Annotated in this window: 49 protein-coding genes, 1 tRNA gene, 2 rRNA genes, 2 pseudogenes and 1 riboswitch (2 of these 55 running past the window's edge); of the genes and pseudogenes, 26 read left to right on the top strand and 28 right to left on the bottom strand. The window is 60.5% G+C overall.

Going from position 1 to position 57,671, the window contains the following annotated elements:
- Together FNZ07_RS20270 and FNZ07_RS20265 are read left to right on the top strand one after the other, a co-directional pair.
- Positions 1–367, top strand: the 3' portion of a protein-coding gene (locus FNZ07_RS20270) for a LysE/ArgO family amino acid transporter (protein WP_091019037.1). It extends 278 nt beyond the left edge of the window; the window shows 367 of its 645 coding nt (coding positions 279–645); the start codon falls outside the window, past its left edge; its stop codon occupies positions 365–367.
- A 329-nt stretch (positions 368–696) separates the two neighbouring features.
- Positions 697–858: a DUF1328 family protein gene (locus FNZ07_RS20265; RefSeq protein ID WP_091019039.1), complete on the top strand. Its 162-nt coding sequence runs from the start codon at positions 697–699 to the stop codon at positions 856–858.
- Between the two features lie 23 nt (positions 859–881).
- Here the strand turns inward: FNZ07_RS20265 and FNZ07_RS20260 are convergent, their stop codons facing one another.
- The gene (locus FNZ07_RS20260; protein WP_091019041.1) at positions 882–1,787 is read right to left on the bottom strand and encodes a LysR substrate-binding domain-containing protein; all 906 of its coding nucleotides are present in this window, start codon (positions 1,785–1,787) and stop codon (positions 882–884) included.
- A 131-nt stretch (positions 1,788–1,918) separates the two neighbouring features.
- Here FNZ07_RS20260 and FNZ07_RS20255 point away from each other — a divergent pair, with 131 nt between their 5' ends.
- Positions 1,919–2,842, top strand: a complete 924-nt coding sequence (locus FNZ07_RS20255; protein ID WP_177228335.1) for an EamA family transporter — start codon at positions 1,919–1,921, stop codon at positions 2,840–2,842.
- A gap of 8 nt (positions 2,843–2,850) precedes the next feature.
- Here FNZ07_RS20255 and FNZ07_RS20250 read toward each other — a convergent pair whose 3' ends face one another.
- Entirely contained in the window at positions 2,851–4,353 is a 1,503-nt protein-coding gene (locus tag FNZ07_RS20250) for an MFS transporter (RefSeq protein ID WP_091019046.1), read from the bottom strand.
- Between the two features lie 211 nt (positions 4,354–4,564).
- On the opposite strand from FNZ07_RS20250, the gene FNZ07_RS20245 reads away from it, so the two are divergent.
- Positions 4,565–4,655 (top strand) — tRNA-Ser (locus tag FNZ07_RS20245).
- A 162-nt stretch (positions 4,656–4,817) separates the two neighbouring features.
- Here the strand turns inward: FNZ07_RS20245 and FNZ07_RS20240 are convergent.
- The 11 genes from FNZ07_RS20240 to FNZ07_RS20185 all read right to left on the bottom strand — a co-directional run bounded on the left by FNZ07_RS20240 (position 4,818) and on the right by FNZ07_RS20185 (position 20,592).
- Positions 4,818–5,840, bottom strand: coding sequence for a hypothetical protein (locus tag FNZ07_RS20240; protein WP_091019048.1), 1,023 nt, complete (start codon positions 5,838–5,840; stop codon positions 4,818–4,820).
- Positions 5,841–6,266: 426 nt separating this feature from the next.
- Entirely contained in the window at positions 6,267–7,565 is a 1,299-nt protein-coding gene (locus tag FNZ07_RS20235) for a hypothetical protein (RefSeq protein ID WP_143098167.1), read from the bottom strand.
- A 322-nt stretch (positions 7,566–7,887) separates the two neighbouring features.
- Complete coding sequence (locus FNZ07_RS20230) at positions 7,888–8,331, bottom strand: GNAT family N-acetyltransferase (protein ID WP_091019052.1); 444 nt, start codon at positions 8,329–8,331, stop codon at positions 7,888–7,890.
- A gap of 16 nt (positions 8,332–8,347) precedes the next feature.
- Positions 8,348–9,196 (bottom strand): tetrahydrofolate dehydrogenase/cyclohydrolase catalytic domain-containing protein, encoded by an 849-nt coding sequence (locus tag FNZ07_RS20225; RefSeq protein WP_091019054.1) that lies wholly within the window; start codon positions 9,194–9,196, stop codon positions 8,348–8,350.
- A 167-nt stretch (positions 9,197–9,363) separates the two neighbouring features.
- Positions 9,364–9,449: riboswitch (ZMP/ZTP riboswitch) on the bottom strand.
- 39 nt (positions 9,450–9,488) lie between these two features.
- Positions 9,489–10,637, bottom strand: a complete 1,149-nt coding sequence (locus FNZ07_RS20220) for a DUF1501 domain-containing protein (RefSeq protein WP_091019056.1) — start codon at positions 10,635–10,637, stop codon at positions 9,489–9,491.
- A gap of 15 nt (positions 10,638–10,652) precedes the next feature.
- Positions 10,653–12,077, bottom strand: a complete 1,425-nt coding sequence (locus FNZ07_RS20215; RefSeq protein WP_091019059.1) for a DUF1800 domain-containing protein — start codon at positions 12,075–12,077, stop codon at positions 10,653–10,655.
- A 159-nt stretch (positions 12,078–12,236) separates the two neighbouring features.
- Positions 12,237–12,545: a hypothetical protein gene (locus FNZ07_RS20210; RefSeq protein WP_091019061.1), complete on the bottom strand. Its 309-nt coding sequence runs from the start codon at positions 12,543–12,545 to the stop codon at positions 12,237–12,239.
- Between the two features lie 520 nt (positions 12,546–13,065).
- Positions 13,066–13,701, bottom strand: coding sequence for a hypothetical protein (locus FNZ07_RS20200; RefSeq protein WP_143098168.1), 636 nt, complete (start codon positions 13,699–13,701; stop codon positions 13,066–13,068).
- On the bottom strand, positions 13,685–18,100 hold the full coding sequence (locus FNZ07_RS20195) for an RHS repeat-associated core domain-containing protein (RefSeq protein WP_091019070.1): 4,416 nt from the start codon (positions 18,098–18,100) through the stop codon (positions 13,685–13,687). The genes FNZ07_RS20200 and FNZ07_RS20195 overlap by 17 nt, the downstream gene beginning before the upstream one ends.
- Before the next feature lie 91 nt (positions 18,101–18,191).
- A complete protein-coding gene (locus tag FNZ07_RS20190) occupies positions 18,192–18,623 on the bottom strand; it encodes a DcrB-related protein (protein WP_091019073.1) in 432 nt (143 codons plus the stop codon).
- Positions 18,624–18,669: 46 nt separating this feature from the next.
- On the bottom strand, positions 18,670–20,592 hold the full coding sequence (locus FNZ07_RS20185; protein ID WP_091019075.1) for a type VI secretion system Vgr family protein: 1,923 nt from the start codon (positions 20,590–20,592) through the stop codon (positions 18,670–18,672).
- Positions 20,593–20,839: 247 nt separating this feature from the next.
- Here FNZ07_RS20185 and FNZ07_RS20180 point away from each other — a divergent pair, with 247 nt between their 5' ends.
- From FNZ07_RS20180 to FNZ07_RS20165, 4 genes are all read left to right on the top strand, one after another.
- Positions 20,840–21,919 (top strand): hypothetical protein, encoded by a 1,080-nt coding sequence (locus tag FNZ07_RS20180; RefSeq protein ID WP_091019078.1) that lies wholly within the window; start codon positions 20,840–20,842, stop codon positions 21,917–21,919.
- A gap of 21 nt (positions 21,920–21,940) precedes the next feature.
- Positions 21,941–22,708 carry a hypothetical protein gene (locus FNZ07_RS20175; protein ID WP_143098169.1) on the top strand — a complete coding sequence of 256 codons (768 nt, stop codon included), beginning with the start codon at positions 21,941–21,943 and terminating at the stop codon, positions 22,706–22,708.
- Positions 22,709–22,739: 31 nt separating this feature from the next.
- Positions 22,740–24,563 carry a type VI secretion system baseplate subunit TssF gene (gene tssF / locus FNZ07_RS20170; RefSeq protein WP_091019082.1) on the top strand — a complete coding sequence of 608 codons (1,824 nt, stop codon included), beginning with the start codon at positions 22,740–22,742 and terminating at the stop codon, positions 24,561–24,563.
- Between the two features lie 120 nt (positions 24,564–24,683).
- Complete coding sequence (locus FNZ07_RS20165; protein WP_091019084.1) at positions 24,684–25,076, top strand: ecotin precursor; 393 nt, start codon at positions 24,684–24,686, stop codon at positions 25,074–25,076.
- 65 nt (positions 25,077–25,141) lie between these two features.
- On the opposite strand, the gene FNZ07_RS20160 is transcribed toward FNZ07_RS20165, so the two are convergent.
- The 3 genes from FNZ07_RS20160 to acs all read right to left on the bottom strand — a co-directional run bounded on the left by FNZ07_RS20160 (position 25,142) and on the right by acs (position 29,680).
- The gene (locus FNZ07_RS20160) at positions 25,142–27,160 is read right to left on the bottom strand and encodes a sodium:solute symporter family protein (RefSeq protein ID WP_091019086.1); all 2,019 of its coding nucleotides are present in this window, start codon (positions 27,158–27,160) and stop codon (positions 25,142–25,144) included.
- A gap of 4 nt (positions 27,161–27,164) precedes the next feature.
- The gene (locus tag FNZ07_RS20155; RefSeq protein ID WP_091019088.1) at positions 27,165–27,509 is read right to left on the bottom strand and encodes a DUF4212 domain-containing protein; all 345 of its coding nucleotides are present in this window, start codon (positions 27,507–27,509) and stop codon (positions 27,165–27,167) included.
- Between the two features lie 188 nt (positions 27,510–27,697).
- On the bottom strand, positions 27,698–29,680 hold the full coding sequence (acs, locus tag FNZ07_RS20150) for an acetate--CoA ligase (RefSeq protein WP_091019091.1): 1,983 nt from the start codon (positions 29,678–29,680) through the stop codon (positions 27,698–27,700).
- A gap of 629 nt (positions 29,681–30,309) precedes the next feature.
- Between acs and FNZ07_RS20145 the strand changes: the two genes are divergently transcribed.
- The 8 genes from FNZ07_RS20145 (at position 30,310) to FNZ07_RS20110 (ending at position 36,704) form a co-directional block, all read left to right on the top strand.
- Entirely contained in the window at positions 30,310–30,909 is a 600-nt protein-coding gene (locus tag FNZ07_RS20145) for a TIGR00645 family protein (protein ID WP_091019095.1), read from the top strand.
- 67 nt (positions 30,910–30,976) lie between these two features.
- The gene (locus FNZ07_RS20140) at positions 30,977–32,512 is read left to right on the top strand and encodes a fumarate hydratase (protein ID WP_091019097.1); all 1,536 of its coding nucleotides are present in this window, start codon (positions 30,977–30,979) and stop codon (positions 32,510–32,512) included.
- A 201-nt stretch (positions 32,513–32,713) separates the two neighbouring features.
- On the top strand, positions 32,714–33,193 hold the full coding sequence (gene bfr, locus FNZ07_RS20135) for a bacterioferritin (protein WP_091019099.1): 480 nt from the start codon (positions 32,714–32,716) through the stop codon (positions 33,191–33,193).
- Between the two features lie 64 nt (positions 33,194–33,257).
- Positions 33,258–34,139 (top strand): glutamate racemase, encoded by an 882-nt coding sequence (gene murI, locus FNZ07_RS20130; RefSeq protein WP_091019101.1) that lies wholly within the window; start codon positions 33,258–33,260, stop codon positions 34,137–34,139.
- 172 nt (positions 34,140–34,311) lie between these two features.
- Entirely contained in the window at positions 34,312–34,548 is a 237-nt protein-coding gene (locus FNZ07_RS20125; protein ID WP_091019103.1) for a (2Fe-2S)-binding protein, read from the top strand.
- Positions 34,549–34,797: 249 nt separating this feature from the next.
- Positions 34,798–35,511, top strand: coding sequence for an energy transducer TonB (locus FNZ07_RS20120; protein WP_091019105.1), 714 nt, complete (start codon positions 34,798–34,800; stop codon positions 35,509–35,511).
- Positions 35,512–35,536: 25 nt separating this feature from the next.
- Positions 35,537–36,268, top strand: coding sequence for a MotA/TolQ/ExbB proton channel family protein (locus FNZ07_RS20115; RefSeq protein ID WP_091019106.1), 732 nt, complete (start codon positions 35,537–35,539; stop codon positions 36,266–36,268).
- Between the two features lie 16 nt (positions 36,269–36,284).
- Complete coding sequence (locus FNZ07_RS20110; RefSeq protein ID WP_091019109.1) at positions 36,285–36,704, top strand: ExbD/TolR family protein; 420 nt, start codon at positions 36,285–36,287, stop codon at positions 36,702–36,704.
- A gap of 343 nt (positions 36,705–37,047) precedes the next feature.
- Here FNZ07_RS20110 and FNZ07_RS20105 read toward each other — a convergent pair whose 3' ends face one another.
- Positions 37,048–38,028, bottom strand: coding sequence for a LysR family transcriptional regulator (locus FNZ07_RS20105; RefSeq protein WP_091019111.1), 981 nt, complete (start codon positions 38,026–38,028; stop codon positions 37,048–37,050).
- A gap of 123 nt (positions 38,029–38,151) precedes the next feature.
- Between FNZ07_RS20105 and FNZ07_RS20100 the strand changes: the two genes are divergently transcribed.
- The 4 genes from FNZ07_RS20100 (at position 38,152) to hemP (ending at position 40,645) form a co-directional block, all read left to right on the top strand.
- Positions 38,152–39,024, top strand: coding sequence for a pirin family protein (locus FNZ07_RS20100; RefSeq protein WP_091019113.1), 873 nt, complete (start codon positions 38,152–38,154; stop codon positions 39,022–39,024).
- 229 nt (positions 39,025–39,253) lie between these two features.
- Positions 39,254–39,652: an OsmC family protein gene (locus tag FNZ07_RS20095; RefSeq protein WP_091019115.1), complete on the top strand. Its 399-nt coding sequence runs from the start codon at positions 39,254–39,256 to the stop codon at positions 39,650–39,652.
- Between the two features lie 58 nt (positions 39,653–39,710).
- Positions 39,711–40,193 carry an SRPBCC family protein gene (locus FNZ07_RS20090; protein ID WP_091019118.1) on the top strand — a complete coding sequence of 161 codons (483 nt, stop codon included), beginning with the start codon at positions 39,711–39,713 and terminating at the stop codon, positions 40,191–40,193.
- A gap of 182 nt (positions 40,194–40,375) precedes the next feature.
- Positions 40,376–40,645 carry a hemin uptake protein HemP gene (gene hemP / locus FNZ07_RS20085; protein WP_091019120.1) on the top strand — a complete coding sequence of 90 codons (270 nt, stop codon included), beginning with the start codon at positions 40,376–40,378 and terminating at the stop codon, positions 40,643–40,645.
- A gap of 249 nt (positions 40,646–40,894) precedes the next feature.
- Here hemP and FNZ07_RS20080 read toward each other — a convergent pair whose 3' ends face one another.
- The 5 genes from FNZ07_RS20080 to uvrB form a co-directional block, all read right to left on the bottom strand.
- Positions 40,895–42,298: a 4Fe-4S binding protein gene (locus tag FNZ07_RS20080; RefSeq protein WP_091019122.1), complete on the bottom strand. Its 1,404-nt coding sequence runs from the start codon at positions 42,296–42,298 to the stop codon at positions 40,895–40,897.
- Positions 42,295–43,125: an FTR1 family iron permease gene (locus tag FNZ07_RS20075; protein ID WP_091019125.1), complete on the bottom strand. Its 831-nt coding sequence runs from the start codon at positions 43,123–43,125 to the stop codon at positions 42,295–42,297. Before FNZ07_RS20075 ends, FNZ07_RS20080 begins: the two co-directional genes overlap by 4 nt.
- 20 nt (positions 43,126–43,145) lie before the next feature.
- A complete protein-coding gene (locus FNZ07_RS20070; protein ID WP_091019127.1) occupies positions 43,146–43,481 on the bottom strand; it encodes a cupredoxin domain-containing protein in 336 nt (111 codons plus the stop codon).
- A gap of 18 nt (positions 43,482–43,499) precedes the next feature.
- Complete coding sequence (locus tag FNZ07_RS20065) at positions 43,500–44,042, bottom strand: iron transporter (protein WP_091019131.1); 543 nt, start codon at positions 44,040–44,042, stop codon at positions 43,500–43,502.
- 283 nt (positions 44,043–44,325) lie between these two features.
- Entirely contained in the window at positions 44,326–46,416 is a 2,091-nt protein-coding gene (uvrB, locus tag FNZ07_RS20060; RefSeq protein ID WP_091019133.1) for an excinuclease ABC subunit UvrB, read from the bottom strand.
- A 143-nt stretch (positions 46,417–46,559) separates the two neighbouring features.
- Between uvrB and FNZ07_RS33695 the strand changes: the two genes are divergently transcribed.
- Together FNZ07_RS33695 and FNZ07_RS20055 are read left to right on the top strand one after the other, a co-directional pair.
- A complete protein-coding gene (locus FNZ07_RS33695; RefSeq protein ID WP_170275801.1) occupies positions 46,560–46,730 on the top strand; it encodes a hypothetical protein in 171 nt (56 codons plus the stop codon).
- 54 nt (positions 46,731–46,784) lie between these two features.
- Positions 46,785–47,983 (top strand): annotated as a pseudogene (locus FNZ07_RS20055) (amino acid aminotransferase).
- A gap of 148 nt (positions 47,984–48,131) precedes the next feature.
- On the opposite strand, the gene FNZ07_RS20050 reads toward FNZ07_RS20055, so the two are convergent.
- Entirely contained in the window at positions 48,132–49,382 is a 1,251-nt protein-coding gene (locus FNZ07_RS20050; RefSeq protein WP_091019138.1) for a DUF3734 domain-containing protein, read from the bottom strand.
- Positions 49,383–49,628: 246 nt separating this feature from the next.
- On the opposite strand from FNZ07_RS20050, the gene FNZ07_RS20045 reads away from it, so the two are divergent.
- Positions 49,629–50,600: a potassium channel beta subunit family protein gene (locus FNZ07_RS20045; RefSeq protein ID WP_091019139.1), complete on the top strand. Its 972-nt coding sequence runs from the start codon at positions 49,629–49,631 to the stop codon at positions 50,598–50,600.
- Between the two features lie 184 nt (positions 50,601–50,784).
- Positions 50,785–51,630, top strand: coding sequence for a 23S rRNA (adenine(2030)-N(6))-methyltransferase RlmJ (locus FNZ07_RS20040; RefSeq protein ID WP_091019141.1), 846 nt, complete (start codon positions 50,785–50,787; stop codon positions 51,628–51,630).
- A gap of 86 nt (positions 51,631–51,716) precedes the next feature.
- Here the strand turns inward: FNZ07_RS20040 and FNZ07_RS20035 are convergent, their stop codons facing one another.
- The 3 genes from FNZ07_RS20035 to cueR form a co-directional block, all read right to left on the bottom strand.
- Entirely contained in the window at positions 51,717–52,007 is a 291-nt protein-coding gene (locus FNZ07_RS20035) for a hypothetical protein (protein WP_245811725.1), read from the bottom strand.
- A gap of 244 nt (positions 52,008–52,251) precedes the next feature.
- Positions 52,252–52,398: a DUF3563 family protein gene (locus FNZ07_RS20030; protein ID WP_091019147.1), complete on the bottom strand. Its 147-nt coding sequence runs from the start codon at positions 52,396–52,398 to the stop codon at positions 52,252–52,254.
- Positions 52,399–52,692: 294 nt separating this feature from the next.
- Complete coding sequence (cueR, locus tag FNZ07_RS20025; RefSeq protein WP_091019150.1) at positions 52,693–53,115, bottom strand: Cu(I)-responsive transcriptional regulator; 423 nt, start codon at positions 53,113–53,115, stop codon at positions 52,693–52,695.
- Positions 53,116–53,255: 140 nt separating this feature from the next.
- On the opposite strand from cueR, the gene FNZ07_RS20020 reads away from it, so the two are divergent.
- Together FNZ07_RS20020 and FNZ07_RS20015 are read left to right on the top strand one after the other, a co-directional pair.
- On the top strand, positions 53,256–53,471 hold the full coding sequence (locus FNZ07_RS20020; protein WP_091019153.1) for a heavy-metal-associated domain-containing protein: 216 nt from the start codon (positions 53,256–53,258) through the stop codon (positions 53,469–53,471).
- 17 nt (positions 53,472–53,488) lie between these two features.
- Positions 53,489–54,402: pseudogene (locus tag FNZ07_RS20015) on the top strand (dTDP-4-dehydrorhamnose reductase family protein).
- Positions 54,403–54,616: 214 nt separating this feature from the next.
- Here FNZ07_RS20015 and rrf read toward each other — a convergent pair.
- Both rrf and FNZ07_RS20005 read right to left on the bottom strand, forming a co-directional pair.
- Positions 54,617–54,730 (bottom strand): 5S ribosomal RNA (rrf, locus tag FNZ07_RS20010).
- Positions 54,731–54,923: 193 nt separating this feature from the next.
- Positions 54,924–57,671, bottom strand: a 23S ribosomal RNA gene (locus FNZ07_RS20005); it runs 133 nt beyond the window's last position.

Genomic DNA, 57,671 nt, shown 5'->3' with positions numbered 1-57,671 from the left:
GCGGCCGGGACACGTTGGGCTCGATGCGAACGCGGCAAACGCTACGACTATGACTCCGACTACGACGCGCCAGCAAACCCAGCGCGCCTGGTCGATCGTTCTGACGACGCTCGCGCTTACGTGGCTCAATCCGCACGTGTACCTCGATACGTTTCTCCTGATCGGTACCGCCGGCGCGCGTGAGCCGATCGAGGCACGCACGGCGTTTGCGCTCGGCGCGATGGTCGTCAGTGCGGTGTGGTTCGTCGGTGTCGGTTATGGTGCGCGCGCACTTGCACCGCTGTTTCGACGGGCGGGTGCGTGGCGTGTGCTCGACGGTGCGATTGGCAGCATGGTTCTGTTGATTGCTGTTACGCAGTTGCGCTAGACGAGCGCACGATGCCGCTCCGTCGTAGCGCGCCCGCAAACCGGCAACGCGGGCACTGACGGGTATCTTCTGCATCCTGTTTGTCGAGGACAGGTAGTTTTTCATTCTTCGCGTGTCATATCGCGATGTCACTCAGGCGGTTCGAGTCGCTCCGTTCATGCAGCGCACTCGAACCGCGAGCTTGCCCGCACACACCACGAACGGCAAATCGCAGCGTTCGACACGGCTGGGTACAGCAATTGCTGAGGCATGTCGCGGTCCGGCGAACCACACCCGATGCCGGCCGCCAACCCTAAAACTATTCCAGCCAGCCATCGGCGGGAGGTCTCATGCTTCGATACGCTGCAATCTTCTTCGTCATCGCCATCATCGCCGCGGTATTCGGCTTCGGCGGCATCGCGGCCGGTGCCGCGGAAATCGCCAAAGTCCTGTTCTTCATCTTTGTCGTGATCTTCTTCGTGACCTTGTTGATGGGGGTTATCCGACGTTGATGTGGGTATCGGACACAACTCGATCAGTGCGACGCAGCGTCGTGCTCCAGCGCGGCGCCGCCAGCTGCACCGATGTTCAACTCTTCGCACAGGAAGTCGTACAGCGTTTGCACTGCCGCCGCCTGCGCGCCGGGCGTCTCGCGCATGAACAGTGCGAAGTCGGCGCTGGGCGGCTCGGGCAGGCGATCGCCACGCCCCAGCACCCGCATCGACTCATGCCGGATGTTGCCGTCGAGCAGCACGGACACGCCCAGCCCAGCCTCCACTGCCGACTGCACCGCCGGCAGACTCGTGCTCGTGCAGACGATGCGCCACGCGACACCCGCACGGCGCAGCGCGGTCAACACGCTCTGCTGCCACAGACACCCGCCGCCGAATGCGACGACCGGCAGCTCGTCTTCGGCGAACGCATCGAAGCCGCGCGCACCGACCCAGAAAAGCGGCTGGGTCCAGCTAACGAGCGGCACCGCATCGACGAGCGCCGGATCGGCGACGATCACATCGAGCGCGCCTTCGGCGAGCCGCGTCGACAACACGCTGCTCGTATCGACGACGATTTCCAGCGCGACCTGCGGATATGCAACCGAAAAACGCCGCAGCGCGCGCGGCAGACGACCGACCGCGATGTCCTCGAGCATCCCGAGACGCACCGTGCCCGACACCTGCCCCGCGCTCAACGCGCGACGGGCATCGGCAGAAGCGCCGAGGATCGTATGGGCGTACGGCAACAGCAGATGTCCCGCTTCCGTCAGTCGCACGCCGCGCGGCGAACGATCGAGCAGCCGCTGACCCACTTCGTCCTCCAGCCTGCGCAACTGCATGCTGACTGCCGCCTGGGTCCGCGCGAGACGCGCCGCCGCGGCGCTGACTGCTCCCGTCTCCGCCACTGTCACGAATGCGCGCAGGAGCGCGCTATCAAGGTCTCGCATTATCAGCATCCCTGATACGACTATAAGGAATATCAGCTTATCTTAATCAGGTCGGCGCCGATATGATGGGGCGAATGCGCTTTATTGCGGGCGCGCCGCAGCTTCGTTGCAGGTTCATCAAAGGTTCCGTCATGGTTGAAGACACGCTAGGTTCGCCGCCTTCCTCGCACCCGACATTCGCACTCCCAGCACCGCCCACGAGGTCGCGCCGCGCGCTTGGCATGGCGGCCCTGCTCGCCATGCTGTCGATGTCGAGCGTGCAGTTCGGCGCGGCACTGTCGGCCCCCACGATGACCGCGTTCGGCTCGCTCAGCACGACGTGGCTACGGCTTTGCTGGGCCGCTATCGTGCTCGCCGTGCTGGTACGGCCGAAGCTGCGCGGCTACGCGAGCGCACACTGGTTAGCCGCGCTCGCGCTCGGTATCGCGATGGCGGGCATGACGTTGTGCTTCTTTGCCTCGATCGAACGCATTCCGTTGGGGCTTTCTGTCGCGATTGATTTTCTCGGTCCGCTGACGGTCGCGACCGTAGGCGTGCGTCGCTGGCGCGCGCTGGTCTGGCCGTTGCTCGCGATCGCCGGTGTGCTGCTGCTCGCGCGCAGCGGTACGGGGTGGATCGGCGGATCGGTGGCGCAGTCGCTTGGCGTACTGCTGGCAGCAGGTGCCGCGCTCGGCTGGGGCAGCTACATCGTGCTGATGAAAAAAACCGGTGCTGCGTTCGAAGGCCTTGAGGGGCTATCGATTTCACTGATCGCGGCCGCGCTGGTCGCGACACCGTTCGGGTTGATCGACAGCGGCGGCCACATTCCACCGATGCAACTCGCCGCGACGGCCGGCCTTGCCCTGCTCGTTCCGCTACTGCCCTACGCGCTCGAAATGGTCGCGTTGCGGCAGATGCCGGCCGCGGCGTTCGGCATCCTGATGAGCGTCGAACCGGCAATCGGCGCGCTTGCGGGGTTCGTCGTGCTGCGGCAACCGATGAGCGTGTTGCAACTCGTCGGCATGGTGTGCGTCGTGTGCGCGAGCGTTGGGGTGATCGCAACGGCTACGCGCTAACGATTGCGCTAGGCCGCTTTCTGCGCGACGACGTCGGCAACGTCGGCATAGTCCTCGCCATCGACGTCGTAACCGGACGGCTCCCAGCGAATGGCGAGCAACGTCAGCAGCGAAGTCAACGGAGCCAGTGCGATGACCCAGAAAACCTTCGTACCCAGCGCCGCGGCCAGCACCGGAAACAGAAACAGCGACGCCGTCGATGCGGTGCGCACGAGCGCCTGGTTGAAGCCGACGCCGATACCGCGCAGCGAGGTCGGATAGCTGAGCGACGCGTAGGTCATCGAATGCGAGCCGGGACCGAAGCCTTGCCCGAACAGATACGCGCCGAGCAGAAGAATGGCTAAGCCGATGTACATCGGCGCGGCCGGCTTGCCGATCGACGCAAGCCCGATCAACGCGACGAACTGCAATGCGACGCCGAGCAACGTCATCTTCCACGCGCCGACACTGTGGGCCGTGCGCACACCAATCAGACCGCCGACAAACGCAAACAGCAGATTCAATGCAAGCGATGCGACGATCGTCGTGAGTGGTCCCTGCTGCAGAAAACTCGCGATGATCACCGGCAAGCCGAAGATCACGGCGTTATAGCCGAACGACGAGGCCGCACCAATCACCGCGGCCAGCACAGTACGCCGACGATAGGTTGCGTTTAACAGCACCACGTAGTTGCGCCAGGTTGCGGCACGCGGTGCGCGAACGGGTGCGGCGTCGCGCTCGATCACCGTTTCGATGCCATACGTGCGCTTCAGGATGCGCGCCGCGCCCTCGAGGTCGCCTTGATTCGCGGCCCACACCGGCGACTCGCTGATATAGCGGCTGCGAACCGCGATGATGACCAGCGCCGGTACCGCGCCGAACGCCAGCGTCAGTCGCCACAGCCAGCCAAGATGCGCGGGCGGCAATATCGCGTACAGACTGAGGATCAGCAGATAGCAGACGCTCGTGGCCGCGTACCACGCGGGGCACCATGCCGCGACGGCGGCCGCCTTGTTGCCCTTGCCCGACACACGCGAGAATTCCGCGAGAAACGCCATCGCGACCGGCAGATCGAGGCCGACACCGAAGCCCATCAGAAAGCGCGCGCCGCCGAGCACCCAGGCGTTCGGCGCAAGGCCCGCCGCGATCGCTGCGATGACGAAGAACAGCATGTCGGCCATAAACACGCGATATCGTCCGATGCGGTCCGTCAGATAACCGCCGAGCGCCGCGCCGAGAATCGCACCGAACGTAATTGCCGATGCGACGAAACCGACCTGCACGGGACTCAGCGCGAACTGCCGCGCGATGTCCTTGATGCCATAGGCAAGCGACGTCAGATCGTAAGCGTCGAGGAACACGCCGCCGAGTGCGATCGCGATGACGATGCGCGCGTGGCTACCCGGTTTCGCACCCGCATTGACGAGACGCGAGACGTCCTGTGCGGAGCGGATGACGGCATGATGCGACGGATGCGATGGGTCGGGCGCTGCGACTTCGTGCGCGGATGGGAAAAGCGTGACAGTGGACATGATTCAGCAGGCGCAGGGCGACCGGATAGATTCGAAGATCCGATGCTACCGAGCCACCCGTGCGCACCCAAACGATGAATTCGACTATGCAAATCGCGTATTGGGGAGGTGGGCGACGGGTGTGGCCTACAGCGGTTTCGCTTTGCGCAGTTTCGCCCCGTCGGCGCCGGGGTGGCGCACGATCCAGAGTTTGCTATAATGCGCGTCCACCGGAGAGATGGATGAGCGGTTTAAGTCGCACGCCTGGAAAGCGTGTATAGGTTAATAACCTATCCGGGGTTCGAATCCCCGTCTCTCCGCCAGGATTACCCTTTCAGTACTTTCAAGCAATCCCGTAGAGCCAGGTCGTACAAGGCTCAACGGCGAATCGACAGCTTCTCACGCACGCAGGGAAAATCCCGGAACGCCAATCGCGGCGGCGCCCCAGGACAACTCGGTGACGTCAGCAGTACACGCCTACGTCATCAGTAGTACAGGTACACATCGCTGGGATCCACAGCAAGGTTGTAATTGCACTGCGGCGAAATCGACGAACTCGCGTAACCGCCCTGCCACGACGGAGACAACACATTGCCGTTGGTGTCCCAGACAGTAACGCCTGAGAACTGCGTCATTGCCTGAGGCGGTAGCTGATCGCAACTGCTCACCCCATACACTTCCAGTGTCCCGCCGAACACCCATTGCAACTCGCCCTGCGGCGCAGTGTTCAAGGTCACGCTCTGACCGTTGGTCGTGTCCTGAGTGACGATGGACCAGGACCCGCAATCATAGACACCCACCCCGCACAGCGAATACATGTCGCCCAGGATCTGGTCGCCCGGCGAAACCGAGGCCGGATCGGTATGGGTCGTTGTGCCGGCCGTGCAGCAGTTCCAGCTCGCGATGGTCCAGGCGTTATCGCCAAAGCCGTTAAAGCCAAGCACCGGTTGCAGGATCGACTGTACGTTCGGGGTCTGCTCCAGCCCGGGAAAGAAAAACACTGTCTGCCCCGCGACATTGTTCGGAGTCGACGGTACGGTCCAGCTGGCTTGCAGACGACCGACATTGCTGCCGTTCTGATAGTTGACGCTCTCGATCCAGCCCGTGTACGTCGGTTGCTTCGGACCCGACGCAGCCGCCGATGACAGCGAACCGGCTGCTGTCGGCGCGATGCTATGACCCTGCCGGTCGAAGTGCGCACGACCGCATTTCGCCGCTGAGCGGATGGTCCCGTTGCTCTGACGGATGCTCGCGTCCGCGCGCAAGCTTTCGCCCGCATGAATGGTCTGGACGCAATCGGGTGAGAAGTAACCGTTCGGCGTCACGACGTATTCGAGCGGTACGTTAGCGGGGCGCGACGTCTCGCTTAGCGAGCCTACGGTGGTGAGCTGACGCGTGGGCGCCAAAGGCCCGGCAGCGTGCGACGACGTAAAGACCAGCAAGAGCAACCATGCAGAGACGAACAGCCATAAATGCCGGATGGATAACAACTGTTTACTCGGGTTCATTTGACATCCTCTCAGAGTGTGATGGGGACTTTAGCTAACGCACATCTAGCCTGATTTTTCTCAGATGCGTGGTGGGCTTCCAAGAGCATTCGAGCCGACAACGTTCGCTTCATTGAGGATGGTTGACACGTATTTTCGCAATGCCCCTGAAGCGAAAATTGATGCACGAATACGAACCCTCATATGCATGCATATAGTACGCATGGCGAAATATGTAGATCGAATGCAGTGCGACCTTTAGGACCACTTCTGCAATTTATATCGCCTCGCCCGTTACAGGGATGCACCGTGGATCGGTTGAACGTTTTCTCGTGAAGACTGCAGACGCCGCGCGAGTTACCTGCTGTGTTGAGGCAACCTATGCATTTTCCATCTCATGCTCCACGGCTAGGACGAGAAACACAGAGCAACTGAGTTTCCGTGCACTCACTGCTTCAACGCATAACCAAGCAGACGTTCAGCCGCACCGAGCTTTTCGCAATCTGGAGTATTGGATGCAAAGTGCGACTGCATACGCGCGTCATAGCAACGATAAAGCGGGATCGTATTCGGTGCGGACTGTGCGTAGACCCAACCTGCTGTACGAAGCCGCTGATAGGCATGCGCCTCGCAAAAACCTTTTTCTGCAAGCAGATGATCCGGATGACCGGGACGTTGACTAACGCAATCTTCGAGTTCCACAGACGCTACCCCACCTGGTGCGGCCGTCATCAGGTAACCGGACGTGGTGTCGAGTGTGTAGACATTGTCTTTAGCTGGAACCGCCGCCGTTGTCGACCAGCGATCATGTAACGTCGGTGCATACCAGCGAGCGAGTTGCACACCTACATGAGGCTCCGTCACATCGCTGACAGGCGACACAGTCACGTCGCGAAACACAAGGTATTTCTGGTTTCCGTCAGCATTCGGTGGAATATAGGCGTAGACGAGCATCCACCTGTTCGACAACTGATTGCTCCCATTGCCTGCGTCGAGCAGCACCGGATAAAAGATCAGCTCCGATGGTGCGGGTCGTGCCCACTGTCCGGGATCGACGGCTAACAACGGTTCGGACAATGGTACAAGCGTCGTGTGGTCGATGGTGAGGAAGAGCCCCAATCCGCCCTTTACCCACCCCGTCAACACGAACTCGTGCCCGGTCGTCCACCAGGCCACGCTGACACCCGACCCACCTGCCAGCCGCGTCGCATCGCCGCCCAGCCCAGGTTGATCCCATGCGCCCTGGAAAAACTTCGTCCAGTGCCCCGGACCCGGCATAGAGACAGGCGAGCGCGCAACGATTAGTCCGCCATCTCTCGGGCGAAAGCAGTAAGCGTAGCGGTATCCATCCTGACCGTTCGCAACAGTGCAATCACCTTCACCGGTGTTTTTGCGTGCAGTGGGAGCATCGGTACCGGTGATGATCTGTCCGAGGTCGTGCCATGTCAGGCCGCCGTCGTTCGAGACGGCCGCTGCCATCGACATGTGGGTCTGCCCGATTGCATAGTCACAGGCAGTTTCCGCATGCACGAAGCCGAGCGTCGTTGCTCCATCGATTTCCGCATGATCCAGCCACCGCCCGCACGAATCGTAGCTTGAAGGTTTGCCCGGCCCCATGACAGTGCGTTCGGGACCACCCATATCGGCCGGATCGCGACCATCGATTGCACGGGTATCGTTGTGCGCGTCGAAACCGCGAAACTGTCTGTTCGGCAGTGCGATTTCCGTGAAGTGGTTATCGGCCATATTTGCTGCCGGGCCGCGCACTACTCGCGGAACCCCGACACGGATGTTGATACATCGCGTACAGGCGATCTGGTCCGCGGCCATCGCTACAGGTACCGACGACGCAGACTCACTCAGCGTAAGCAGCGCAAATATCAAACCGATCGCGAAAACATGGCGCGTCATAGAACGCGAAGACATATGGCACCTCTCTTCGTGACGTACACAACTCCACTCTGATGAATCGACGATCAGCGTGTAGACCCGGTACGATGGCAGAACTACACACGAAGCATGTGACACGCTTATGCCCAGGCAGGCACGTCAAACGCCTCGCGCAGCATCAACCGTTACGCTCGTCGTGCGATTTCAGGAGCACGTAGTCTCCATCCTCCGACGTGCCCGAGCCGATCTCAGTGAAGCGACATGCGCGGTAAAACGCGAGTGCCGATGTGTTGAGCACGAGACACTTCAACCGGTAGCGCAAGGTTGGCCAACGTGGCAACGCGCGTAGAAGCGCCCTGCCGACTCCTTTGCGATGATGGCTTCGCGCCACGTACAGATGGTGAATGAAGCTATCTTCCTCCCAGACCGAAATGAAGCCGACAGGATGCGACGATTCGTCTTCAGCGATCAGCAGCAATTCACCTTGTGTCTGTTCGTCGAAGTCCTCAAGCGAAAATTTTTCTGGCGCTTGCCACTCAAAAGCCTCACGGCGCCCCTGTAAAAATAGTTGTCTCAATGCCGGCCGGTCCTCGGGGATGGCGCGACGAACCTTGATCGTCATTTCGAATAGCCTCGAATCATGCAACCGGGTACGCGCGCTCGGCGGCATCGGCAGTTTGTGCAATCAGCGTGGAAATAGTCATCGGCCCTACTCCGCCAGGCACTGGCGTCACAGCAGCGCACCGCTCTATCAAACCGTCGAGATCGATATCGCCGATGCCTCCAGGATGATAGCCGGCGTCGATCACGATCGCGCCGTCGCTGATCCATTCGCTACGAATGAACTTCGGCTTGCCTACCGCACCGACGACGATTTGCGCGCGCCGGATTTCCGCCTCGAGGTTCACGGTTTTCGAATGACATAGCGTTACCGTTGCGTTTGCATTCGACAACATGAACGCCATCGGTTTACCAAGAATGGGACTGCGTCCAACGACTACAGCGCGCTTGCCCGCGACGTCGAGCTCGTAGTGCGCGAGCAAACGCATGATTCCAGCGGGCGTTGCAGATCCGAATGCGGGCTCACCGAGCGCCATCAGGCCAAAGCCGTGGCTGGTGACACCATCCACATCCTTGGCAATCGATATCCTGTCGAAGCACAGACGTTCGTCCACATGCGCGGGTACCGGATGCTGGAGCAAGATGCCGTGCACGGTCGGGTCCGCATTGAGCCGGTCGATTTCGGCGAGCACATCGGCCGTCGTTGCACTGGCTGGCAACCTGATCGCGCTCGAATCCATACCGACGCGCCTGCATGCATTGCCCTTCATCGCAACGTAGGTCGCCGATGCAGGATCGTCGCCTACCAGGATGGTGGCGAGTATGGGAGTCTGGCCGCCATTTCTTGCCTTGAGAGCAGTCACACGCCTGGACAACTCCTTTTCATACGAGGCGGCGACCGCCTTGCCGTCGAGTAGCAGGCTCATCGATTTTCTCCCTGCACGATTGCGGGCACGCGTGTCCACAAACAAGGAACACTTGCGTGCCGGGCTGAGTAAAGCGGAAATGAATGCCGATGTGCCTGATCCGGCACGGGCGGTAGAACGAGAATGGATGTGTGTGCAAGCATCGTCGGATGTCCCGGTGAGAACGATCAAGATGCCCAGGCGAACGGCGTTGCGGCGTCTACGCTTCCCGATGGTGATCCATCTTCCTTCTTCGCCAGTCACGTAGAGGCGCCATTTTACTTCAGTCTCTGCGACGCAAGGTGTGCGTCATTCAAACGCGCACAAGACCGGAGGTCGCGCGCGGCGCATTCGTCGCGCCGAACAGCGCGATTGCTGTGCGTTGGGGGTCGAGCTTCATGCTCTCGCTTGCAGCACCTGCGATCAATGCATCGAGCGCCATGGTCGGCTTCAGGTCGCGCGACTGATAAAGATCGGCGGGCCGCAGTCCGGGCCAGTCGGCGAGCACTCGCCCGCCTGTGACACTGCCGCCCAGCAACATCGCCACCGATCCCGTGCCGTGATCGGTGCCGCCGGTACCGTTTGCCGCAGCGGTACGCCCGAACTCGGTTGCGACCAGCACAGTCGTGTCGTCCCAGTGCGTGCCCAGCCCATCGCGCAGCGCGGCGAGCATCGTATCGAGCGCCTTGAGTTGTGCAGCAAGGCGCGGCGTCTGCGCGCTATGCGTGTCCCACCCACCGGTTTCGATCATTGCGATGCGCGGACCGTCTTCGCGTGACAGAAAGCCCGCTGCGAGCCGGCCGACGCTTGCGGGGTCCTGACGCGCACCGGCATCGCTCGCAAGGCCGCGTGCAGTCATCGCCGATTCCCACAACGGACGCAGTTGCGCGTCCTGCTCGTACAGTTGCGCGACGCGTGTCAGCAGATCGTCGGGCGCGGCTGGCAATGCGGACGGCGCGTACGACGCGACATCGGCGGGACCTCTCAATGCCATCGGTACGGTCGGCGCAAACGCGATGGCCGTATCGCGTGCGGGCGGCAGCAGTTGTGCGAGTCGGTTCAACCAGCCGTCCTTGACGCTATACGGCGCGTTGCCGCCGGTTTCGAGCACGTTCTGACCGTCGAAGTGTGACCGGTCGCGATACGGCGAAGCGACCGCGTGAACGAAGAGCGCCTGCTGCGCGGCGTACATCTTCGCGGTTTCCACCAGCGACGGATGCAGCGCAAACGTACCGTCGAGTTTGATCGCTGCTGCTGGATCGATCGCAAGTGCACCGCGCAGCGTCGCGTACGCAGGCTCCGCATACGGCACGACGATATTGAGGCCATCGGCCGCGCCGCGCTGGATCACGAAGACGAAGCGCTGCTCGGTACGCGCACTCGCGAACGCGATGCGCGGCGACACGAGGATCGTGCCAGCCCCTGCGGCGGCGCATCGGATGAAACTACGGCGCGACATCATGATGGTTCTCCTTTCTCATCTGCGCTGAAAGTCAGGCGACACCAGAAGCAGTGCGAGCGCGGTGGACGTACTCTCCGCTCGCGCCACGGCGCTCCGGGTGGCCTCGCTGATCGAGCCCGGCAGCAGCATGTCGCCGAGCGTGTTGGGGTCGAGTGTGTCGCCGGTGCGCGCGGCGAGTCGCTGCGCGAGTTCGACACGGCGCACCAGCGCGTCGGGCGCGGCCCAGCTCGCGGCGATGTCGTCGTAGCCGGCGGGCGATCCGGGACGCCATACCGGCTCGCCGAGCTGCGCGAGAAGAGGTGCGGCTTGCAAATTGCCGGTGTCGCGCCAGCCTAAGCCGCGTAGCGACGATATGGCCCATTCCCACGGCGTCTTGAACTTCGCCGGCGCGGGTGACCACGCTTCCGGTGTATCGAGCAACGCGCGATACACGGTCGGCAGATCGCCGCCGCTGCGCTCGAACGCGTTCGCAAGATGCGTCACCACGTGAGGCGGCGGTGTGTCCGCGACGAAGTGACAGGCGAGCTTGCCGGCGATGTGCATTGCACATGCGTGCGAACCCGCGAGATCTTTAAGGATGGCCTGAGCCTGGTCTTCACCCGGTTCGTCGTAGCGTCGACCGAGTACTACGCGCGATCCGGGCTCGTGCAACGCTGCGCGGAATATGAAACTGCCAGGTGGCGCTGCATCCGGGCGCGGGCCTCGCGCGGTAGCGATGCTCCAGCCGGTGAGCGCGCGAGCGAATTCCGTGACGTCCGCCTGGGTGTAGCCGCTGCGCACGCCTAGCGTGTGCAATTCCATGATCTCGCGTGCAAGGTTTTCGTTCAGGCCGCGTTTGTGTTCGGGGTCGCGCAGCTCTGCGCGCATCGCGGCGGTGCTGTCGGGGCCGATTGAGCGTGTCTGATCGAGGAAGAGCTGCATCGCGGGATGGCGCTCGACCGCTACCAGCATGTCCTCGAAGCGGCCGAGCACGTGCGGACGGATCGCTTCGACTTCGAATGCGCCGGCAAATTCGGCGACCTGGCCTTTATCCACCGATACGGCGAAGTGGTTCGACCAGAAATGTACGAGGCGTTCGATGAACGGGGTCGGCGTGGTTAGCGCGCTTGAGATACGCGCGGTTACGGCGTCGCGGTAAGTGCTTCGGGCTTCGACGCGCAGCATCTTGGCTAGTGAGCGGCGGGCAGTTTGCGCGGCGCTTGCAGCTGTCGCGGCGTCTGTTGGTTGCTGCTGCGCGGCGGCGGTGAATTGCTGGCGTTGCTGGGCGGCGTCAGTAGCTAGCGTGACGCTCGTCGGTTGGTTCGCCCATGCGGACGGCAGCGGCTGGTATGCGTCGAACTGCGCAGCGAGCCACGCATGTGGGTCGCTCGGCGCAGTGTCTTCCGGGCAGGCGCCGAGTCCGAACCGGTTCAGCGCGATTGCCGCGGGGGTCAGGGTCATGACGGGTCCTTCCGGGGTGCGTGTTGGGGTTAAACGCGCGATGGGAGGATTTCCGTCGGTGCGGGCGGGTTTTTGTGAGGGGATTCGGTTTGGTGACTATCGGGTGCTCAAGCTTTTCGAGTACCTTGACCCGATGGCGTAGTTATCCAGCATCAATCTTCAGACGTTGTAGACGCCTTTCACATATTCAGTAAGATGCACCCAAAATTCACTATCAAAGATACTTTCCTTGTCCAAATTGAGGATTTCCCCAATTTTCAAATAGACATTCATGTCAATGTCAGACGGGTTGAAATGAATTTTCATCAGCTCGATAAATAATCCCTCGTAGGCCATCTCGTATTCATCGTGCGCAATAAAATGCTCCACTGAATCGAGGGTTTCACCATCCAGCACGTCTTTGTACCTATCGAGAACGGATAGAAGCTTCTCCTTGACAAGAACGTAGTCAATCTCGCTATCTTTCATAAATTCCTCATGGCGGATTAGAGGGCACGTTAATATGTAACGACATCGCTATCGTCGCTCATCGAGCAAACACGCCTACCACCCGGAATCTTCTCCGTCTTCATCACGGATAGATAGCATGGTCTGCTGTCTAATCCATCCAAACAGCAGAGACAAATCGGCTTCAATGTTTGGTGGGTGGTTGGAAATTTCTATGAAAACATCCATTTCTCTCAGAAATAACCTGACATCAAATTTCCACCCACTCCCATCCTTTCCCATCAACTCAAACACGACACCGGATTCGATAGAAAAGGTGTCAAGAGACACTATCTTCTCACGAACAGCAGTCCGATTCTTCGGATACCACTTTCGATCGTCAAATGACAATATAAATTCTGCTGACACAATTTAACCCTACCGCCCGCGCTCAGAAAACGATACTACACATTCCGCTATATATTTTTTATTTACAGAATCAACTTCGCGCAACCATCCATCATTGCATCGAATGATATTGATCTATTTTATTTGAAATAGATTACCATGATTTCAGATTGTCATACGAATTCATCTTGACTGTCTGTATATTTATTGACTGAGCAAATTTGATAAATTTAGAGATGGTTCTTTCATCAAACATAACAATACTTTGACCTGCCTCGGGGGCAAACAAATGACTAATGAAAAAATCACACCCCCCCTTCACCATCTGATCAATGGCGATTGCACTAATTGCATGTTTACGGAACGAATTCAACAAAATGGAAGAAGGTGCAGTCGAAGATGCAACCCCTCCTTTTTTCGAAAGAAATTCATTTTTCCTTTTCCACAAACGATATTTCAACAAACTGTCCATCACAATCTTGTTATTTTCATTTTCACCCCAAAAATACAAACCGGAATTACCAATTCCTCGTTTTTCTTTAAATTCCAGCTTCTCAGAATCAAATAAAGACAGCCCATCGAAGTACGTCGAAAGCAGCTTTTCCGCGTTTTCCGTTATAAATCCATATGGACCAAATCCTTTTTCATCAAAATCATACTGATAACACAGGCAAATCGGATTTAGCCCACAATCCTTTACTTCATTGAATATATCAACCCATTCCGGCACAGGAAATTCAATCAATCTTTCCGCTCTCCCCGAAGCGTGAAAATCACCACGTAAAGACACGTTCCTCTCCTTGAGGGTTAACCGCATGTACATGCCCGCTTGCATGATGCTCGGGAATACCAGGCTCCCCAGCATCGGAGTGGCCATCCGGATGTTCAAACCAATAATTTTTTCCATCCGGATTGGTGCGACCCAATTTCGTTGCTCCAGATTTTTTCATTTCGAGCCAGTTCATTCCACGACTGGACGGATTCAGCTCATTCATTCCAATATCCTCTCCGCCCCTGGAGAGCCTCGGCACTTGCGCAAACTCCTGAGCCTGCTGCAAAGCTTCATTCCTGCTCTTAGTTTTAAAAATCTCACAACTCAACCCCCAAGGGTCGATCCAGCTGAGCGGATTAGGCGCATACCGATACTGATTCAGCCCTCCCGCCAACCCAATCGGATCCGGCGTAATAAACCGCCCGGCATCCGGATCATAGTATCTAAACGTGCTGTAACAAAACCCTGTCTCCAGATCCTCATACTGCCCCTGCAACCGCAACGTCTGCGGAAGCGGTTGCATCACGTCGCCCACCGGATTAGCCTGGAATTCTGGCGCATACTCCTGCAGCACGGTGTTCCCCCACGCCCGATAGCGCGTTCTCCACACCACCTGACCATCGCCGCTGGCCAACTCTTCCGGCGCACCGCTCGCGTTCGTATGGAAGTAGTAGATTCTGGCCTCAGGTTTCGCCTCGGCTTCCAACCGGTCTTTTTCACCTTCGTGGTAAAGCCGCCATAGCCACTGACTGTCGTCGTTGACCGCATCGATCCGTGCCAGCGGTACATAGCTTTCGCCTTCGTACAGGTACGTCACCACCTGATGCCCACGGCGTTCCTGTGCAAGTCGCAGGCCGTCCCAGACGAAATGCGTCAGTCCGAACGTATCGCGCTTCGTGGTCCGTCGCCCAAGCAGGTCGTAACTGAAACGCACCGCCTGTTCCACGCCGTGACGCGTCGTGCCGACCTCGATCAACTGGTGTTCTGCGTTGTATTTCAAGCGCTGCACCGTGTGCCCACCCGTCAACTTCTCGACAAGCCGACCATGCGCATCGTAACGATATCGCTGGTCCCCGCGCATCAGCAGGCGATTGCCTTCGACGCGTGCGGGCAGTCCAACTGGACGCAGGTTCGATGCGGCATCGTATGCAAACTGCTCGGCAAGGACACCTTGCGCTCCGGCGTTTGTGCTGCCGGCCGCAAGGCTGCTCTCGAGTAACTGTCCCGCCGGATCGTAACGATAGGTTTGCTCGCCGCTTAGTGGGTCGATGCGGCCCGTCAGTTCGCCACCTCGGTCGTAGGCGAATGCCTTGCGCAGCACGTCCTGCCTGGACCCGAACGCCGCCCAGGACGCAGGTGCATGCTGCGCATCGCCCGTCCATTGACCCACCTTCCGCGACAAACTGTCGTAGGTTGTCGTGAGCGTCTGCGTGCCCTGCGTCCGGCTCACTTCACGATGCAGTCTGTCTCGTTCGAAGTCGCACACCGTCTCGCCATTCGAGCTGATCTGGTGCAAATGGCCGCTGCCGTAGTACAGCCAGTTCATGGTGCGACCGTTCGGCAACGCCGTGCCAAGACGATTGCCCAACGCGTCGTATTCGTGAACCAGTTCGGTGAGCGTGGATTGCCCATCGTCACCTACCGCCTCCACAGTCTCGGCGACGACCCGGTCCAGTTCGTCGTACGCAAACGTTACCGTATCCATTGGGCGGCCATCGAGATGTTCGCGCGCAAGCCGCACGATACGCCCCGTCTCGTCGTAGTCGTATGTAGTCGCGGTCTCAGGCGTACGCTTGCCTGTCAGGCGCCCCAGTATGTCGCGCTCGAATTCGAGCGTTATCTGCTCGGGTGTACCTGCCGCCTGCGTAACCCGTATTGACGCGCCCCTTGCATCGCGCTGATATTCAACACGCACCCCGTCCGGCGCAATCTGTTCGATAAGACGGTCGGCCGCATCGTACGCAAACCGGTAACTGTCACGCACCTCGTTGTACAACGTGCGCAGGTTGCCGGCCGGATCGTATTCGAGGTCGATCTGATGACCGTTCGCATCGGTTCTCGACGCCACTCGCCCTGCGGCATCGAATGCGAACGCAGTCGTATGTCCGTTGCCATCGGTGAACGACGTCAGTGCATCCGCTAGCGACCAGTTACGACGCTGCTCGCTCCCATCTGCATAGAGCACATGAACGACCCGGTCGCGGTCGTCGTGACGATAACGCGTCGTGTGACCCAACGCATCGGTCAGCGCGCTCATCCGTCCACGTGCGTCATATTCGGCGCGAGTCGTGATGCCCGAACAATCCGTGCGCGCAATCATCCGCTGATATCGATCCCACCCAAACTGCACGATCCCGCCGCGCGCATCCACGATCGCCACCGGACGGCCATAGCGATTGAGTCTAAATTCCGTACGTTGTCCAAGCGGATCGATCCCGGCAACGACATTGCCGCGCATGTCGAACTCGAACTGCCATTGCCGTCCATCCGCCAGGGTCTTCTTTTCCAGATCCATCCAGAGCGGATGCCACGTGAACCGCGTCGTCTGATCGAGCGCATTGGTCAGCTCGGTAGGCAGCCCGCGCTCATCGTCATAACGCAGCCGCGTCGTAGCACCGTTCGGTTCCGTAAATCCAGCCAGCCCACGCTCCGCATTCCAGTCAAAGCGCCAGGTGTGCCCAATCGCATTGGTATGCGCAGTCACCAGGTAATCCGCATTCCACTCGCACTGCTGGGTGCGGCCAAGATGGTCCGTTACTCGTGTCGTCTGTTGCGCGAAATCGTACGTGAACCGATAACGCTCACCATCATCTGTCCAGTGTTCGACAACACGAGCCTCCCTGTCGACCAGACCACTTTCTTCAGCAAGCTCTTTGCGGTCGAACTCTTCCCACGCGTAGTACGCTGTCTTTCCACCCGGTAACCGGTGCATGGTCATACGACCCGCCGCGTCGTAATCGAAGCGCCGCCGCTCGCAGCCTTCACCATCGGACACACTCGCAAGCTGCCCACGCTCAGAATACGTGTAGCTCACGAGGCACTCAGTCGTGCCCCCCGCATGCAACATCACACGCGACATCCGCCCCTGATGCAGTCCGTCGTATTCGATCTGCACGCGATGGCCCGCTATCGTCGTCAGTTCGTTCAGACGGCCTTGTCCATCGTAGTAAAAGTACAGCCGGTTCGCGTTGCGATCCTCGAACACAACGGGACTCAGTATCTGCACAGGCACATCCGGTTGCGGCATACCGAAATCGAAACAGGTACCGTCAGCCTGCTCGATCATCCAGTGGCCGCCGTCGGTACACGCGAACGTCAGCCCTTCGCTCCGGTTGAAATACTTTTGCCCCGGTTGCAGATCGGGAACCGGCGTACGTCGTCCTTGCGCGTCGATCCACAGATGCGGATGTTCTTTTCCCACCCCCAGTTGCAGTTCGACCGCATACGGCAAGTTCCACCCACGACCAAGCGGCCGCTCCATACGCGGATCGAGACTGGAATAGAACCGCTGCCACACAATCGGCACCGGCGCATCCAGCACAAAATCCAGATCTTCATTGCCATCGAGAATCTTCGCGCCGGTCGGCATATGAACCGGATTCCCCATCCGCCCCGACATCGCCGCACCAACGAGCTTGTCGGCCGCCACGTTGATCGCGAAGTTCATCCCGAAGCAGGCGAGCTTGCTGAGCAGCGATCCTTCGCCCTTCAACGCCTGGCATATCGCAATCGCCAGCCCCGCATACTTCGCAATCGTCGCAAGCCACGGCGGCATCTCGCTCGTCACCTCGCGCACGCGCAACCGCTCGCCGCCAATGCTGACGTTAGTCGACCCGGTGTTGATCTTGCCTTCACAAGTTGTCGAATCCTTGATCCGCGACGCCGGCCTGCCATTGATAAAAACGCTCGCCGATCCCTCGGCCAGATACTCGCCCTTCGGAGTCGGATGGTTCTGGCACGCCACCATGTCCTGATCGACCGGCGTGAACATATCGGCGATGGATTGAGGTTCGACACCTGGCGGCAGCGGCGGCGCCGGCACGCCTGCGGCACGTGCAGCGCCGAGGCTGTTCACGAAAACATCGGTCGACCCCGTAGCAATGCTGCCCTTTACGTTGCCAGGAATCAGGCTATCGATCAGCTCGCCCGCTTTCTCCGATAGATAGCCTTCCAGAGAGTCCGACCCGGTCGCTTCCTTCGTGATGTCATTGACGACATGGGAAATCACCGCACCCACAACCGCGGTAAGTATCACGGCCCCCAGCCCGCCCGTTCCGACAATAAACGCCGCAGCCGCGCCAATGGCGAGACCGACCAGCAAGCCGGCACCGACAGTAGCCACGACTTTGAGCAACTGCCCCAGCAGCGAAGTGTGAGTGAAGGTGTCCTGCACCCGGGCGGCAGCGAGGAGTGACATGGTGAGATCAGTCCGAGTTCATCGTTGGAGAAAGCCAGCCGACATTTGCGTGCGACGCGCGTTTGTCAGACTCGCGGATACGCGGCGCCCATTAACCGTTCGCGCTATAGCTTGCGAGCAGTTGCTGCCAGGCCTCGCGATGCGCATCCGTCAGCGGCGTCTGGCTCGATAGCGTAATGACGAGCAGCCTCGGCGCATCGATCACGGTCATCGCCTGAATCTGGTGAAACGTCGAGCCCGATTGACGAAACGTGCTTTCCAGTTCCAGCGCCGGCGAACCCGGCGCACCGATTTCAACCTGCCGGCGTGCGATCTCCTTGAAGGCGGTGACGTGACGTGTCATCAATCCGATCTGCCGTTGCATACATCGGCTCAGGTCCTCGCCGCCAATCAACTGATCGCGACTCACTACGATCTGGAAGGTACCGTGTGTTTCCGGATGAGTCAGCGTCAACACGTTGACCGTACGATCGTCATTCAGCGAAGGAATGTCGAAACTGCATTCTTGAGTGAGATATTTCATGACTTTGGTCGGGAATTAAGGAGCGGCGCGCTTAGGTATCAATGCTCTACGGATTCAGATCGATCTTCTTGCCCTGCATCAGGAAGTATTCCGATGCGTGCTCGACGATCTGCACACCCTCAAGCCTGATGACACCGTCCTTGGTCATCGTGATACTCGACTTGCCGCACTGGATCACCACCTGCTCAGTAACGTTCAACAGATAGTTTCCCGCGGGAATGGGCGGTGGCGGCGCATCGCCGGCGGGCAATCCACCAACCGTGACCGAGAATCCGTTGCCGACGCAAACCGTCTGGTCGTTGCCGGTATTGGACACATGGTCATGCTTGACGTTGAGCGTGTGATCGTTGCCGACAGCCCAACGATGGTCGTGAGTGACGATGTGCATCTCATCGTTCTCCACCTCCGTCCGCATATCCCTCTCGGCCTGCAGCCAGAGTTCTTCCTCACCCTGCTTGTCCTCGAACCGGATCGCATTCGCGTTCCCGGAACCGCCCTTCATCGAGCGCGACAACATCCCGCTCTGCGTCGCGTTATCGGGCAGCTTCCACGGCGGCATATTCTGCGAATTGAACACGCTCGATATCACGATCGGCCGATCCGGATTGCCGTCCAGGAACGACACGATCACTTCATCTCCAACCCGCGGAATCTGGATCGCACCAAAGCCGCCACTCGCCCACGGCTGTCCCACCCGAATCCAGCACGAGCTGCGCTGATCGCGCTGCCCAAGCCGGTCCCAGTGGAACTGCAGCTTTACGCGCCCCATCGCATCCGTATAAATCTCTTCGCCCTTCGGCCCGACCACGATCGCCGTCTGCGGCCCGGCGATCATCGGCCGAGGCGCCGCCAATGTCGGTCTGAACGGAATCTTCTTGCGAATGCACACGAAGCTGTTCGAATACGTCGCGGTACCGTCGTGCGACTGATAGTTGTTGGTACCGTGGTGGCTCACCGACAGAATCAGGAACTGGTTGTCGTCCTGATCCGACGAGTCATGATCGTAGTGGCCGGTCAGTTCGAAATATCGTCCCGGTGCGAGCGTGCGGCAATTGCTCTCGCCGATAAACACTTTCTCCGACGCTTCGAGCGCTTCGAGCCGGAACTTCGTCAGCTCTTCGCCGCGGTCCGTCGAATCGAAACCGTGCAACCCCACGTAGTCGTAGATCTCGTAGCGTTCGGCATCGCCCTGGTTGGTCGTCGTATCGGCCGACACGTAGCGGCGCGCACCGGGTGCCTTGTAGTCGAACGTCTTCATGCTGACACGGCCCGACTCGAGTTGCCGGTCCGCGCGCCAGCTCGTCACGACGTTCTCGTCGTCGAGCATTTCGCGCGTCGCATAGCGCAGCGACGCCGCGCCGTCGATCGCCTTCGCGCTCTGCGAGTCGTCGGTGACGACCAGCTTGTGGCCGTCCTTGGTATGTTCGAAGAAGAAATACAGCCCTTCCTGTTCGAGCAAACGGCGCACGAAATTCAGATCCGATTCGCGGTACTGCGTGCAATAGCTATACGGCTTGAGCTCCTTGCGCAGGCGAAACTCATACGAAGCGAGCTTCGAGTATTGCGAAAAGACATCGCTCAGAATGTCCTCGACGTTTTTGTCCTGGAAAATCCGCGTGTCGAAACGTCTTCCTAGCATCCATAGCCACGGGCGTACGCTGGCCGAATAGGTTGCCAGTCCGCCGTCGGTGCCAAGATGAATGAAGCGTGTGACATAACCGTTGAAGTAGCGCGTCGATCCGTCCGTCACCTGCAGTTCGGCGCAAACCTGTTGGGCGATCAACTGTTTCAGCTGGATGCTCGGGTCCTGCGACACCAGGCCGAGCTCCATCCGGTAAAGCTGGGAGAGTTCGTCGCTACAGCTGAAGTCGTTGACAAGGAGTTGGGAGCGCCCCGACAGTGGCGTGTTGAGCGTAAACAACCGGCTGTTTTGCAGCCCAACAATGCTGGATAAATCGGACATCTGCATGGCGCTCCCTCGGTTCATGCCTGCCGGGCAGACACATACAATATGGGCGGTCTTGAAAGTAGTACTGACAAATCTGCCCGGCGAATATATTGTTCACATCGGTAAAACGAGTCAGCGGTAGAAGATTTAACGTCCTAACGAAGCAATGGTTTAAGAACGATGACGAAAAAATTTCCTCGACCAATGATATCTCTCGCATGAGCCAGGAAATATTTTCCTGTGTGACAAACAACTCAACAGGACCACAATGAGTGACACCGATTTTTTCGTGTGCTCGGCTGATAATCCCAGCCCGCTGATCGGACTGCCCGGGCAGCTCGGCCCGTCGTTCATTCCAGGCCTCGGCGCCAGCAGTTGCGCGGGCTCCGACGTGATGCCGGTACTCGTCGATATGGGCGGTCTGTATCCGGCAGATTCGGTTTCCGTCTGCCGTTATCTGATTGCCGAGCTGAAATACGACGACACGCTGACACCTGAAGAACGCGCCAGCGATTTCCTGAAACTGCAGCGTGCTTTACGCGAAGTCGAGGATACGCTCGGTAAAACCGAGTTTGGCCAGCTGTATAAAGAAGCGCAAAGCGTCCCCGGTCTAACCGGCGACATTCTCAATGCGTTTTATGCACCCAGCAATATCAGCGCGACGACGGCAACCGGTGCGGGTGCCGTAGCCTCGTTGATCCAGAAGGCCAAAACATCGGATCTGCTCGACATTCCCGAGCCCGCTCGACAAAAGCTGTTGCAGTGGGCAAGAAAAGGCGGCAACCAGGGCATCAAATCGGCCCAGAAGAAACTCGGCGGCATGCTGAAGCTGGTGCAGGTCGACGGCAAATGGGCCTTTGAAATTCCGGCCGGCAAACAGGCGGCCGGCTATGTCATCAGAGGGCGTGCAGCGGCCAACGTGGTGCGCATCCCCGCCTATCGCCAGGCCGCGCTCGAAGCACTCGAGGCCCGCAACGCACTGAGCCTCGAAGGCTTCGGCCGGACGATCGGCGGTCGCGTCACGGGCGTCGGCGTGGGCGGACTGCTCGCGCTCGGACCACAGGCAATCTTCGACGCGATCGATGCCGATAATCTGCATCAGTTCGCGAGCCTCGAGGCGCATAATCAGCCCGCCAACGCGGCCGGCTGGCTGGCCGGCTGGGGCGCCGGCGCGATCCTGCCGGGCGCGGTGGCGCTCGTGGTCGGTGCGCCTGTCGAAGTCCCCGTGCTCGCGGTGCTCGCCGTCGGTTTCGGCGTCGGTCTGGCCGTTCAGGTGTTCACGTCGCGTCACTTCGGCAAAGCCATCGGCGATTCGTGGGACAAGCTCGCGGCCGGACATTACTGGTAGGCCCACTGGTAGACCGTATACATGGAAAGAATTCTGGTCCGGATGCCGTTCGGCATGTTCGCGTGCAACCTCGTTGCGGGCGCCATGCTTGCTGCAAGCTTCCCACCGTTGCTGTGGCTGCTGCCCGTGATGCTCGCCGCATCGCTCGCCTTCTGCATATTCGCGGCATTCTTCGCGACGAGCTATACCGCCTATCACACGGGCATCGGTATCCTGCTGCGCGTGACCTTCTGTCTCTTCGCGCTGGCCCTGCTCGAAACGGTGGCGGAAATCGCCGCGTTGCCGGTTCGTACGATATGGATCGCGGCAGCCGGCTATCTGATCCTGTTGAGCGCGGTGTATCTGCTGTACTTCAATCGCGAGCGCCGTGCGCACTGGCGCGACTTCGCCGCGACGCTGTCGAGTCCCACGCTCGTCGTCGAGAACGCTCGGGTCAGGCGCATCGTCCGTGCCCGCGCATCGAACGGTGGCACTTCTCGCACCCTTGCCGGCATCGGCGCCGCGCTGGGCGTCGCGGCAGTCGCCGTAGCCGGTGCCACGATCGGACCACATGGAAAAGACATGTTCCAGACAACCGCCCTGCTCGTCGTGATTCTCTCGCCTGTCATCTTTCTGCGGTACATGATGGTCTACTTCGTTTCCATCGCCGAAGTCAGGCACGCGGAAAAGCAGCGCAACACACGTTTCGCGTTCGATAACGTCGATGAATTGCAGCGCGAGCGCGCGACGTCAGGTCTCGCCCGGCTGCTGAACCCACGGCTGCGGCAGGCAACGCGGCCTTCCCGCTGATTCCCCCGAGCATCGAGGCAGCGACTGGACCATGGAAGAACTACTTCCTTTCTATGAACGCGAACTGGCGCTGCTAAGGCGCTATGCACGCGACTTCGCGGGCCGCAACCCGAAGATCGCCGCGCGCATCGCGCTGTCGGGCGAGCGCTCGGACGATCCGCACGTCGAACGGATGGTGGAGTCGTTCGCGCTGCTCAGCGCGCGCATCGATACGCGGATCGAAGACGAGTATCCGGAGTTCACCGAGGCGTTGCTGGAGATGCTGTATCCGCAGTATCTGCGCGCCATTCCATCGTGTTCGATCGCCCAGTTCGCCGCCGACCCGCGCGCAAGCCAGCTAACCGAAGCCGTGACGGTCGCGCGCGGCGCGATGCTCGAAGCGCGCAACGGCGAGTGCCGTTTCAGCACGGTGTACGACGTTACCGTCCTGACGTTGCGGCTGACCCAGGCGCGCTACTCGGTCACCGCAATTGCCCCTTCCAGCGCGCGCCTGCCCGCGGCCACGACCGGTCTGATCTCGATCACATTCGAGCCGCCCATCGAGTCCGGCGAATTCACGCCGGCCTCACGCGCCGAAACACTGCGGGTTCATCTAGGCGGCGAGCAGCCGTTCGTCTCGGCGCTCGCGGATACCTTGCTGATGCGCACGACCGCCGCCTTCGTCGAGGCGGACAATCGCGGCGTGTGGAAGCCGCTCGGGCGCGTTCCACTCGAAGCCGTCGGTCTCGCGGAACACGATGCCCTGCTCGATGCGCCCGCGGGTGCTTCCGGGGCGCTGCGGCTACTGTTCGAATTCTTCGCCTTCCCGGACAAGTTCCAGTTCGTCGATATCGCGCTCGCGCAACTGATGCGCGCCGCGGGACCGTGCCGCAAGCTCACGCTGCATCTGGCCGTCACCGGCACGCCTACCGATTCACCGGTCGCACGCTGGCTCGAGATGCTGAATGCGACCCATCTGAAGCTGTTCTGCACGCCCATCGTCAACCTGTTCAAACGCGAGGCGCAACCGATCCGCGTCGCAAGCGCGACCGTGTCGTATCCGGTGATCCCGCAAACGCTACGCGTCTCGAACACCGAAATACATTCGATCGATTCGGTGCACGTCACCGAACAGAAACCGACCGGCAAGACCGTCACCGTGATCCCGCCGTATCGTTCGTTGCAGCACATCGAGCACGCGAACCCGTTGGGGCTCTACTGGATCTCGCATCGCGACCGCTGGGTCGCGCGACAGCGCCCGGGCTACGAAACCGAGATCGCGCTGGTCCGCATGGACGGCACGCCCGCTTCGTTTGCCACGCAGCTCGGTATCGAGCTGACCTGCACCAATCGCGATCTGCCCGCGGGTATGTCGTTCGGTGCGCCGGGCGGCGATCTGCTCAATGAAGACGCATCGTTTGCGTGCATCATCTCGATGCTGCGCAGCCCGAGCGTCACCGCGCGGCTGCCGCGTAGAAACCAGGCGCTGTGGCGGCTCGTGGCGCAACTCACGCCGAATCTGTTCTCGTTCGGACTCGCCGGGCTCAAGGCGTTGCTGCATCAGCACGTCGGTGCGGGGGCGCCGTCGGTTGCGCGCGTCATCGACGGGATTGTCGGGCTTGATTACCGCGCCTGCATGAAGTGGATGCCGATCAAGCCGCTGCCGACCTTCGTACGCGGTATCGAAGTGCGCCTCACACTCGATGAAACCGCGTTCGTCGGTGTCAGTCTCGCGACCTTCGTCAGCGTGATGGATCAGCTCTTTGCGCCGTATGCGCATCAGAACAGCTTCGTGCAACTGGTCGTGATCTCCAGCGCGACTGATACGGAAATCGCTCGCTGCGAGGCCCGGCAAGGCATGACGGCCGTGCTCTGAACGCCGCGGCGCGCCCTGTTACACCGTAACGAGTGGTTACCACTTGCTGCATCTATTTCAGCCGCCGACATCCACAATCCGTACCGTGCTCCCGAACACTCGGGACCGTGGAGAAACAAAATGCGAAAAATTGCAGCGGTATTACTGATGGCCGGCAGTCTGACTGCCGCCGGACAAGCCTCCGCTCATGACCGTAGCGGGGCTATCGTCGGTGCGTTGATTGGCGGGGCCGTGCTGGGCGCCGTCGTCAGTTCCGCCCTGAATCCGACGCCGGTCTATGCAACGCCGGCGTACCCGCAACAACCTGTGTACGCACAACCGGCGTACCAGCAGCCTGAGTATCAGCAACCGGAGTATGCGCAGCCCGCTTATCCGCAACCGGTCTACCAGCAGGCCCCCGCCTACAACGGTCCGCCGCCGGGATATTGTTACGATCGGTATCAGGGTGCGTATGTCGCCTGTGGCGCGCCGGGCGGTCAATATGGCTACGCGCCGGCCCAACCGGGCTGGTAATAGCGATGCGCGTCCCGCTCAATAGTTGACGGCGACGCGCGCAATCATCCGGTCCGGCCGATCCGCTACGGATGCCGGATATAGTCGACCAGCGCCCGCGTATAGGCGTCCGGCTTGCGATCGACGAGACTCACGACAATCGCCGCAACGAACCCCGCCGGCACACCGAACACCCCCGCGCTGATCGGCTCGATGCCGAACCATCGTGCGCCTGTGAAACCGGTCAGTTGGGTAAAGAACGGATACGTCGAGACGATGTAATACAGGTACACGGCGAGTCCCGCCACCATCCCCGCCACCGCCCCGAGCCGGGTCGTGCGCTTCCAGAACACGCCGAGCACGAGCACCGGAAACAGACTCGATGCCGCCAGCGAAAACGCCGCGCCGACCAGAAACAGGATATTGCCGGTATTGAGCGACGCCACGTACGACGCAAACAACGCCACCCCAAGCAACAGGATCTTCGAGATCGTCACGCGCCGCTGGCTCGATGCCGCCGGATCGACCATGTGATAGTAGACATCGTGCGATAGCGCGTTGGCGATTGTGAGCAGCAGACCATCCGCGGTGGACAGCGCCGCCGCCAGCGCACCCGCCGCAATGAGCCCCGACATCACATAAGGCAGCCCGGCAATCTCGGGTGCCGCCAGCACGACCATGTCGGGCTGCATCTGGATCTCGCTCCAGCGCACGATGCCGTCGCCATCCGGATGGAGAATCGAGATCAGATGCGGCTCGACCCTCTGCCATTGCGACACCCACTGCGGTAGATCGGCGAACCGGTGGCCGACGAGGTTCGTCAGAATTTCGAACTTGATCAGTACCGCGAGCACGGGCACCGTCAGATAGAACAACGCGACGAAGAACAGCGTCCAGCCCACCGAGCGCCGCGCGGAAGCCACCGACGTCGTGGTGTTGTAGCGCGTCAGGATGTGCGGCAGGCTCGCGGTGCCGAGCGACAGACACAGCAGCAGCGACAGGAAATTACGCTCGTGGATGCGCCGCTCGCTGTCGCTCGCCGCGGGAAACGGTTCGTGCATCGGTACCGGTGCGGAGGCACGCACGAGCATGTCGTCGCGTTGCCGGGTCCAGACAATCCGCGCGCTCGCCGCATCGGCTGGAAACGCGACGAGCTCGCGTTCGCGCTCGCTGATTTCGCGCAGCGGCCCATTGTGTCGTCGCAGATCCGCGATCTTGTCGGTGAGCTTTTGCCGCTCGTCGACAAACGATTGCGGCAGCGTGTCGAGCCGCTGCTGGATCTGCGCGGCGTTCTGCCTGTAGGCATCGCGTACCGTCTGCTCCTGCGGCGACGCACGCACCTCGCGCTCGAGTGTTTCGACGCGCGCCATCAACCGTCCGTAGCTGAATTGCGGCACCCAGCCGAGGCCATCCTTGTGCGCGATCATCGACACCGGAATCAGGATCGCCGCGATCAGGATGATGTACTGCGCAACCTGCGTCCAGGTCACCGCGCGCATGCCGCCGAGAAACGAACACACGAGAATGCCCGCAAGCCCGCAGAAAATCCCCACGGCGAAGTCGACACCGATGAAGCGCGTCGCGATCAGCCCGACGCCCTGAATCTGCGCGACCAGATAGACGAACGAACAGAGGATCGCCGCGAGCGCCGCAAGGCCGCGCACGAGATTGCTCGAAAAGCGCGTGCCGAGGAAGTCGGCGATCGTATAGCGCGCGAGCTTGCGCACATACGGCGCGAGCAGAAATGCGACGAGGCAATACCCGCCGGTCCAGCCCATCATGTACGCAAGGCCGTCGTAGCCGGTCGCGTACAGCGAACCGGCAAGGCCGATGAACGACGCCGCCGACAACCAGTCTGCCGCGGTCGCCATGCCATTGAATACCGAAGGCACGCGCCGCCCGGCCACGTAGTACTCGACCAGATCGGAAGTGCGCGAGAGCAGACCAATCACCGCATACACCGCGATCGGTACGAACAGGAACACGTAGCCGATCCACATGCCCGGTCCCGTCGATCGCTCGATGCGCCACATCACGAAGATGAAGAACAGGAAGCCAAACGTGTAGATCGTGTAGGAGCGGGCCAGCCGGTGCGCGAGCTTCATCGGCTCAGTTGCCGCGCGCGGTGTTTTCCGCGTCGAGTGTGTTCAGCAACGTGCGATCGGCGCGCTGCATCAGCACGATGTAGATAGCGATCAGCGCGAGGTAGGCGAGGATCGCCCCTTGCGCGCCGATATAGAACGGAAGGCGGAAACCGGCAAAGCGAACCTGCATGAGACTGCGCGCGACGAGCGGCACGATGAACGACACGCTGAGGCCGAGCGTCATCAGTACGGCGATCAAGGCGAGATTGAAGCGCCAGTAGCGGCGATGCGCACGCGCCATCGCCACCGACACAGGCGGCGGGTCGGGCAATGGATTCGACGACGAGGGAGAGTGGTGTGGCGCGGTCATGCGCCTGTTTAACAAAAAGCGCTCGCGCAGGCAATCGGGATTGTCGTTGGTCTCATGGCGGTGCTGTCGAACGTATGCGTTATGGCGGCTCGTTCGCAAGCCGACAGTTCAAAAAAAAAGACGGCGCGTCTTGCGACACGCCGTCTTTTGTCGAACCTTCGCGCGTACCGCGAAGTGCAAGGCAAGCGTCAGCGTACTTCGCCGAGCTGGTCGAGGATGGCCGGGTTTTCGAGCGTCGAGATATCCTGCGTGATCGCTTCACCCTTCGCGAGCGAGCGCAGCAGCCGGCGCATGATCTTGCCCGAACGGGTCTTCGGCAGGTTGTCGCCGAAGCGGATGTCCTTCGGCTTCGCGATCGGGCCGATCTCTTTGGCCACCCACGCGCGCAGCTCGTTGGCGATCTTCACGGCGTCCTCGCCCTCCGGGCGCGACCGTTTGAGCACCACGAACGCGCATACGGCTTCGCCAGTCGTGTCGTCGGGACGACCCACTACCGCCGCTTCCGCGACGATCGGATTGGCCACGAGCGCCGATTCGATCTCCATCGTGCCGAGCCGGTGGCCGGACACGTTGAGCACGTCGTCGATGCGACCCATGATCGTGAAGTAGCCAGTGACCTTGTCGCGCACGCTGCCGTCGCCGGCGAGATACAGCTTGCCGCCCAGTTCTTCCGGGAAGTAGCTCTTCTTGAAGCGCTCCGGGTCGCCCCAGACGGTGCGCAGCATCGCCGGCCACGGCCGCTTGATGACGAGAATACCGCCCTGCCCGTTCGGCACGTCCTGCCCGGTCTCGTCGACGATCGCCGCCATGATGCCCGGCAGCGGCAGCGTGCACGAACCCGGCACGAGCGGCGTGGCGCCCGGTAGCGGCGTGATCATGTGGCCGCCGGTTTCAGTCTGCCACCAGGTGTCGACGATCGGACAGCGACCGCCGCCGACGTTCTCGTGGTACCACATCCACGCTTCCGGATTGATCGGTTCGCCGACCGTGCCGATGATGCGCAGCGAGCTCAGATCGTAGCTCTTAGGATGCGCCTTGCTGTCCGCTTCGGATGCCTTGATCAGCGAACGGATCGCTGTGGGCGCCGTATAGAACAGCGTGACCTTGTGCTTCGCGATCATGTCCCAGAAGCGGCCCGCGTTCGGATACGTCGGCACACCTTCGAACACGACCTGGGTCGCGCCGAGTGCGAGCGGACCGTATGCGATATAGCTGTGACCCGTGATCCAGCCGATATCGGCGGTACACCAGAAGACGTCGTCCGGCTTCCAGTCGAAGGTCCACTTCATGGTCTGCGCGGCCCACAGCAGATAACCGCCGGTGCTGTGCTGCACGCCCTTCGGCTTGCCGGTGGAACCCGACGTATAAAGGATGAAGAGCGGATGCTCGGCGCTGACCCACTCGGGTGCGCAAGTGTCGGCTTCGTTCGCGACGACCTCGTGCATCCACAGATCGCGCCCTTCGTGCCACGCGATCTTGCCGCCGGTGCGTCGGTACACGACGACGCTATGCACCGCTTCGCAACCGCCCATCGCGAGCGCTTCGTCGGCGATGTTTTTCAGCGGCAGTGCCTTGCCGCCGCGCATCTGTTCGTCGGACGTAACGAGCGCAACTGCGCCGACATCGACGAGCCGCTCGTTCAGCGACTTCGACGAGAATCCGCCGAACACCACCGAATGCGTCGCACCGATCCGCGCGCAGGCCTGCATCGCGACGATGCCTTCCACCGACATCGGCATGTAGATCACGACACGATCGCCCTTCTTCACGCCGCGCTTCTTCAGCGCATTGGCGAAGCGGCATACGCGCTGCAGCAGGTCCTGATAGGTGACGCGGGTAACCGTACCGTCGTCGGCTTCGAAGATCACCGCGACGCGCGCGCCGTTGCCGGCTTCCACGTGACGATCGAGGCTGTTGTACGACGCGTTCAGGTCGCCGTCCTCGAACCACGTGTAAAACGGTGCGTTCGATTCGTCGAGCACCTTCGTGAACGGCTTCTTCCAGCTGAGCGTTTCGCGCGCGAGACGCGCCCAGAAACCTTCGTAATCGCGTTCCGCTTCGGCGGCGAGCGCCCGGTACGCATCCATGCCGGACACCGTCGCCTGCGCGACGGCAGCGGCCGGCGGCGGAAACACACGGTGTTCCTGAAGAACAGATTCAATCGCAGACATCGACTACCCCTTGGTGAAGATGAAACCGTCAATCTGTGCCGGCGCGCCTGTGCAGCCCGTGACGCGCCGTATCGTCATGGCGCCGCCGCGCTGCGGCGCCTGTGTCCCAACCGTTGCAGGGCCGGTGCGGCAACGCACCATCCCGCGATATGCGCCCATACGATAGACGTTGCAACTTACCGGCCACTTACGCACGGTTCGTGCCGCGTTGCACGCACTGCGTGGATTTCGCATCGGGCGTGCGGGCCATGTGCCCGCTTTCGATCGCGTCTTCATGCGCCGGGCGCGGCCCATTTCGTTTCTGTTTCTACAAGCGTTTTGACAATCGCGTCTGCCATGTTAACTGAACTGGCCGCCCGGACTCCAGCTTGAATCGCACTGCACGGTGCCTTGCGCCTCCAGGGCGCCTCGACGACCGCGGCAGCCTCCGCGGCACGTGTCCGCGCCGCCGCGGCTCGAACCGGCGACGCTGTACAATAACGCGCCCGGTGCGCTCTACGCTTGCGTTGCGTCGCTTGACGGCCGGCCGCTGCCATAAAGGCTGCGGCCCCATCAACGCTCGACGCAGCGCGCCCAGCATGACTCGTCGCGGCTTGCCGCCACCCCGCTCTCACTACCGACACCGCCCTATGTCCGCTGCACGCCCCAGCCCTTCCGGCCCACGCCGTCGTTCGATGCGCCCGCTGCCCGCTCTCATCTTCATGAGCCGCTGGCTCCAGGTGCCGCTCTACCTCGGCCTGATCGTCGCGCAAGGCGTGTATGTCGTGCTGTTCCTGAAGGAAGTGTGGCATCTCGTCAGCGCATCGATGACGCTCGACGAGACCAACATCATGCTCGTCGTACTCGGCCTGATCGACGTGGTGATGATCTCGAACCTGCTGATCATGGTGATCATCGGCGGGTATGAAACATTTGTGTCGCGGCTCGGCCTCGAAGGCCATCCCGACGAGCCCGAATGGCTCGACCACGTGAACGCCGGCGTGCTGAAAGTGAAGCTCTCGATGGCGCTGATCAGCATCTCGTCGATTCATCTGCTGAAAACCTTCATCAACCCGGACCAGCACACGGAGCACGCAATCATGTGGCAGGTGCTGATCCACATCGCGTTCCTCATGTCCGCACTGGTGATGGCGTGGATCGACCGCCTCACCACGCATACGCATCCCGAGCATTACCAGGAACTTGCGGCGCGCCATCCGGTGCCTATGTCGGCACCCGCGCCAGACTAAGTTGAGCTGAGGCAACACCCGTTTCACACATATACCTACAAGATTTCCCTTCCCCACAGAGCCAGCCATGACCGTCATCAAACAGGAAGATCTGATCCAGAGCATCGCGGATTCGCTGCAGTACATCAGCTACTACCATCCGCTCGATTACATCCAGGCGCTCGGTCGCGCATACGAACTCGAAGAGAGCGTCGCCGCCAAAGACGCGATCGCGCAGATCCTGACCAACAGCCGCATGTGCGCGGAAGGCCATCGGCCGATCTGTCAGGATACGGGCATCGTCACAGTGTTCGTGAAGGTCGGCATGGACGTGCGCTGGGCCAGCGAAAGCGGCAGCGCGACGATGGGCGTGACCGACATGATCAACGAAGGCGTACGCCGCGGTTACCTGAACCCGGACAACGTGCTGCGCGCATCGATCGTGAGCCCGCCCGAAGGTGGTCGCAAGAACACGAAGGACAACACGCCTGCAGTCATCCACTACGAGATCGTGCCTGGCGACAAGGTCGATGTGCAGGTTGCGGCAAAGGGCGGTGGCTCGGAAAACAAGTCGAAGTTCGCGATGCTCAATCCGTCCGATTCGATCGTCGACTGGGTGCTCAAGACCGTGCCGACGATGGGCGCCGGCTGGTGCCCGCCGGGCATGCTCGGGATCGGTATCGGCGGTACTGCTGAGAAAGCGATGGTGATGGCGAAGGAATCGCTGATGGATCCGATCGATATTCAGGAGATCATTGCGCGCGGTCCGCAGGACTGGATCGAAGAACTGCGTATCGAGTTGCATGAGAAGGTCAATGCGCTCGGCATCGGTGCGCAGGGGCTTGGCGGTCTCGCAACTGTGCTCGACGTGAAGATCCTGGCCGCGCCGACGCACGCCGCGAGCAAACCGGTCGCGATCATCCCGAACTGCGCGGCGACACGTCACGCGCACTTCACGCTCGACGGCAGCGGGGCCGCGAAGCTCGAAGCGCCGCCGCTCGACGCATGGCCGAAAGTTCAGTGGCAACCGAATACCGAAACCAGCCAGCGCGTCGACCTCAACACGCTGACGCCGGCAGAAGTCGCAAGCTGGAAGCCGGGCCAGACACTGCTACTGTCGGGCAAGATGCTCACCGGTCGCGACGCTGCGCACAAGCGCATCGCCGACATGCTCGCGAAGGGCGAGAAGCTGCCCGTCGATTTCACGAACCGCGTGATCTATTACGTCGGACCGGTCGACCCGGTGCGTGACGAAGTGGTCGGTCCGGCGGGTCCGACCACCGCGACGCGGATGGACAAGTTCACTGAAACGATGCTCTCGCAGACCGGTTTGATCTCGATGATCGGCAAGGCCGAACGCGGACCGGTCGCCATCGAGGCGATCAAGAAGCACAAGGCTGCGTATCTGATGGCGGTGGGTGGTGCGGCCTACCTCGTATCGAAAGCGATTCGCGAAGCGAAGGTGCTCGCGTTCGAAGACCTCGGCATGGAAGCGATCTACGAGTTCGACGTGCAGGACATGCCGGTCACAGTCGCCGTCGATTCAACGGGTACGTCGGTGCATCAGACGGGCCCGAAAGAATGGCAGGCGAAGATCGGCAAGATCCCGGTCGCGACCGCATAAATCGCACTGCTGCTGCGAACGCCGACATGCAAAGCCGGGACCACATGTCCCGGCTTTTTTGTTTCAAAGAGCGCTCGCCATACGTATTCGAATTGAGAAGCCAATTGAGAATCATGTACGAAAGACATCCGTAACCTTGGCTTTTCCGGGTCCTGCGTTTATTGTTCAGGTTTGAATAAAAAGCCCCCACAAGGAAAGACCATGAAAGGCGACAAGAAGGTCCTCGAATACCTGAATTCCCAGCTGAAAAACGAGCTGACCGCCATCAATCAGTACTTCCTGCATGCACGGATGTACAAGCACTGGGGCCTCGACAAGCTCGGCAAGCATGAGTACGACGAGTCGATCGGCGAGATGAAGCACGCCGATCTGCTGATCGAACGTATTTTCATGCTCGACGGTTTGCCGAACCTGCAGGATCTGCACAAGCTGCTGATCGGCGAAGAAACCAAAGAGATCCTTCAGTGCGACCTGAAGCTCGAACAGATTTCGCAGAAGACCTGCAAGGAAGCGATCGCGCATTGCGAGTCGGTACACGACTACATCTCGCGCGAAATCTTCACGACGATCCTCGACGACACCGAAGAACACATCGACTGGCTCGAAACACAGCTCGATCTGATCGACAAGGTCGGCATCCAGAACTATCAACAAACCGGCATGGGTTCGCTAGAATCGTGATATTTCGCGGAGCGTGCGCTATCCGACGCACGCTCGCCGCGTTCACGACTCGCTGCCCCGCCCGATGACCTCCACCGAAGCCGCCGTCCTCCCCTCGCTCGCCGCCACACGTATGCCGGTCGGAATCTTCGATTCCGGCCTGGGCGGCCTGTCGGTGCTGCGCGCGGTGCGTACGCTACTGCCCAACGAAGCAATCGTCTACGCCGCCGACTCGCTCTATGCGCCCTACGGCGAACGCGACGACGACTTCATCGCCGACCGCACGCTCGCAGTCTGCCAGTGGCTGGTCGCGCAAGGTGCGAAAGCCCTCGTGGTCGCCTGCAACACGGCGACCTCGCAAGCCATTTCGATGGTGCGCGAAAAGCTGCCCGTCCCGCTGATCGGCGTCGAACCGGGTGTAAAGCCCGCAGCGCTGCAATCGAAGACGCGGGTCGCCGGCGTGCTCGCCACCCAGGTCACGCTGCGCAGCGCGCGTTTTCAGGCGCTGCTCGAACGCTATGCCGCCGACTGCCGTTTCCTCTGCCAGCCGGGCCATGGGCTCGTGCAGGCAATCGAACGTTGCGACGTTGGATCGGCGGAATTGCGCGCGCTGCTGGACGGCTATCTGCAACCGATGCTGGACGCCGGCGCGGATACGCTGGTGCTCGGCTGCACTCATTACCCGTTTCTCGACACGCTGATCCGCGATATCGTCGGCGAGCGGCTCCAGCTGATCGATACGAGCGTCGCCATTGCGCGACAACTGGAACGCATCCTGGATCAGCAAGGCCTGCGCGCGGCGCCGCCCGCCGCGGGCGAAACCGTCCCCCTGCCGCGCCTTCATTCCACCAGCGACGGCGCCCACCTGCGGCAAATGACCGCCAGCCTGCTGAATCTCGACGTCCCGGTCGAGCAGGTTCTGATCCCCTCCCGCCGCACCGCCGCGCCCGACTCCCTACCCGCCTAGCCCCGTAGCACGGCACTTGCCGCCGGCCCACGCAGATTCACACCCGTCCGGGCCGGCCGGAAAACCCTGGTAACCGACTGGTTTTGTTACAAAAATCCGTAGCGGACGCTTGCCAAATGCACCGAACATAATTGATAATAATTCGCATTAACGTTCACTATCGCGTATCGCCATGATCGTTTGCGTGTGCAAGTCTGTGTCCGACCGGAAAATTCGTGCCTCGATCGCAGAGGGCGTCGACTCGTTCGACGAGCTGCAATTCGAGCTCGGCGTCGCTACGTGCTGCGGCAAGTGCGAAGAGTCGGTGCGCGATGTAATGGCGCAATCGGGTGCCTGCGCGAGCCGCTGCGGTGTCGAGCACCACACGCACGTGGCTCCGCTCACGTTTTACGAACGCAAGGCCGCCTGACCCAGTATCCTGCGGCCGGCCACGCACGCTGTACCGCGAGCCATTCGCAAGCAACCGTTTCGTTGTTTCGTTTCACCACCTGTCAGCAAGCCAGTCGTGCACCAGCCAGCTACCGTTCTCACCCTCAAGGAGTTCGAGATGGAATTGCTGATCGGTTTCGTGACCACCTTATGCATTTCGCTGCTGATATTCCGAACATGACGCTGCCTTGCCTGACTCGCTGCATCGACGGCGCTTACTCACGCTAACATGCAGGCATTACATTCCGTACAGGCCGGTGCCCCACCGGTCGCTCCCTTCCGAATGAATTCCCGTGCAGCCATCGCGACGACTGTTGTCCTCGCGATTCACGTTGTGTTGCTCGCCGTCGTGCTGACGGTACGTAACGAACCGCTCTCGCGTCCAATCGAATCGCCGGCCATCACCGCCGAACTGCTGCCTCCCGCCGCGGTCGCAGCACCTGCCGCGATCCAGTCGATCGAACCGCCCAAGCCCACGCCGCCGGTGCCGCACCTCAAGCCGAAGGTGCAGCCGCGCCCGGTTCCGAAGCCATTGCCCCAGGCGGTCGCTCCGTCCGAGCACGCGATCACCACGCCGGCGCCCGTACCGCAGCCACCTGCGCCCGCTGCGCCGGTCGCGCCGCCGGCACCTGTTGCAGCGCGTCCGACGATGGCGCTGAGTGCACCGAAAGACGTCTCGCACCTCGACTGCCGGATGGTTCAGCCCGACTACCCGCCGCTGTCGGCGCGTCGTGGCGAAAGCGGCACCGCGTACGTCAAGTTCGTCGTGGGCCTGACCGGCAAGATCCAGAACATCGAGTTGAAGAAGAGCAGCGGCTACAGCCGCCTTGACGATGCCGCGCTCGATGCGATGAGAGCGAGCACCTGCAAGCCCTATCTGGAGAACGGCGAGCCGGTTCTGGCAACGTACACGCAGCCCTTCGATTTCGGACTCAAGGACTGAGGTAGATTTCACTCAAGGAATGGCAATGCAAAACTACGGTATCGCCCACGTATGGGCGCAAGGGGATTTCGTCACGCGGGGCATCGCCCTTGCGCTGGTGATCATGTCGGTGCTGTCGTGGACGGTGATCGTCATCAAGAGCTGGAACGTGGTGCGCCTGAACCGCCTCACGCGCAACGCCGAGCAGGCCTTCTGGCATTCCGACGATCTCGCCGACGGCGTCAACAAACTCGGCGCCCATGCATCGAAGCCCCAGGACAATCCGTTTCTCGCGCTCGCCCTGTCGGGCCAGGAAGCCGCCGATCACCATCATCAGACGCAGCCGCATCTGCACGATCGCATGGACGTCTCCGACTGGGTCACGCGCTGCCTGAAGGACACGATGGACGAAAGCATCGCGCGTATGCAGAGCGGCCTGGCCGTACTCGCATCGATCGGCAGTACGGCGCCGTTCGTCGGGTTGTTCGGTACGGTGTGGGGCATCTATCACGCGCTGCTGAGCATCGGTGCAAGCGGCCAGACGTCGATCGATCAGGTCGCCGGCCCGGTTGGCGAAGCGCTGATCATGACGGCCTTCGGTCTGTTCGTCGCGATTCCCGCGGTGCTCGGCTACAACGCGCTGACGCGTGCGAACAAGGCGATCGTCAGCAAGCTGAATCGCTTCGCACACGGTCTGCATGCATTCTTCGTGACCGGCGCGCGTCTGTCGTCGTCGAAGCGCGGCGACGGTCTGCGTCTCGCGACGCGCACCCACTGATCCGCGAGGCATTCCGATGGCAATGACGAGCCCCTTCGCCAACGACGAAGACGATGGCCTGATGAACGAAATCAACATGACGCCGCTCGTCGACGTCATGCTGGTTCTGTTGATCGTCTTCATGGTGACGATTCCCGCGATCCGCCACGCGGTGAAAATCGACCTGCCGCATGCGAGCAGCCAGAAAGAAGACACAAAGCCGACTCAGGTGAATGTTTCGGTGCAAGCCGACGGCACGGTGCTGTGGGACGAGCAGAAGGTCGACGACGCCGCGTTGCGCGAGAAGATCGCTGCTGCCGCGAAGATGACGCCGCAACCGGAACTGCATCTGAACGCCGACCGCAAGGTGCCCTATGAGGCGGTGGCCGAAGTGATGTCCGCGGCGCAGGCAGGCGGTCTGACGAAGATGGGTTTCGTCACCGAGCCGAAGCAGTAACGCACGCTCATGACAAGCGAAAACACCGCTTTTCGCGGCCCAAAGTAAAAGGCCTTCATCGCCAGATGAAGGCCTTTTTTTGTGCGCACGCGGCGCATTCGGGCGGCGGGTTCACTTGCCATTAGAGTAGCCGGAGACACCACATGCGACAGCCGTGATCGACACGGACAGCGCGTTCAGCCCTATCAGGCTCGCTATAGATAGCGGCCATGAGGTTTCGCTCAAGTGACTCTTCAGCGAAAGGGATTTCAATATAGGTCGGCTCGCACGCGCATTCAAGCAAACCGCCATTGAAAGTACTCATTGCAGGCGGCGCTTCAATGTCAAAAGCGATGCAACTCGCTCAAAGCGCGACCGCTTGCTGCACAGCACGCACTGCGTCGGAGTCCGGACACTCGCCTGTAATGTGCTTGCCGATGTCGGGATCGAGCATTTCGACCAGATAATCGACGAAGGCGCGCACCGCCGGCACCATGCCCTGGCGGGACAGGAACACCGCATACAGCTGCGGCACGGGCAAGGTCCAGCCGGGCATCACCGGCGACAGCTTGCCGCTTCTTAGCGCCGCACCGTACATCATCTCGGGCAACGCGGCGATACCGACGCCCGCGAGCGCGGCCTCGCGAATCAGCATCAGATCGCCGCTCACCAGGCGCGGTTCATGCTCGTGCGCGTGGCGAATGCCGTCCGGCGAAATCAGGTTGAACACATGCCGGCCGTCGCCGGTCGACACGTCGAGCGTTTCGAAGCGGGTCAGGTCGGCGGGCACCAGCGGCGGCGCATTCTGGTTCAGCAGGCTCGGCGCGCCGACCAGCATCTGCTGTGTGCGCCACAACGGCCGCACGACGATGTTCGCACTCTGCGGCGGTTCCGAGCGCACGCGCAAGGCGACATCGATCGAATCTTCGAACAGGTCGACGACCCGGTTGGTCACACGCATCACGACACGCACTTCCGGGTAGCGGTGCATGAATTCCGGCAGGATCTGCGTCATGATCGTCTGCGACACAGTGATCGGCACGCTGACCCGCACTGAGCCGCGCGGCGACGAACGCAGTTGCTGCACGACGTTGACCGCCGCCTGCGCCTCCGACAGCATCGCCTGACAGTGCTGGTAAAACAGTTGCCCCGCTTCGGTGAGCGCCAGCTTGCGCGTGGAGCGCTGCAACAGACGTACGCCGAGCGACCCTTCAAGCTCCGTCAGGCGCCGCGACAGACGGGACTTGGAGATGCCGAGCACCCGCTCGGCGGCGGAGAACCCGCCGTGTTCGACGACCTGCGAAAAGTACATCAGGTCGTTCAGGTTATGCGAATCGATCTTCATTTCATCGTTCCACTGATAGAACAATCCATTGCGAACAGGTGGCTGGAACCGTGAAAAACGGTCCCTATAATAGCTCTATGTTTCAGAAATGACGCTATTCCTCAATCTTTTAAGGTGCCCCTGATGACCACGACCCGCACGATCGACCGTACGTTTCCAGCCGTTCGTACGACGGAAGGCGGCGGTTTTATCGTTCATCGCCCGTTCCCGACCCGTCTGCTGATGGATTTCGATCCGTTTCTGCTGCTCGATGAAATGGGCCCGATCGATTACGCGCCCGGCGAAGCGAAAGGCGCCCCGGATCACCCGCATCGCGGCTTCGAAACGGTGACCTACGCGCTCGAGGGCCAGTTCGGCCATAAAGACTCGGCGGGCCATTCCGGCACGCTGCGCGCCGGCGATGTGCAATGGATGACGGCAGGCGCAGGTGTCGTGCACAGCGAAATGCCCGATCCGGAATTCAATCGCACGGGCGGGCGCGTGCATGGCGTACAGCTGTGGGTCAACCTGCCGCGCGAGGACAAGATGATCGCTCCGCGTTATCAGGAAATTCCGTCCGCGCAGATTCCGGTCGCCACATCGCCGGACGGCTTGGTGCGCGTGAAGGTCATCGCGGGCGAAGCGCTCGGCGTCAAGGCCGCAATCGAAACGCGCACGCCGATCCTGTATCAGCACTTCACGTTGCAGCCGGGCGCGAGCATCGTGCACGCCGTGCCGCACGACTACCGGGTGTTTGCGTATGCGTTGTCCGGCAAGGGGATGTATGGCGAAGAGCGGCACGAGATCGAAGCGCGTCAGATGGTCGTGTTCAACGACGACGGCGACACCGTGACGTTTGCTGCCGGTGTTGAGCCGCTCGAGGTGTTGCTGCTCGGCGGGGTGCCGCTGAAAGAACCGGTCGTCCGTTACGGTCCGTTCGTGATGAATACCGAGGCGGAAATCCGTCAGGCAGTGCTTGATTATCAGGCTGGCCGGATGGGGCAGATTACGCATTGATTGCGTATTGATCGCGCGTTGGTTGCGCGTTGATTGCGTGGCGGCACGAAGGGCGTCGCGGGTCGTTCAGGCTCGCGACGCCCTTTGCATTTCGCCGTGGAAGATCGTCGCGTGCAATGCGGGTGCCGCACCATCCGTTTGCGACCGGATTCGTTCGCCGGAGAATTCGTTCACAATACCGTCTCGCGCCGTCACTCGCGGCCAACCCACTCCCCGTCCAGGAGCGTCCATGTCAGGGTCCACCGTCACCGCACACACCGGGTCGGCAAATTTTCAGGTCGTCCTCGACGACGGCAAACATAGCTGGCTCGCCGACGAACCCGAATCGGTTGGCGGCGGTGATCGCGGTCCATCGCCGGTCGATTTGTTGCTGTCGAGTCTCGGTGCGTGTACGTCGATCACACTGAAGATGTACGCACAACGCAAAGGCTGGCCGCTCGACAACGTGCACGTGACGCTCTCGATCGAAACCGGTGACACAGGCTCGACAATCGATCGCAAGATCGTACTGGAAGGCGATCTGTCGGACGAACAGCGCGAACGGTTGCTGCAGATCGCCAACGCCTGCCCGGTCCACAAGATCCTGAGCCGTCCGATCGCGATCCGTACCGGCCTTGCCGTCGCGTGACGCGAGCCTGCGTCCGCTATACCGACAGAATCCCGCGCCTTAAAAGGAAGCCGCCGTTTTGAATTTCGAACACCTGATCCAGATCAACGACCCGTCGAATCCGTATGTCGACACGATGACCCGCGACGAACTCTGGGAGGGGCTCGTGCTGCGCGCCGAGCAGCCGCAGTTGTTCGTGCTGGGCCTCGATAGCTGCACGATCGTCTCGCGCACCGACAGCACGCTCGATCGCGAACTGCACTATGGCCAGGCCACGGTGCGCGACCGCGTGACGCTAGAGCATAACCAGAGCGTGCGCTACGACATCCTCCCGACGGAAACGTATGTCGGCGGCTCGCTGACCATGACGATCGAGCAGCCTGACGACAAGCAATTGTTCCTGCGCTTCGAATACAAGACGACGCTGCCCGTCTCCGAGGATCAGGATGCGCGGCAGACCGAGGAGATCGTCAAGTCGGCGTATCGCGAGTCCGATATCGATACGGTGCGGTTGATCCGCCAGTACGTACAGACGCGCAAGAACCCGGACGCGCTGCATTGAGGTTGCCGGAGGCGCCCCGCCCCGGCGCTTCCGCACAGTACAGGCTCGCGGCGCGCCCCACCTGAATCGACGTCAACAGCCTGTCACTATCGAAAATCGTTCTCGATGAATTCCTTTTCTTGTTAATACGAACGATTATCATTTAGAATCAATTCCATCGAATCGACAAACCGATGGAACGAATGACTGATCTGACGCGCTCCTCCACGCTTAGCCTGCGCCGACCGACCGCCGCGCTGACCAGCAGACCGAAGGCTGCAGCACCAGCGGTATCGACCACGGCAAGCACCGCGTCGACCGCCGTACGGGGCAGCCAACCGTCCGACTCGACCGATCGTGTAGTTCGCAGTGACACGCTGCTGCAAGGCCGCAGTCACATCAGCATCATGCATAACGGCGAGACCTACCAGTTGCGTGCCACGCGTCTGGGCAAGCTCATTTTGACGAAGTAAGTACCGGGTATTGTGGGGACCACCTCCTCGAGAGGTGTTAGGCTTTAGCCAGCCACGACGGCTTGCACGTGAGAATTAGACCCCTTCGTGCAGACACCAAGCCAGCCGTCGCAGCCAGCCAGGCCGCTTTTTTGGTTCTCACTGCAGTGCGCGTCACGCCCACCTGGCGTGTATCGCGATCGATGATTACGTAGCGAATAAGCCGTGCGATGACCTTGATTCATCGCACGGCTTTTGTTTTGGATGGGATCAGCGCGACCAGCCCCAGAACATCAACCACCACGCGCTATCGACAACCGCCAGCGCGGCCATGAACCACACCATCGCCAGACTACGCGACCATAGCCGTACGCTGTAGCGACGCGTGACGAGCCACGCAAGCCATGCGCTCCACAGATTCGCCACGACGAGAATGGCGATGCGCAGATCGGTAGCCCACCATAGCGGCACATGTTCCGCGCGCAGCAGCGACAGCGTCGTCGCGGACAAACCGAGGAACACGCCGGCGCCAGCAAGCGGAATCAACCCCTGCGCGAGATGATGCAATCTGAGCGCATCGAAGCGGCCGAGCATACGCGTCGCTCCGGCGAGCAACGCGAGCAGCGCCGTGCCGTAGACCGCCGCTGTCGCGAGGATGTAGCCGATCACCATCGTGCCGTCGAGCCACGAAAAGACGTCGTTCTGATCCGGGTAGTGGGTGAACAGGAACCACGGCGCGTTGGTATCGAGCGGCCACATGATGTCGCGATCGATAAGCCAGGTCGCGAGCAAGGTTTTCAGTTCGACGAACCAGGTCGATGCAGTCCAGTGAAACGCGCCGATTGCGATGCCAAGCAGCCCGTACACGATCAACGCGGTGTCCCACGCGCTGGCCTGTTTGTCGCCGAGTTCGACGACTTCTGTCGACGGCGTGCGCCACGTCAGCGCCACCGCGTCGCGATGACCGGCGCAGCGGCCGCACATGTGGCAATCAGCGGCGCCCTTCATGTTACGCAGCGGCACGAGCGGTGCGCAGTTGATTGGCACCACGCGGTGTCCGTGCTCGCCTTCCTTATACGAGCGCCGCCATGCGGCTTCATCGACCTTGTAGTGGAACGGCGCGAGCCGCGCGAGAAGCGAAAAGACGCCGTTCACGGGGCACAGGTACTTGCACCAGACGCGCTTCTCGCGCCCATACAGCAAACCGATGATCATCGCCGCAAGCGTCGAGCCGCCGAGTACCAGCAGCACCGCTTTCGGATATTGATAGACGCTGACCATCTGGCCGTAGATCGTCGTCAGTCCGAACGCGACGAATGGCCAGCCGCCCCAGCGCATCCAGCGTGGAATTGCGAGACCGCGCCCGTACTTGCTCGCGAACTCCGCGAGCGTGCCTTCCGGACACAGCACACCGCACCAGACGCGCCCGAGCAGCACCATCGACAGCAGCACGAACGGCCACCAGATGCCCCAGAACACGAATTGCGCCGCGAGCGTGAGGTTGTTCCACAGATGCGCGCTGTCGTCGGGTCGCGGCGTAAAGGCCGGCACGAGGATCAGGAACGCGTAGACCGCCACCACCACCCACTGGATACCGCGGATAGCAGAACCATGGCGCTGCATCCATTGGCCAGCTCCGGCAAGGCGGCCCGCACGGACGGACACGCTCGTCATACCGCGCGCCCGGCGGTTCGCGACGCGCGACGAATCAGCAGATAGACGACTGCCCAGTACACCGCATACGCGATCAGGTTCATCAACGCCGGATGCGCGCGATATCCGGTCAGCGTCGCAACGAGCGAACCGAATGTGCTGGAGTCGTCGAGCAGCGCCGACGTGTTCCATACCTGATCGACGATGGTCGGCAGCAGTTCCTTGTCGATCAACTTGTCGACGCCGGTCTGGAACAGCCCTGCGCCGAGCAACAGCAGCATGATCTCGGTCACGCGGAAAAAGTGCCGCCACGAGAACAGCTTGCCGCCGAGCTGCAACAGATAGAACGTGAGAAACGCAAGACCAAGGCCGATCAATACGGCAAGAATCTGGCTACTGGCGATATGCCCCGACTGCCCGAACCCGAGGCCATACAGAAAGATGACCGTTTCACTGCCCTCGCGCGCGATGGCGAGCGCAACCAGTACAGCCACGCCCCACCAGTTCGCGTCGCGGGTACTCTGCTGCAACGACTGCTCCATGTCGCGCTTCAACGTGCGGCCGTGCTGCTTCATCCACAGCACCATCTGCACGATCAGCACGCATGCGATCAGCACCATCGCGGTCTGGAAATAATCCTGTGTGTCGCCGGACAGCACTTCGGTGAAACCGACGAGTGCCGCACCCAATGCGATCGCCGCGAGTATGCCCACTGCGACGCCGGCCCACAGATACGGCAACCCACGCCGCGCCTCGGCATCGCCGTTTTTCAGCCACGCATACAGGATGCCGACGACGAGCAGCGCCTCGACGCTTTCCCGCCACACGATGAACAACACCTGACCCATCGAATTTCTCCTGCTACGCGCTACTTCGCGACGATCACGCCCTGCGCCTGCTGATGAAAGTCGTCGAAGAATTTGTATTCTCCCGGCGACAGCGGCGCGATCACGACAAACGACTCGGCACCAGGCGCGAGTACCTTTTCCTTGCGCAACTGCACGCTTTCGAATTCGGCGGCGCCTTTGCCCGTGTTGCGCACTTCGATCTTGATACGCTGCCCGGCCGGCACTTCGATACGCGCCGGATTCAACTTGCCGTCGTTCATTTCCAGCTTGAACGTGGGCAGGTCGGCAGCATGCGCTGCGCCTGCTGCAAGCGATGTCGCCATTGCGAAGAGCGCGATCTTTCGGTTGATTCTCATTGAGCCTTCCTGCCGCGATCAGTAGCCGCCTTTTTTGCCGATGCCCGCATACGCAAAGTCATACTCGAGCGTGAACGGCTTGAACCACGGACCCACGCCAGTTTCCTTGTCGACGTGACGGCCGAACGCCATGTGGCCCATCTGCATCGGCGGTTCGACGATCAGCTTCAGGTGATACTTGCCGGGACCAGCGAGCTTGACGTTGTCGCCATAGTGCGGGCCGTCGCTCGCCACCATCGCCATCAAATCGCCCTTTTGCGACCAGTTGCCCTTCGACAGTTCATAGCGAACCTGCAGGTACGGCATCCAGTCGCCTTCGGCGAAACCGGTCGGGTTGTTCTTCACTGCGTGAATGTCGGCCTCGAGATGGACGTCGGAGTCCGACGCCTTGCGCATCATGCCTTCCGGCTCCATCGTGATGGGCTGCAGATAGACCGCACCGATCTCCATGCCGCCCTGGATCTGCTGTTTGCCGATCGGGAATTCGGCGGCGGTAGCCGAGACCGCAACAGCTGCTGCGACGGCCATGACGCCGCCACGCAAAAACGAAGAAAAACGCATTGAAACTCCTGATTTTTATCTGACAGAAACCACGCAACGGCCATGGGCGGCAAAGATGGGAAACGCGGGAAGAAACGTCGAAGAACGTTAATGCGACCCATTCTCAATAGTAAGGCGATTCTAGCATCCTTACTGATGCCAAACAAATATCGTGGGCGTGCGGATCCCTGTGCGGACAAGGCTCCGGCGTTGGAATGAAGATGGATTGGCGTGTCGGGAACGCAGCGCCGGGCGGCGCTGCGTAATACTTTCGTCGGCTTTCGCTGCGACCCGATGAGCCTGGCTAGATACCCGTCAGATGGTCGCCGACGTTTGCCCCAAATACGCGTTCACGCAGCAGCGCGAGCTGGTCGCGTGCCTGGGCGGCTTTTTCGAATTCGAGATTCTTCGCGTGCTCCATCATCTGCTTCTCGAGCCGCTTGAGTTCCTTCGCGAGCTGCTTCTCGGACATGTCTTCGAACTTCGCGCGCTGTTGTTGCTCCTTCAGTTCGGCGCGCGCTTCATCGACGTTGTACACGCCATCGATGATGTCCTTGATCCGCTTCACGACCCCGCGCGGCGTAATGCCGTTTTCCACGTTGAACGCGATCTGCTTCGTGCGCCGGCGTTCGGTCTCGTCGATCGCGCGGCGCATGGAATCGGTCATCTTGTCGCCGTACAGAATCGCCTTGCCGTTGATGTTGCGCGCGGCACGGCCGATCGTCTGGATCAGCGAACGCTCGGCGCGCAGAAAACCTTCCTTGTCCGCATCCAGAATCGCAACGAGCGACACTTCCGGAATATCGAGCCCTTCGCGCAACAGGTTGATCCCGACCAGCACATCGAAGGTACCGAGCCGCAGATCGCGAATGATCTCGACCCGCTCCACCGTATCGATGTCGCTATGCAGATAACGCACCTTGACGCCGTGATCCGCCAGGAACTCGGTCAGCTGTTCGGCCATGCGCTTGGTCAACACCGTCACCAGCACGCGATCGCCGACCTTCACGCGTTCGTTGATTTCGGAGAGCACATCGTCGACCTGGCTCGTCGCTGGACGCACTTCGATCTCCGGATCGACGAGACCTGTTGGGCGCACCAGTTGCTCGGCAACCTGCCCCGAGGTCTTCTTCTCATAGTCCGCCGGCGTCGCCGAGACGAACACGACCTGGCGCATCTTGCGCTCGAACTCGTTGAACTTGAGCGGCCGGTTGTCGAGCGCGGACGGGAGCCGGAAACCATAATCGACGAGGTTTTCCTTGCGCGCGCGGTCGCCGTTGTACATGCCGTTCAACTGGCCGATCAGCACGTGCGATTCGTCGAGCAGCATCAGGGCATCGCCCGGCAGGTAATCGACGAGCGTAGGCGGCGGCTCGCCGGGCGCCGCGCCCGAAAAGTGCCGCGAGTAATTCTCGATGCCCTTGCAGAAGCCCAGTTCCTGCAGCATCTCGAGATCGAAACGCGTGCGCTGTTCGAGGCGTTGCGCTTCCACCAGCTTGTTGTCGCGATGAAAGAACTCGAGCCGATCGCGCAGTTCGGTCTTGATCGTTTCGACGGCACGCATCACCGTGTCACGTGGCGTCACATAGTGCGACGATGGGTACACCGTGAAGCGCGGGATTTTCTGCCGTACGCGACCCGTCAGCGGATCGAACAGTTGCAGCGTTTCGATTTCGTCGTCGAATAGTTCGAGGCGCACCGCCATTTCCGCGTGTTCGGCGGGAAAGATATCGATGGTGTCGCCGCGTACGCGAAACGCACCGCGCTGAAAGTCGGCTTCATTGCGCGTGTACTGCATGGCGATCAGCCGCGCGATGATGTCGCGCTGACCGATGCGGTCGCCTGTGCGTAGCGTCAGAATCATCTTGTGGTATTCGGACGGATTGCCGATACCGTAGATCGCCGACACGGTCGCCACGATCACGACGTCGCGTCGCTCCATCAGGCTCTTCGTCGCCGACAGCCGCATCTGTTCGATGTGCTCGTTGATCGACGAATCCTTTTCGATGAACAGGTCGCGCTGCGGCACGTACGCTTCCGGCTGGTAGTAGTCGTAGTACGAAACGAAGTACTCGACGGCGTTGCGCGGAAAGAACTCGCGAAACTCCGAATACAGCTGCGCGGCGAGCGTCTTGTTCGGCGCGAAAACGATGGCCGGACGGCCGAGCCGCGCGATCGTATTGGCCATCGTGAAGGTTTTGCCCGAGCCCGTCACGCCGAGCAACGTCTGGTACGACAGGCCATCCTCGATGCCTTCGACCAACGTTGCGATCGCGGTCGGTTGATCGCCGGCGGGCAGATACGGTTGATACAGCTGGAACGGCGAGCCTTCGAACGTGACGAATTTCGACTCGTCGAGGGCGTTGTCAGCTTCGGACAGGTGGTGATCGGACATGGGGAGCAGCGTCCTCAGCGGGAGCAAAGGACTATTCTAGCGTTTCGGCCAGCCGCGAGCCGCGCATGCGGCTGGTCTGCTGTCAGTACGCTGGCAGGAGGTGCCTTGTGGAATCCGCTGTTCGCTGCCAGACGGACCCTTTCATGATGGCGCCGCGCCTCGATCCGGCACTTAAACGCCAATGCACGCTGAACGCGCTTTTTTGCCGCAAAAACCCGCCTGGCAGCGCGGCGCGGGCCGAAAAACCGCCAGGATTCGATACAATGGCGGGCTGTGTGTTTGCGCCACCGCCCGATCGCCGTTTCACCGGCTGACAGCGGGCCGGTCGCGCGTGAAGCCGCCCTTCTTCTCACTACTGCCGAACCATCATGTCTCTCTTTTCCGCCGTCGAACTCGCCCCCGCGACCCTATCCTGGGCCTGAACGAAGCCTTCAACGCCGATGCGCGCACAACCAAGGTGAACCTGGGCGTGGGCGTCTATACCAACGAAGAAGGCAAGATCCCGTTGCTGCGCGCCGTGCGCGACGCGGAAAAGGCTCGTGTCGAAGCGGCGCTGCCGCGCGGCTACCTGCCGATCGAAGGGATTGCGGCATACGACGCCGCGGTGCAAAAGCTGCTGCTCGGCAACGATTCGGCGCTGATCGCCGCGGGCCGCGTCGTGACGGCGCAAGCGCTGGGCGGCACAGGCGCGCTGAAAATCGGTGCGGACTTCCTGAAGCGGCTGAACCCGGCCGCCAAAGTCGCAATCAGCGACCCGAGCTGGGAAAATCACCGCGCGCTGTTTGAAAGCGCCGGGTTCGACGTCGTGTCGTACCCGTACTACGACGCCGCAACCCACGGCGTGAATTTCGCCGGCCTGCTCGAGGCACTGAACAGCTATGCCGCGGGCACGGTCGTCGTGTTGCACGCGTGCTGCCACAACCCGACCGGCGTCGATCTCACCGCAGACCAGTGGAAGCAGATCGTCGACGTCGTCAAGACGCGCGAACTGGTCCCGTTCCTCGACATCGCGTATCAGGGTTTCGGCGACGGCATCGATGCAGATGCAGACGCGGTGCGCCTGTTCGCGGCTTCCGAACTGAACGTGTTCGTCTCGTCGTCGTTCTCGAAGTCGTTCTCGCTGTACGGCGAGCGCGTCGGCGCACTGTCGATCATCACCGGCAGCAAGGAAGAAGCCACTCGCGTCCTGTCGCAGTTGAAGCGCGTGATCCGCACGAACTACTCGAATCCGCCGACGCACGGCGGTTCTGTCGTCGCAGCCGTACTTGCTGCGCCGGAACTGCGCGCGACGTGGGAAGCGGAACTCGGCGAAATGCGCGACCGTATCCGTGCGATGCGTAATGGTCTGGTCGAACGTCTGCAGGCGGCCGGTGTGGCGCGCGACTTCAGCTTCGTCAATGCGCAGCGCGGTATGTTCTCGTACTCGGGATTGACCTCCGCACAGGTGGATCGTCTGCGCGAAGAGTTCGGTATCTACGCGGTTGGCACGGGGCGCATCTGCGTTGCAGCGCTCAACACGCGCAACCTCGATGTGGTCGCTGGTGCGATTGCGCAGGTTTTGAAGTAACGCGTCTTGCAACTGCAGGGCCAGTTCTGTCCGCGTGTCTGCGGTACAACGAAACGGTCCGGTCAGTCTGCATGCGATCGTAAAGACGGCGCTCCCTGTGGAGCGCCGTTACTTTTTTGCGGTTCGAATCGCTTGTGTCGGTGAACGCTCAGCGGGCATCGCGATGAATATCGTGTGTGACGAAACCCGCATCGTTATCGGGTAACGCAAGCCACCCGGGCTGCGCGAGCGAACGGCGAATATCCTGGAGACCACTGTCCCAGTGCTCGCGCATCGTCGACAGGCCGAACTGGTAGTCCTTGTACTGCCCTTCGTATTCTTTCTGCCGGTATATCAGGTGGATCACGTTATATCGTTTGGAACACGCGAGATCCTCCGCGACTTTGCACCAGCGGTCGTCTTGATGCTCGGGCGCGACCCGGTCGAGCACCTCGCGCAGCACATGACGAAAACGCTGCGAGCGTTGCAGCATGTCGGTGACTAACCGCGTGCGGCTCGAATACTGGATATCCTTCATGCGCCCCTGGACGTCGGTGATGCTCTCCGGCACCGGCCCGAGCGCACTCCATAAGTCGACCTGGAACGCGAGCGTGTCCTGACGCGGCGTCGTCTGAACCACTTCGTAGAGCGGCGTATTCGACATCAGGCCGCCGTCCCAGAAGTACTCGCCGTCGATCTCCACCGCGGCAAAACCAGGCGGCAATGCACCGGACGCGATGAAGTGCTCGGCGCGCAGCGTCATGCGAGTGTTGTCGAAGTAAGCGAAATTGCCCGTGCCGACATTCACCGCACCGACCGACACACGCAATTCGCGCGCGTTGATCCGGCCGAAATCGCACAGGCGCTCGAGCGTCGCCTTGAGCGGCGTGGTGTCGTAATAGCTGGCGGTTTGCGGAGACCCGGAGACACTCGGCAAAGGCGGCGGAAAGCGCGGCACGAAAAAGCCCTTCTGTCCTTCGACGATCGCACCCATCGCCTGCATCGCCGTGAAAGCCTTGCGCACGGCATCGGTGGAATTGAACAGTGCGTGCTCGACGAACGGCGGCAACGGCGGCCCAAATGCCGGCTGACAGATCGTTTCCCAGAACTCCCGCAGGCGTGCCACGCGATGCTCGGGCGCGTTGCCGGCAATGATCGCGGTATTCAACGCGCCGATCGAAATACCCGCGAGCCAGGTTGGCCGGATGCCTGCTTCGTCGAGCCCCTGGTACACACCGGCCTGATAGGCGCCCAGTGCGCCACCGCCCTGGAGCATCAGCGCGATCGATTCGTACTTCGGCAGATCGACGGGGGCGATCGATCGGGCTTTGCCGGTCGCCTGCGCTTTTGCCTTTGCGGGCGCCTCGCTATTTCCGTCGCGCGCGCTCGCGCGTGCCTGTCCGGTGTTGTTTCGCGTCATTACGATGCTCCTTTTCACCTGTCCGTGCAGCTCGCGTTAGTCAATCTACCCGCCATGACTCACGATGACAGAACGACCGGGCGAGGCCGTTCAGAAGAATGCAAGGTCGCAACCACGGCTGTCATTGTGCATGAAGCACGCACGACGCGGCGCTAACCTGCGCTGCGCGACCCCGTGGTCCCGCAGACTCGTGCGGATCGGATTAAGCTGTCGGATTGCGATCGATTACTTTCGAAGGAGACGCGAATGAATTACCGGCGACTCGGCCGCTCCGGCCTGCAAGTCAGCGAGCTGTCCATCGGCTCATGGGTCACGTACGGCAATCAGGTCGACCGCGGTGCCGCCCGCGAATCGCTTGCGGCGGCGCGCGATGCGGGCGTCAATTTCTTCGACAACGCCGAGGTCTATGCGAGCGGCCAGTCGGAGGAAATCATGGGCCACGCACTGAAGGAGCTGGGGTGGTCGCGTGTCAGCTACATCGTGTCCACCAAGTTCTTCTGGGGATTGAATGAAGCGCCCAACCAGTATCACACGCTGAACCGCAAGTACCTGCTCAACGCAATCGATGCCTCGCTGAAACGCCTGCAACTCGACTACGTCGATCTCGTGTTCTGCCACCGGCCCGATCCGAACACGCCTGTCGAAGAAACGGTCTGGGCGATGAGCGACATGATTTCGCATGGCAAGGCGCTGTACTGGGGAACCTCGGAGTGGAGCGCCGATGAGATCCGTGCCGCTTACGAAATCGCGGAACGGCATCATCTTCACAAACCTGTCATGGAGCAGCCGCAATACAACCTGTTCCATCGCCGGCGCGTCGAGCAGGAATACAAGCGGCTCTATGAAGACATCGGGCTTGGTCTGACCACGTGGAGCCCGCTTGCATCGGGTTTGCTGACCGGCAAATACCGTAACGGCGTGCCCGCCGACAGTCGCGCGCAATTGCAGGGCTACGACTGGCTGCGCAAGCAGGTCACCGACGCCGGCAAGAACGATGTGGTCGGCAAACTCGGCAGCGTGGCGGACGAACTCGGTTGTTCGGTGGGGCAACTGGCTATCGCGTGGATTCTCAAGAATCCCAATGTGAGCACGGTGATTACCGGTGCTTCGCGCGTGGAGCAGATCGCCGAGAACATGAAGGCACTGGATGTCGCCGCAAAAATCACGCCGGAGCTCAAGCTGAAGATCGAGGAGATCGTTGGCGATACAGAGGCATAGCGCGCGATGTGCGAGCAGTGGCGTTAGCGTTCGCTGAAGCTCGCCGGTGCAGGACGCCGGTGCGTGTCGCGTACAATACGCGGCCGCACCGAAGTACGCGGCGGCGGTCCCGCGACATGACAGATGCCGCGAAGATCCGCCGACACCTCCGATTCATCGTTTTACGCCCGCTTCACGCGAAACCATGCTCAGCTACCGCCATGCCTTTCATGCAGGAAATCACGCCGACGTCCTGAAACACGCGATCGTCGTGCAATTGCTGCGCTATCTCGAGCAGAAAGACAAGTCGTACTGGTACATCGATACGCACGCCGGCGCGGGCGTGTATTCGCTGAAGGAAGGCTACGCGACGAAGACCGCCGAATTCGAAACCGGCATCGGGAAACTGTGGGCGCGCCAGGACCTGCCGCCCGTGCTTGCCGAGTATGTGAATGAAGTCGCGGCGCTCAATGCCGACGGCCAGCTGCGCTATTACCCGGGCTCGCCTTATCTTGCATGGCGCCTGATGCGCGAGCAGGACCGCATGCGGTTGTTCGAAATGCATAGCACCGAGATCGACGTGCTACGCCACAACTTCCGCGATGCCGGTCGCCGGGCGCTGCTCTATTCCGGCGATGGTTTCGAGGGCATTAAGGCGCTGCTGCCTCCCCCACCCCGTCGTGCACTGGTGCTGATCGATCCTTCGTACGAGGACAAGCGCGACTATCACCGGGCGCTTGTCTGTGTCGAAGAGAGCTTGCGGCGTTTTGCGAACGGTACCTATGCGGTCTGGTATCCGCAGGTCACGCGCCTCGAGTCGCAACGCTTCCCCGATCAGTTGAAACGTCTGCAGGAGCGCAACTGGCTGCACGTCTCCCTGACGATCGGCAAACCGCCCACAGACGGTTTCGGACTCTTTGGCAGCGGCATGTTCATCCTGAATCCGCCGTACACGCTGGCAAAAGCGATGAAAGAGACGCTGCCGTGGCTCGTCGATGCGCTGGGTCTGGATGCAGCGGCCCAGTTCAAGATCGAGCATCGCGGCGATTGAGGGTGTTGGGATTGTTGCGGCGTCTTTCGATGTGGCGAACGACACTTCGATCTTGATGCGCGATCTGCGCCAGCCGGAACACTGCTCTATTGCGGCGACGATGGAATCCGCAGGCGTGGTTTCGAAGTCGACTGCGGCTGGGTGCCCGTCGGCAACTCGATATAGGGCGCAACGATAACCGGCGGCGACGCATTGGGCGCGAGTTCCGTCGGCGTTGCAATGGGTTGCGCCTCAACGATGCGCGCATGCGAAAGCGGCGCGGTTTGCAGCACGGTGCCGCTTTGCCCATCGCTAATGCCTTTCTGCGTATCGAGGATCAATGGCTGTCCTCCGCCCGTCGATAGCGCGAACGCTACCTGTGCGGTCAGAGCCGCCATGGCGGTAAGGGAAGTCGGCAAAAGACGAAGCAAGCGGATCGGGATCATAGCGAACCGGATAACCAGTGATATATGGGGTGCCGTCGAAAACGCCTTACCTTACCCCTGGTGGCCAGGTTCAGGCTAGAACAATACGCGGCGACGTGAGATTCACAGGTTCCAGATATGACGAAGCCCCGCACGTGGCGGGGCTTCCAGGCTTCACTGCCGCGCGGCAACAAGCGCCGCTCGCGAGCAGATGTGCTTACAGCGAGTAGCCGCTGGTTTCGAGCGAACGGATGCGTTGCTCAAGCTGGACGATGTCGGTCGACGACGCCAGATAAGCCTCGCGGCGGTTACGTTCAGCAGATTCAAACCAGTTGCTCAATTTTTCAACAACGTAGGCAATCATGATGTTTCTCCAAGGATCAGTATGAACCCCTGGTGGAAATATCATCAGGGATTTCCCTTAAAAGGGTTAACCCGCATTATAGCCTTCCGATGTTGTTTTGCTAGTGAAATGCTCGACTGATGTGCATTCCGTTTTGGAATGGTGCAGGGTTTTTCTCCCACCAAGTTGTTGATTTCAAAGAATGTTGATTTACTTCAAGCAGTTGGTGTGGAAATTTTGTCTAGAATGCGCACCAACATAGCGCATTTGCGTTGCGCGGTTGCAACGCTCTATCGATTGGGTTGCACCGCACCCTCAATCGGCGTGACAGCCCGCTACGGGCATTGCCGCTGTATTGGCCAGTCGCTCGAGAATCGGACAATCCGGCCGCGAATCGCCGTGACAATGCGCGGCAAGGTGGGCGAGCGTGTCGCGCATTTCGGTCAGTTCCGCAATTCGGCGATCGAGCTCGGTCACATGTTCAAGTGCAATCGACTTCACCTCGGCGCTCGCGCGCGAGCGGTCTTGCCAGAGCGCCAGCAACTTGCGAATATCCTCGACCAGAAAGCCAAGACGGCGCGCTTGACGGATGAAACGCAACGAGTGAACCTCCGGCGCACTGTAAATGCGGTAGCCCGCTGCCGTACGCCCTTTGGCGCTCAGAAGTCCAACGCTCTCGTAGTAACGGATCATTTTTGCTGTGACGCCTGACTCGCGTGCTGCCTCACCGATATTCATCGCTCTCTCCTCCAATCGACCGTTTTTATGCTACACCTTCCCACGGTAGGAAGGTGTATGGTTGTTCCGGAGATCGGCAAATCAGATGTGCGCCACTCGCCGTGTCTCCATGTCTATTTCTATTTTCATGAGGTTATTCGATGACCGTCGAATTCAAGGTTGAAGGCATGAGCTGCCAGCATTGCGTGGCAGCCGTTACCGAGGCGATCCGCGAGCAGGACGCTACAGCCGGTGTGCGTGTGGACCTCGCGGCCGGTCGCGTTGCAGTCGATTCGCAACAGACGCCGGATGTATTGAAGGCTGCGATCGCCGACGCCGGCTACGTCGTGGTCGACACGCAAGCCACGGCAAACTGATCGAGGAACGAAGCTGAATGTTCACCGTTGCGATCATTGGCGCTTCGGGTCTGCTTGGACGTGCGGTCATCGATGAACTCGCGCGTGAGCACGACTGGCGGGTCATCCCGACTGCATTCCGGCGCACAGCCGCGCACATGATTTCTCTCGACATTCGAGATGCCGGGCCGTAGCGCAGTTTGTGGAGCGCGAAGCCCCGGATGCGATTGTGATTGCGGCCGCGGAGCGTCGCCCCGATGTGTGCGAACTCGAACCTCTACAGGCGCGCGCGTTGAATGTCGATGCTGTGCGTACAGTGGCGACGGCGGCCAACCGGGTCGGCGCGTGGACCCTGTCTATCTCGACCGATTATGTTTTCGACGGTACCCGGCCGCCCTATCGTTGTGATGATTCACCGTCGCCGATCAACGCTTACGGCCGGAGCAAAGAGGAAGGTGAGCGCGCGCTGCTCGATACCGCCAGGAAAGGTTGCGTGCTGCGTTTGCCGCTGCTTTATGGGCCGATTGTCGACTGGCAGGAATCGGCAGTGACTAGCCTTGTGCCGGCGATTGCGGCATCAGCGGACGCTGCGTCCGCTGTCATGGACGCGTGGGCGATCCGTTACCCAACCTATACACCCGACGTCGCGTTTGTCATCAAGCAGTTGCTCACGCGACATTCGCGCGGAGAGGGTATCTGCGGCATCGCGCAGTGGTCGGGTGATGAACCCATGACGAAACACGATATCGCGGTGCGTCTCGCCGACGCGCTGCAACTGAACGCCAATCTGATTCGCCAGACGACGCCAGTTGACTCAACACCTCGGCCACGTGACTGCCATCTGGATTCGAGTCGTCTGGAGAGTTTGGGTATCGGTCGCCGTACATCCTTCGATGTGGCGATCAGACAGATACTGACGAAATTCCCATGGAACAGGGATATCGAGACTTGAGAGTTGACGCTCGCGCTGTGTGCGGGGTATTTCGGTTGCGTGCGTAGAGATGAGTGAACGGCAACCTGGGACGATGGCCGCCCCCGGGGTGAAGTACTGGGGGGCGTCGTCCGGCAAGGCATGAGACGCGTGCGGTTGTACGCTACTAAACTTGGTACGGTAAACGCCAAGACCCCGCTGGTTGAGGGCGGGGTCTTGTCTTGCAGCATGAGGAGCCTGACGATTACCTACTTTCACACGGGCAATCCGCACTATCATCGGCGTGGAGTCGTTTCACGGTCCTGTTCGGGATGGGAAGGGGTGGTACCGACACGCTATGGTCATCAGGCATGACTTGTTGCTGTGTCGCCTTTGAGGGCGCTACAGCCAATCTGGAAGAAGTAGTTGAGAGGAAGCCTCTCGTTTGGGGTTGTGCGTATCGTGCACAACACTGATCTCAACCGGTGGTGTCTTGCCCCCGTTCGGGGTGGTCCTGAGTAAGTGCTGAAGCACTAACTCATGACGTAAAACACACCTGTTATAGGATCAAGCCTTACGGGCAATTAGTATCAGTTAGCTTAACGCATTACTGCGCTTCCACACCTGACCTATCAACGTCCTGGTCTTGAACGACCCTTCAAGGGGCTCGAAGCCCCGGGGATATCTCATCTTAAGGCGAGTTTCCCGCTTAGATGCTTTCAGCGGTTATCTCTTCCGAACATAGCTACCCGGCGATGCCACTGGCGTGACAACCGGTACACCAGAGGTTCGTCCACTCCGGTCCTCTCGTACTAGGAGCAGCCCCCTTCAAATATCCAGCGCCCACGGCAGATAGGGACCAAACTGTCTCACGACGTTTTAAACCCAGCTCACGTACCTCTTTAAATGGCGAACAGCCATACCCTTGGGACCGGCTACAGCCCCAGGATGAGATGAGCCGACATCGAGGTGCCAAACACCGCCGTCGATATGAACTCTTGGGCGGTATCAGCCTGTTATCCCCAGAGTACCTTTTATCCGTTGAGCGATGGCCCTTCCATACAGAACCACCGGATCACTATGACCTGCTTTCGCACCTGCTCGACTTGTCGGTCTCGCAGTTAAGCACGCTTATGCCATTGCACTATCAGCACGATTTCCGACCGTACCTAGCGTACCTTCGTACTCCTCCGTTACACTTTGGGAGGAGACCGCCCCAGTCAAACTGCCTGCCATGCACTGTCCCCGACCCGGATAACGGGCCAAGGTTAGAACCTCAAACAAACCAGGGTGGTATTTCAAGGACGGCTCCACGCAGACTGGCGTCCACGCTTCAAAGCCTCCCACCTATCCTACACAGACCGGTTCAAAGTCCAATGCAAAGCTGCAGTAAAGGTTCATGGGGTCTTTCCGTCTAGCCGCGGGGAGATTGCATCATCACAAACACTTCAACTTCGCTGAGTCTCGGGAGGAGACAGTGTGGCCATCGTTACGCCATTCGTGCAGGTCGGAACTTACCCGACAAGGAATTTCGCTACCTTAGGACCGTTATAGTTACGGCCGCCGTTTACCGGGACTTCAATCAAGAGCTTGCACCCCATCATTTAATCTTCCGGCACCGGGCAGGCGTCACACCCTATACGTCCACTTTCGTGTTTGCAGAGTGCTGTGTTTTTATTAAACAGTCGCAGCCACCAGTTTATTGCAACCCCTTCACCCTCCTGGCGCAGGCCAGTCAAGCTACAGGGGCGTACCTTATCCCGAAGTTACGGTACCAATTTGCCGAGTTCCTTCTCCCGAGTTCTCTCAAGCGCCTTAGAATACTCATCTCGCCCACCTGTGTCGGTTTGCGGTACGGTCAACGTGAAACTGAAGCTTAGAGGCTTTTCCTGGAACCCCTTCCAGTTGCTTCGCTCCCGAAGGAGCTCGCGCCACACCCTTGAATTGCGCACCCGGATTTGCCAAAGTGCCTTCTCCAATGCAGCGACCGGGACTTCCAACACCCGGACAACCTTCCGCGATCCGTCCCCCCATCGCATTTCACGTCGGTGCAGGAATATTGACCTGCTTCCCATCAGCTACGCATTTCTGCCTCACCTTAGGGGCCGACTCACCCTACGCCGATGAACGTTGCGTAGGAAACCTTGGGCTTACGGCGAGGGGGCCTTTCACCCCCTTTATCGCTACTCATGTCAGCATTCGCACTTCCGATACCTCCAGCGCACTTTTCAATGCACCTTCGCAGGCTTACGGAACGCTCTCCTACCATGCACATAAATGTGCATCCGCAGCTTCGGTATATGACTTAGCCCCGTTACATCTTCCGCGCAGGACGACTCGATCAGTGAGCTATTACGCTTTCTTTAAAGGATGGCTGCTTCTAAGCCAACCTCCTGACTGTTTTAGCCTTCCCACTTCGTTTCCCACTTAGTCATATTTCGGGACCTTAGCTGGCGGTCTGGGTTGTTTCCCTCTTGACACCGGACGTTAGCACCCGATGTCTGTCTCCCGTGATTGCACTCTTCGGTATTCGGAGTTTGCTATGGCGAAGTAATCCGCAATGGACCCTTCAACCATGACAGTGCTCTACCCCCGAAGGTGATACACGAGGCACTACCTAAATAGTTTTCGGAGAGAACCAGCTATTTCCAGGTTTGTTTAGCCTTTCACCCCTATCCACAGCTCATCCCCTAACTTTTCAACGTTAGTGGGTTCGGACCTCCAGTACGTGTTACCGCACCTTCATCCTGGCCATGGATAGATCACCTGGTTTCGGGTCTACACCCAGCGACTGAATCGCCCTGTTCGGACTCGCTTTCGCTACGCCTGCCCTAATCGGTTAAGCTTGCCACTGAATGTAAGTCGCTGACCCATTATACAAAAGGTACGCCGTCACCCCTTGCGAGGCTCCGACTGTTTGTATGCATGCGGTTTCAGGATCTATTTCACTCCCCTCCCGGGGTTCTTTTCGCCTTTCCCTCACGGTACTGGTTCACTATCGGTCGATCACGAGTATTTAGCCTTGGAGGATGGTCCCCCCATCTTCAGACAGGATTTCACGTGTCCCGCCCTACTTGTCGTACACCTAGTTCTTCCTCACTGTTTTCGCTTACAGGGCTATCACCTGCTATGGCCGCACTTTCCAGAGCGTTCAGCTAACAACGAAGATAAAGAGTACAGGCTGATCCCATTTCGCTCGCCACTACTCTGGGAATCTCGGTTGATTTCTTTTCCTGCGGTTACTTAGATGTTTCAGTTCACCGCGTTCGCTTCACGTAGCCTATGTATTCAGCTACGGATACTCCATTAGG

The organism is Paraburkholderia megapolitana (assembly GCF_007556815.1).
Classification (GTDB): Bacteria; Pseudomonadota; Gammaproteobacteria; order Burkholderiales; family Burkholderiaceae; genus Paraburkholderia; species Paraburkholderia megapolitana.
The sequence above is the reverse complement of the archived record's forward strand: the minus strand, read 5'-3'. Positions and strand labels throughout refer to the sequence as shown.

What these genes read in the sequence shown, in the direction of transcription:
- FNZ07_RS20265 (WP_091019039.1), top strand. Translation starts at nt 697, where the DNA reads ATGCTTCGATACGCTGCAATCTTCTTCGTCATCGCCATCATCGCCGCG.
- FNZ07_RS20260 (WP_091019041.1), bottom strand. Translation starts at nt 1,787, where the DNA reads ATGCGAGACCTTGATAGCGCGCTCCTGCGCGCATTCGTGACAGTGGCG.
- FNZ07_RS20255 (WP_177228335.1), top strand. Translation starts at nt 1,919, where the DNA reads ATGGTTGAAGACACGCTAGGTTCGCCGCCTTCCTCGCACCCGACATTC.
- FNZ07_RS20250 (WP_091019046.1), bottom strand. Translation starts at nt 4,353, where the DNA reads ATGTCCACTGTCACGCTTTTCCCATCCGCGCACGAAGTCGCAGCGCCC.
- FNZ07_RS20240 (WP_091019048.1), bottom strand. Translation starts at nt 5,840, where the DNA reads ATGAACCCGAGTAAACAGTTGTTATCCATCCGGCATTTATGGCTGTTC.
- FNZ07_RS20235 (WP_143098167.1), bottom strand. Translation starts at nt 7,565, where the DNA reads ATGGCCGATAACCACTTCACGGAAATCGCACTGCCGAACAGACAGTTT.
- FNZ07_RS20230 (WP_091019052.1), bottom strand. Translation starts at nt 8,331, where the DNA reads ATGACGATCAAGGTTCGTCGCGCCATCCCCGAGGACCGGCCGGCATTG.
- FNZ07_RS20225 (WP_091019054.1), bottom strand. Translation starts at nt 9,196, where the DNA reads ATGAGCCTGCTACTCGACGGCAAGGCGGTCGCCGCCTCGTATGAAAAG.
- FNZ07_RS20220 (WP_091019056.1), bottom strand. Translation starts at nt 10,637, where the DNA reads ATGATGTCGCGCCGTAGTTTCATCCGATGCGCCGCCGCAGGGGCTGGC.
- FNZ07_RS20215 (WP_091019059.1), bottom strand. Translation starts at nt 12,077, where the DNA reads ATGACCCTGACCCCCGCGGCAATCGCGCTGAACCGGTTCGGACTCGGC.
- FNZ07_RS20210 (WP_091019061.1), bottom strand. Translation starts at nt 12,545, where the DNA reads ATGAAAGATAGCGAGATTGACTACGTTCTTGTCAAGGAGAAGCTTCTA.
- FNZ07_RS20195 (WP_091019070.1), bottom strand. Translation starts at nt 18,100, where the DNA reads ATGTCACTCCTCGCTGCCGCCCGGGTGCAGGACACCTTCACTCACACT.
- FNZ07_RS20190 (WP_091019073.1), bottom strand. Translation starts at nt 18,623, where the DNA reads ATGAAATATCTCACTCAAGAATGCAGTTTCGACATTCCTTCGCTGAAT.
- FNZ07_RS20185 (WP_091019075.1), bottom strand. Translation starts at nt 20,592, where the DNA reads ATGCAGATGTCCGATTTATCCAGCATTGTTGGGCTGCAAAACAGCCGG.
- FNZ07_RS20180 (WP_091019078.1), top strand. Translation starts at nt 20,840, where the DNA reads ATGAGTGACACCGATTTTTTCGTGTGCTCGGCTGATAATCCCAGCCCG.
- FNZ07_RS20175 (WP_143098169.1), top strand. Translation starts at nt 21,941, where the DNA reads ATGGAAAGAATTCTGGTCCGGATGCCGTTCGGCATGTTCGCGTGCAAC.
- tssF (WP_091019082.1), top strand. Translation starts at nt 22,740, where the DNA reads ATGGAAGAACTACTTCCTTTCTATGAACGCGAACTGGCGCTGCTAAGG.
- FNZ07_RS20165 (WP_091019084.1), top strand. Translation starts at nt 24,684, where the DNA reads ATGCGAAAAATTGCAGCGGTATTACTGATGGCCGGCAGTCTGACTGCC.
- FNZ07_RS20160 (WP_091019086.1), bottom strand. Translation starts at nt 27,160, where the DNA reads ATGAAGCTCGCGCACCGGCTGGCCCGCTCCTACACGATCTACACGTTT.
- FNZ07_RS20155 (WP_091019088.1), bottom strand. Translation starts at nt 27,509, where the DNA reads ATGACCGCGCCACACCACTCTCCCTCGTCGTCGAATCCATTGCCCGAC.
- acs (WP_091019091.1), bottom strand. Translation starts at nt 29,680, where the DNA reads ATGTCTGCGATTGAATCTGTTCTTCAGGAACACCGTGTGTTTCCGCCG.
- FNZ07_RS20145 (WP_091019095.1), top strand. Translation starts at nt 30,310, where the DNA reads ATGTCCGCTGCACGCCCCAGCCCTTCCGGCCCACGCCGTCGTTCGATG.
- FNZ07_RS20140 (WP_091019097.1), top strand. Translation starts at nt 30,977, where the DNA reads ATGACCGTCATCAAACAGGAAGATCTGATCCAGAGCATCGCGGATTCG.
- bfr (WP_091019099.1), top strand. Translation starts at nt 32,714, where the DNA reads ATGAAAGGCGACAAGAAGGTCCTCGAATACCTGAATTCCCAGCTGAAA.
- murI (WP_091019101.1), top strand. Translation starts at nt 33,258, where the DNA reads ATGACCTCCACCGAAGCCGCCGTCCTCCCCTCGCTCGCCGCCACACGT.
- FNZ07_RS20125 (WP_091019103.1), top strand. Translation starts at nt 34,312, where the DNA reads ATGATCGTTTGCGTGTGCAAGTCTGTGTCCGACCGGAAAATTCGTGCC.
- FNZ07_RS20120 (WP_091019105.1), top strand. Translation starts at nt 34,798, where the DNA reads ATGCAGGCATTACATTCCGTACAGGCCGGTGCCCCACCGGTCGCTCCC.
- FNZ07_RS20115 (WP_091019106.1), top strand. Translation starts at nt 35,537, where the DNA reads ATGCAAAACTACGGTATCGCCCACGTATGGGCGCAAGGGGATTTCGTC.
- FNZ07_RS20110 (WP_091019109.1), top strand. Translation starts at nt 36,285, where the DNA reads ATGGCAATGACGAGCCCCTTCGCCAACGACGAAGACGATGGCCTGATG.
- FNZ07_RS20105 (WP_091019111.1), bottom strand. Translation starts at nt 38,028, where the DNA reads ATGAAGATCGATTCGCATAACCTGAACGACCTGATGTACTTTTCGCAG.
- FNZ07_RS20100 (WP_091019113.1), top strand. Translation starts at nt 38,152, where the DNA reads ATGACCACGACCCGCACGATCGACCGTACGTTTCCAGCCGTTCGTACG.
- FNZ07_RS20095 (WP_091019115.1), top strand. Translation starts at nt 39,254, where the DNA reads ATGTCAGGGTCCACCGTCACCGCACACACCGGGTCGGCAAATTTTCAG.
- hemP (WP_091019120.1), top strand. Translation starts at nt 40,376, where the DNA reads ATGACTGATCTGACGCGCTCCTCCACGCTTAGCCTGCGCCGACCGACC.
- FNZ07_RS20080 (WP_091019122.1), bottom strand. Translation starts at nt 42,298, where the DNA reads ATGACGAGCGTGTCCGTCCGTGCGGGCCGCCTTGCCGGAGCTGGCCAA.
- FNZ07_RS20075 (WP_091019125.1), bottom strand. Translation starts at nt 43,125, where the DNA reads ATGGGTCAGGTGTTGTTCATCGTGTGGCGGGAAAGCGTCGAGGCGCTG.
- FNZ07_RS20070 (WP_091019127.1), bottom strand. Translation starts at nt 43,481, where the DNA reads ATGAGAATCAACCGAAAGATCGCGCTCTTCGCAATGGCGACATCGCTT.
- FNZ07_RS20065 (WP_091019131.1), bottom strand. Translation starts at nt 44,042, where the DNA reads ATGCGTTTTTCTTCGTTTTTGCGTGGCGGCGTCATGGCCGTCGCAGCA.
- uvrB (WP_091019133.1), bottom strand. Translation starts at nt 46,416, where the DNA reads ATGTCCGATCACCACCTGTCCGAAGCTGACAACGCCCTCGACGAGTCG.
- FNZ07_RS33695 (WP_170275801.1), top strand. Translation starts at nt 46,560, where the DNA reads ATGATGGCGCCGCGCCTCGATCCGGCACTTAAACGCCAATGCACGCTG.
- FNZ07_RS20050 (WP_091019138.1), bottom strand. Translation starts at nt 49,382, where the DNA reads ATGACGCGAAACAACACCGGACAGGCACGCGCGAGCGCGCGCGACGGA.
- FNZ07_RS20045 (WP_091019139.1), top strand. Translation starts at nt 49,629, where the DNA reads ATGAATTACCGGCGACTCGGCCGCTCCGGCCTGCAAGTCAGCGAGCTG.
- FNZ07_RS20040 (WP_091019141.1), top strand. Translation starts at nt 50,785, where the DNA reads ATGCTCAGCTACCGCCATGCCTTTCATGCAGGAAATCACGCCGACGTC.
- FNZ07_RS20035 (WP_245811725.1), bottom strand. Translation starts at nt 52,007, where the DNA reads ATGGCGGCTCTGACCGCACAGGTAGCGTTCGCGCTATCGACGGGCGGA.
- FNZ07_RS20030 (WP_091019147.1), bottom strand. Translation starts at nt 52,398, where the DNA reads ATGATTGCCTACGTTGTTGAAAAATTGAGCAACTGGTTTGAATCTGCT.
- cueR (WP_091019150.1), bottom strand. Translation starts at nt 53,115, where the DNA reads ATGAATATCGGTGAGGCAGCACGCGAGTCAGGCGTCACAGCAAAAATG.
- FNZ07_RS20020 (WP_091019153.1), top strand. Translation starts at nt 53,256, where the DNA reads ATGACCGTCGAATTCAAGGTTGAAGGCATGAGCTGCCAGCATTGCGTG.